Here is a 57,416-nt window from a genome sequence, read left to right on the forward strand (position 1 = left end):
GAGGCGGCATTATAGAGATGCCGCTCATATTGGCAAGCAATAAATGCGTTTTTTATTAAAAAAAGAGGTTAAGCGAAGACATTTCAACCAAGGGCTTATTTATACCACTTTCACCCCAAGTTTCGAACAAATTACCCACAACGACCTGTGGATAACTACTCTCCACTATCAAAAAAGTAAGATAAACGAGCCCTAGGGTTTAGATACTCTCGAACTTGTTCAGGTAATTTGCTTGGATGAACGGCATTAACGATTTTGATCTCTTTAATAAAGAGGTCAATGATCGGAGCTTGGGTTCTTGGCACGCTAGGATCATAGATAAGTACATTTGGATAAAGCATATGTTTAGCGTTAACGGATATCACAATCCCAATCGAGTCATTTGAAAGCTGTACTACAGTTCCTGGTGGATAGACTCCCATGAACTTAACTAACAGCCCCAAGTTATCTTGGCTATATAGATGCTTGCAGCTCTTATATAGGTGGGACAGTGCCAAATACGGGATCATTTGTTGAGATTGCGTTTTACCATGGCAAAGGTTATCAAATGCATTAGCCACGGCGACTATCTTGGCAAATTCATCAATCTCATGTTCTTTTAAGCCCTCGGGGTAGCCAGAACCATCATTCATCTCATGATGTTGAGCGATCACCTTTTTAGCACTTTCAGGAAAGTCATCAATTGCCGATACAATATCCGCACCGTATTTAGTATGAAGCTTCAGGTAGTTCTCTTCTGGCACCGTTAGTGCACTCTGCTTTCTTAGTATCGCGACTGGTATTTTGATCTTGCCTACATCGTGAAACAACGCTGCGAATGAGAGGTCTTTCAATTGCTGTGTGTTATAGCCTTTGGCCTTTCCTATCATCAGTGCAACAACCGAAACATTTAGAGTATGAAAGTAAATATCTTCGAAATCTGCTTTAGCATTCATAAGGTGCAAGGTGACGTTATCATCGCTCACTAGAGTTTCAACGATATCATCAACAAGAGCCTTAACCTCCCCTACCGCATCTAAAGGTCTGTTACGGATCTTGGTCATCACAGATCGCATTCGAGCAAGCGAACGTTCAAACTCTCTCTCACAATGACTCACCCTGCGGCGGTAAGAGCTAAGGGTTTCGATACGCTCATGCTTATCTTTCCACATTCTTTCCGTTTCAAGGCTTACCTGTGAATCAATATCGACTTCTTGTTCACCTACGTGATTAACAGGTAAAGGTGAGGTATCACTTTGACTCAGGTTTATATAGACGTGCTTAATCCCAAGATGTCGAATTACTTTTACTTGAGCGTCATCTTTGATTTTAAAGCTGTTGAATAAAAATGGGTGTTCATTCCATTTTACGGGGAGTCGTATATGCAGACCGGGCTGAATGCGATCTACGGTAATCTTTATGCTGCCCATTTTTATATATAATATTGATGATTAATCTCTATTTATAATTCTAATAAAACCAAGCAGCAATTTCACTATCCAATTTCACAGGCTCAACTTAAAGAGTCGCAGTGCACCATCCAGCGTATACCGAATTTATCTTCTACTTTGCCAAATCGAGCCCCCCAAAAAGTATCTGCGAGTGGAGTCATTATCCGCCCTCCCTTCTTGAGCTTTTCAAAGATTTGTTCTTGAGTAGCGGTATCTTCAGTCACAAGAGAGAGAGCGAGATTGTTGCCTTCAAGTTCTTTTGCCTTAACACCATCAGACATCATCAGCTTCATACCAAACGCTTCGAACTCAGCATGCATAACCCAATCAGGTTGAGCGCCCTCGATTACCTGTGGTGCATCACTAAAAAGCTGCTTAGATAAAACCACACCACCAAAGCACTTGTGATAAAAATCCAACGCTTCATTACAACGACCATCAAAAAACAAGTAAGGGGTTACTGTCAGCATATCTATCTCCTCTGTTAGTCCTTTAAACATAGACAATAGAAAAGAGAATGACAGGTAACATCATGATTTAAGATAATTAATTCATTATCAGATCGAATAGCGAAGGGAAATTATGAGATTTAGGAGTGAAACATCAAGATCTGTCTGATTGAAGAGCAACTGCAACGACACGCCGGATTTCAAATTCACATACGTCCAAAACATAGAAAGGTCGCTATAAAAGCGACCTTTCTATGTTTGGTACCGATAGGCGGACTGATTGGACAGGCATTCTTGCCGCCACCGTGAAGGCAATGCTTCCTATACCCCAGATACAACAAAGCCCCGATTTTCATCTAGGCTTTGTCATTTAAATATGGTGCCGGTAGGTGGCTTGACTGGGCTTGCATCCAAGCCGACACGCTGGATTTAAAATTCACAAACGCCCAAAACGACGAAAGGTCGCTATAAAAGCGACCTTTCTATGTTTGGTACCGGTAGGCGGACTGATTGGACAGGCATTCCTGCCGCCACCGCGAAGGCAACGCTTCCTATATCCCAGATACAACAAAGCCCCGACTTTCGTCGAGGCTTTGTCATTTAAATATGGTACCGGTAGGCGGACTTGAACCGCCACGCCCGAAGGCAACGGATTTTGAATCCGTCGTGTATACCAATTTCACCATACCGGCATTATCTTGGGGCATTGCCCTTTCGATGTTTGGCATTATACGTATGCGAACTGATGTGGCAAGTATAAAAACTTGAATTCATGTGTGTTTGCCGATAATTTCGCCACTAAGTCATAAGCTGTGCGTCATGTCTCTTTTCAGGCTAAGCCTTAAACTATATTCTGACGCCTCAATTTTTAAAGAAGTAATAACACATGACATCAACAAACACTCTGCCACCAGCAGGAGTCATGCGCCGATTTGGTGCCTTGTTCTACGACGCTCTGATCGTAATCGCTATTGAAATGTTGGCGGCTGGCGTCATTGTCGCTCTACTGCACGCGCTCATGGCTCTCGGCATTTTTAACCACAGCGGTTATGCCGATGTTAGTGACTTCTTAACCAACCATCCGATTTGGAGCCCTGCATATACCTTTTACTTAGTCGCCGTTTGGGTATATTTCTTCGTGTTCTTCTGGACTAGAGCTGGTCAAACTCTCGGCATGAGAGCTTGGAAGCTGCGCGTTCAAAACAAAGATGGCTCAGCGATCACAGTAACTCAGGCGCTGATTCGTTTAGGTACTTCAGGTTTTGGACTGGCAAACCTATGTGTTCCATTCGATCCTGAAAAACGTGGCTTTCACGATATCTGGGCAAAGACCGAAGTCGTTGTGTTACCACAAGCACGATAATGTGATTTAAGTTAGCTCCAATCAAGATCAAAAAAGGAAGGCGTTATGCCTTCCTTTTTACTATTTACAGTTTCCGCCTCAAGAGCATGATGGCAATTCCAAGGAACACCACGCTCGGGGCTATTGCGCCAAAGGCGGGTGGTATTTGATAAACCAAACTCACTGGGCCAAAGAACTCACTGGATATATAGAAGGTAAAGCCAGCAATAACACCTGACAAAATCCTCGCACCCATGGTCACACTACGCAAAGGACCAAAGATAAACGACAGTGCCATCAACATCATAACCGCGATCGAAATTGGCTGGGTTATCTTTCTCCACAGCGCCAATTCATAGCGTGATGCATCTTGCTCTGACGCCTTCAGATAAGAAACATAATCATACAACCCACTTAACGATAGCTCTTCTGGTTTAACCGTTACTATCGCCAACTTATCTGGAGCTAATGACGTTTCCCAAGAGTAAGTCGGTAAACTTTCTTTAGTAATTTGAAGTTCGTTTTCAAAAGACGTGATCTCTACATCCTTCATCGTCCACACGTTGTCTCCAACGTAATCAACTTCGTCAGAATAAATAGCGGTTTTAAGTGCCTTGTTTTCATCAAAGCGCCACATGTTCATTCCATATAGCTTCTGGTCATCGATTTTGACAATGAAGATGAAGTCATTGGCATCACGAGCCCAGACACCACTTTGCGTCGAAATAATATTACCACCAGCAATCGAGATAGTTCTTAAATCACGAGCCATTTTCTGCGCTTGCGGTGCTCCCCATTGACCAAGCAATGTCACCACGATCATCAGTGGAATAGCTGTTTTAAGTACTGATAGGCCGATATCTAACTTAGAGAAACCAGCTGCCTGCATAACGACAAGCTCAGAACTTGCAGCAAGCATACCAAGCCCTATCAATGCGCCAAGCAATGCAGCCATTGGAAAGAACATTTCGATATCACGAGGGATACTCAATAAAACGAAATACAGCGCTTGTAATAGATCGTATGTACCACGGCCAACTTTTCTTAGCTGTTCTACATATTTGATGATCCCAGAGAGACCAACAAACGTCACCAATACCAGTGACGTCGTTGCGATGATGGTTCTGCCTATATATAAATCGAGAATCTTAAACACGGCTTAAGCCAACCTCTTATTCTTGAATTTTTCTTTCAAACGCCTTACTGGCACGCTATCCATAAAGTTGGCACCAATCGCGACAAATAACAATAACGCATTGATTGGCCACATGCCGATTACCGCAGGAATGCTCCCCTCTTCGATTGAAGACTTGGTTGCACTGATTGCTAAGAAATAGGTGAGATAAATCAGTATTGCTGGGCCGATTTTCGCAAAACGACCTTGTCGAGGGTTTACCGCAGACAGTGGCACGACAAGCATGGTCAACAATGGAATACAAAGTACCAAAGAAATACGCCACTGCAACTCTGCTTTCGCACTATTATTTGAGTTACCAATCAGTTCAAGCGTAGGGATCGCTTCCCAGTCTCGACCTTTCTTCTCAACTTCACGCTGACCAATCAGGCCTTCGTATTCTTCAAAGTGCGTCACCCTGTAGTCGAGGCGAGTCGGAATGCCTTCATGACGAGTACCATCGTACATTACGATCACTTGGCGACCATCACTGAGCTCTTTTACATCACCTGACTTCGAGAACATCACACTTGGCAGTACAGAATCACGCGGACGCATTTGAGCTACGAACACGTTTTCTAACTTATTACCGTTGATATCATCAATAAACACGACAGAAGAGCCATCCGGCGTACCTTCAAACTTACCTTTTGGCAGTAAATCCACACTGTTCTCTGCAGCCACTTCTTCATACATTTGCTCAACTTTATCTTGCGACCAAGGAGACAGCCAAAATGAGTTAAAAGCAGCAACAGATGCTGTGATTAAGGCCAAGTAAAGTGCAGATTGAATAAGGAATTTATTACCAATACCAGTCGCGTTCATTACGACTATTTCACTTTCAGCGTAAAGGCGACCAAAAGTAAGCAAAATACCAATATAGATACTGAGTGGAAGCATCAATAGGCCCATCGCTGGCATATTTAAGCCAACAATCGACAATATAAGACTCGCAGGGATATCACCATCAGAGGCATCCGCTAAAACACTGATGAATTTTTGGCTGAGAAACACGAGAAAGAGAACAAAAAAGATCGCAAATTGGCTCTTGATTGTCTCGCGGATCAAATATCTAACAATAATCACGCTCAAATTACCTATACAAAACTTGTTTTTTTGATTGAATCACTATAATTTCCCGTTGAACCTTTTATTTTTTTAAATTTTTAGCTAAGTGTTAGCGTTCTTCTTTAAGGTTAGTTCCATTATAGGATCCAACAAGTAAGAACCCATTATCTAACATTTAGTTCGATTTGTCTTCAGGATGTAGGAGTACGCATGGAGTTCAGTGTAAAAAGTGGCAGCCCAGAGAAACAGCGCAGCGCATGTATCGTTGTCGGTGTATTCGAACCGCGCCGCCTTTCTCCAGTAGCCGAGCAATTAGATAAGATTAGCGATGGCTACATTAGTTCACTGCTTCGTCGCGGTGATCTAGAGGGTAAACCTGGCCAGATGCTACTACTGCATCAAGTACCTGGTGTACTTTCAGAACGTGTTCTACTGGTAGGCTGTGGTAAAGAACGTGAGCTAGGCGAGCGTCAATACAAAGAAATTATCCAAAAAACCATCAGTACACTAAACGAAACAGGTTCTATGGAAGCTGTATGTTTCCTTACAGAACTTCACGTTAAAGGTCGCGACACTTATTGGAAAGTTCGCCAAGCGGTAGAAGCGACTAAAGATGGTCTTTACACATTTGACCAATTCAAGAGCAACAAGCCAGAGACTCGTCGCCCACTACGTAAATTGGTATTCAATGTACCAACACGTCGCGAATTGAGCCTGGGTGAGAAAGCAATCTCTCACGGCCTTGCTATTGCTTCAGGTGTGAAAGCATCGAAAGATCTAGGCAACATGCCACCAAACATCGCAAACCCTGCTTACCTTGCTTCTCAAGCTCGTCGTTTAGCCGACGATTACGAGACAGTGAAGACTAAGATCATTGGCGAAGAAGAGATGGAAAAACTGGGTATGACATCATACCTAGCAGTTGGCCGTGGCTCTAAAAATGAATCGATGATGTCTATCATGGAATACAAAGGCGCTCCGGATCCAGATGCGAAGCCGATTGTATTAGTAGGTAAAGGTCTGACTTTCGATTCAGGCGGTATCTCGCTTAAGCCTGGTGAAGGCATGGATGAGATGAAGTACGACATGTGTGGTGCGGCGTCTGTATTCGGTACAATGAAAGCACTGGCTAAGCTGAACCTGCCTATTAACGTGGTTGGTATCCTAGCCGGTTGTGAAAACATGCCGGGCAGCAATGCTTACCGTCCAGGTGATATCCTAACGACAATGTCAGGCCAAACGGTTGAAGTACTCAACACTGATGCTGAAGGTCGCTTGGTTCTATGTGATGCTCTAACTTACGTTGAGCGTTTTGAACCTGACTGTGTTGTCGATGTTGCTACGCTAACTGGCGCATGTGTTATCGCTCTAGGTCACCACATCAGTGGCGTTCTATCGAACCACAACCCACTTTCTCACGAACTTGTTAATGCTTCAGAGCAAGCAAGTGACCGTGCATGGCGTCTACCAATGGCAGACGAGTACCATGAGCAGCTAAACAGCCCATTCGCTGATATGGCGAACATCGGTGGCCGTCCTGGCGGCACAATTACTGCTGGTTGCTTCCTGTCTAAATTCACTAAGAAGTACCACTGGGCACACATCGACAGTGCTGGTACTGCTTGGAAGTCAGGCGCAGCGAAAGGCTCGACAGGTCGTCCTGTCTCAATGCTAGTCCAATTCTTATTGAACCGCAGCGGCCAAGAGACTGAAGAGCAATCTTCAAAATAATAAAAAGGGCCTACGGGCCCTTTTTTAATAAGCGCTATTTGTTAGACCCTGTTAACCAAGTAACATTGATATCCACGATTTTCAGTTCGAGTATTAAGTATGCAGACTGCTACATTTTACATTGTGCCTTCAGACAGCCCGCAAGCCAGCGAAGATGGTTTTGCTCACTATGTGCTGTTTCTTGCTCAGCACTTTGCGAAACAAGGCGCTAAACTTTACCTCAACTGTAATGACAAAGAGCATGCCGAGCGTATTGCTGAAGTTTTCTGGCAAGTCGAGCCCAGTGAGTTTATTGCGCACAACTTGGTTGGCGAAGGCCCGAAGTATTCAACCAACATCGAAATTGGCTATCAAGGCGTAAAACATAATTGGAATCGTCAGCTCGTAATTAATCTGGCCGATAATCATACAACCTTTGCGAACGCCTTTGCTCAGGTGATAGACTTCGTCCCTTGCGAAGAAAAAGCTAAGCAACTCGCTCGAGAAAGGTATAAAATTTACCGTCAGGCTGGATATCAGCTACAAACTATCGAGATTCAACATCCATAGTCAAACCTCATAGTTAAAGCTATCTTTGGATTTAGATTCAAGAAGCTTCACTTATGAAGTTTGACCACGATTAACCATTCACAGTATCCGTTTAAGAGCACTATGGAAAAGACATACAACCCAACATCAATCGAACAAGCTCTGTATAAGACTTGGGAAGAGAAAGGCTACTTTAAGCCACACGGTGACACATCAAAAGAAGCTTACAGCATCATGATCCCGCCACCGAACGTCACTGGCAGCCTACACATGGGTCACGCGTTCCAAGATACGATCATGGATACGCTTATCCGTGCTCAACGTATGAAAGGCAAAAACACGCTTTGGCAAGTGGGTACTGACCACGCTGGTATCGCAACTCAAATGGTTGTTGAGCGTAAGATTGCTGCCGAAGAAGGCAAAACAAAACACGACTACGGCCGTGAAGCTTTCATCGACAAGATCTGGGAATGGAAAGGCGAATCAGGTGGCACGATCACTCAACAACTTCGTCGTCTTGGTGCATCTGTAGATTGGGATCGTGAACGATTCACCATGGATGACGGCCTATCGGCTGCGACTCAAGAAGTGTTTGTTCGTCTATACGAAGAAGACCTAATCTACCGTGGTAAACGTCTAGTAAACTGGGATCCTAAACTGCACACTGCAATCTCGGATCTTGAAGTTGAAAACAAAGACAAAAAAGGTTTCATGTGGCACTTCCGCTACCCGCTAGCGAACGGTGTTAAAACGGCTGATGGTAAAGACTACATCGTTGTTGCGACTACACGTCCAGAAACCATGCTTGGCGATACTGGTGTTGCTGTTAACCCAGAAGATCCTCGTTACAAAGATCTTATCGGCAAAGAAATCCTACTTCCTGTTGTAAACCGTCTTATCCCTATCGTAGGCGATGAGCACGCAGACATGGAAAAAGGCACGGGTTGTGTGAAGATCACTCCAGCTCATGACTTTAACGATTACGAAGTGGGTAAGCGCAACAACCTACCGATGATCAACATCCTAACGTTCAACGCTGATATCCGTGATGCTGCGGAAGTCTTCACAACGAACGGCGAAGAATGCGATGTTTACTCAACAGATATCCCTGCTAAGTACCAAGGCATGGAGCGTTTTGCTGCACGTAAAGCTATCGTTGCTGAATTCGATGAGCTTGGTCTTCTTGAAGAGATCAAAGATCACGACCTAACTGTCCCTTACGGCGACCGTGGTGGCGTGGTTATCGAACCAATGCTGACTGACCAATGGTACGTGCGCACAGCTCCTCTTGCAGAGCCAGCAGTTAAAGCCGTTGAAGATGGTCAAATCCAATTCGTACCTAAGCAGTACGAAAACATGTACTTCGCGTGGATGCGTGACGTGCAAGACTGGTGTATCTCTCGTCAACTTTGGTGGGGACATCGTATCCCAGCATGGTACGACAACGATGGTAAAGTTTACGTAGGTCGCACTGAAGAAGAAGTTCGTGAAAAGAACAACCTAGCGCCTGTTGTTGTGCTTAAGCAAGACGACGACGTACTGGATACTTGGTTCTCTTCTGCACTTTGGACGTTCGGCACACAAGGCTGGCCTGAAGATACTGAAGCACTGAAAACATTCCACCCATCTGAAGTACTAGTATCTGGTTTTGATATTATCTTCTTCTGGGTTGCTCGTATGATCATGATGACCATGCACTTCGTGAAAGACGAAGATGGCAAGGCTCAAGTACCTTTCAAAACTGTTTACATGACGGGTCTTATCCGTGATGAAAACGGCGACAAGATGTCTAAGTCGAAAGGTAACGTACTTGACCCAATCGACATGATTGATGGCATCGGCCTTGAAGAGCTAGTAGAAAAGCGTTGTGGCAACATGATGCAACCTAAACTGGCTGCTAAGATCGAAAAAGCGACACGTAAGACTTTCGAAAACGGTATCGAACCATACGGTACTGATGCGCTACGTTTCACTCTTGCTGCTATGGCTTCAACTGGCCGTGACATCAACTGGGATATGAAGCGTCTTGAAGGTTACCGTAACTTCTGTAACAAGCTATGGAACGCAAGCCGTTACGTACTAATGAACACAGAAGAGCACGACTGTGGCATGTCACTGTCTGTAGAAGACCGTGCAAACATGGAATTCTCTCTAGCAGATAAGTGGATTGAATCTCAGTTTGAAGTTGCAGCGAAAGAGTTTAATACTCACCTAGACAACTACCGTCTAGACATGGCAGCAAACACGCTTTACGAATTCATCTGGAACCAATTCTGTGACTGGTACTTAGAGCTAACTAAACCTGTTCTTTGGAAAGGTACTGAAGCTCAACAACAAGCGACTCGTTACACGCTTATCACGGTTCTTGAGAAGACTCTGCGTCTTGCTCACCCTGTTCTTCCTTACATCACTGAATCTATCTGGCAGAGCGTTAAGCCGCTAGTAGATGGCGTTGAAGGCGAGACAATCATGACTCAAGCGCTTCCTCAGTTTAATGAAGCTAACTTCAATGCTGAGATCGTTGACGACATCGAATGGGTTAAGACTTTCATCACTGCTATCCGTAACCTACGTGCGGAATACGACATTGCACCAAGCCAAGGCTTAGAAGTAATGATCAAGGTTGCTGATGAGAAAGATGCCGCTCGTATCGAAGCGAACAAGATCGTTCTTACTTCTCTAGCTAAGCTAGACGATATTAAAGTTCTAGCTGATGGTGAAGAGACTCCTGCTTGTGCAACTAAACTGGTTGGCAAATCTGAGTTGATGATCCCAATGGCGGGTCTTATCGACAAAGATGCAGAGCTTGCTCGTCTAGATAAAGAAGTCGCTAAGACTCACGGCGAGATTAAACGTATCGAAGGTAAGCTAGGTAACGAAGGTTTCGTTGCTAAAGCACCAGAAGCAGTTATCGCGAAAGAGCGTGAAAAGCTTGAAGGCTACAAGGAAACTCTTGTTAAGCTTGAAGAGCAAAAAGCGACAATCGCTGCGCTTTAAAACCGAGTGAACGAGAAGGCTTCAAACTTCTCGGTCTAAATAGAAAGGTTGGTCTTGGTGACCAGCCTTTTTTTATGTCCCTGATTCCAATATTCCAATGCTTCTCACTCTAGCCGCACTGATTGATAGGTTTCATCTATCAAATTAATCTCTACTTCCCATTATACTTAATGATAATAATTCTCAATAATAGACCTATCAAAACAACACAACGACTGAGTAATTATCATGAAAAAGACACTAACCTTTGCTGCATTACATTTTACTATCGCATTTAGTGTCGCTTATGTACTAACAGGCGACATCTTAATTGGTAGCTTAATCGCTATGATTGAGCCCTCTGTGAATACTGTTGCCTTCTATTTTCATGAAAAGGCGTGGGCTCAAGTTCCAGCTCTTAAAGCTCGCCAGTGGATGACCAAATTAAAAACAGCAAGCTTTGCTACCATCCACTTTAGTGTTGCCTTTACCGTTGTCTACTTGTTGACTGGAGATGCTTTCATAGGCGGCGTGATGGCTTTGCTAGAGCCAACTTTAAATACCGTTGCTTACTACTTCCACGAGAAAGTCTGGTTACGTAAATCAGGCGACCAAATGGCACAACAACAATTCTGTTTGCACCAACATGCTTAGTCACCATATATTGGGTCACATATTTAGTGACCCTTTCATAGGCAGATCATGGAACAAATTGCTGAGTTCACCCTTAGACCCATTACACCGCAAGACAACCCAAGCATCGCACAAATCATTCGCCAAGTTTCGGCTGAGCATGGGCTCACAGAAGATAAAGGCTATGGCGTGGCCGATCCAACACTCGACGATATGTACTCTGTCTATAGCCAAGCGAATGCAATGTACTGGGTTATCGAACACAACGGAAAGATCGTCGGAGGCGGTGGCTTTGCCCCTCTAGCAGGTAAACCCAATGTGTGTGAGCTACAAAAGATGTACTTCTTACCGCAAACTCGAGAGCATGGCCTAGCCAAGCGAATTGTCGCTTTGAGCTTAAAGCAAGCCAAGCAATTTGGGTATCAACACATGTATTTAGAAACGACGGAGTGCTTGGGTGCTGCGGTCAAACTCTATGAGAAGCTTGGGTTTGAGCATCTTGAGTCAGCTTGGGGAGAAACAGGCCACGACGCTTGTGAGGTTGTCATGGCCAAATCGTTATAAGCAGAATGCGCCGCTATAGCGAAAGAAGGTAGCACTAAAAGATTATGAATTAGCGTAAAAAGTTACTGACGCAAGAAGTTGGGTTCAAGGCAACAAAAGAACTCTCTTCTTGCCCATCAAGTACCACTTCTAATGGGTATAGATACTTGGGGTTAGGATTCTCAATATCAAAAATGATAGGAGCTTCGACCTGGAACACGACGCCAGTATGTTCAGCGCGTACATCAATCGGCATCACGAGAGTCATACCATTAAACTTGATGGATGCCGATACTAACCCCGCCTTTAGCGTTTGATAGATAACATCCACTTTAAACTCACAGCCACCACCGTGGTGCCAGATCTGCTCTGTGACAACTTGCTCTAGCTTGACGTTTCGAACGAACTGCAGGTATGGCGCTTGCCAAATCCCGATGCGTGAATCAGATTTAGCGATAGCCTGTGAAGATACAGAGTCATCCATGTCTTCTTCAAGCAATAGGCTCTCCTCTTCTTCAAGGAAAAGGATCTCGAAACGGTTTCGGCCGGACTGCATATAAGGACGGATATCTTTACGGTATTCAGCTTGGCTACCATCACAATCAAAAACAGCCACACCATTAAGTCGAACTTCAGCAAAATAATCGACTCCAGCCATCACTAACTCAACAAATGGACACGCTAACATAGCGTCATCCACTTCGATGTCGTGCATCAGGTGCCACTCTTGCTCTGCAATTTGACTTTCACTCAAGCTATCAGGGAGCTTTGAGCTTAACGGAGCCGGAAAGGTGATGTCATCTTGTGGGATAGAGAGATCCGTCAGTGGCGAAATTTGCCAAAGACCATCGAGAAGCAACCGCATATCATTCCTTGAGCTAGATCAATTTTGACCGCATTATAATGAATGAATGCATATAAAGACATTTATTTTTCTGAGGGTAAAAAAATGCCAGCTCGAGGCTGGCATTTTTTAAAATTGGGAAAGAATTACTCTTCGCCTTCATCATCTTCGTCTGGGTAGATAGCATCTTCACCTTCGTAGTAAGTGCCCCAACCGTCGTAGATAATGTCAAACTTCTCTGCAAGGTTTACAAGCTTCTCAACTTGCTCATCAATCGCTTCTGCATTCAGAGTACATTGCATCGTTGCATCACAACAAAGTAGCTTATTGCCATCTTCGTCTTCTGTCTCTTCAGCTTCAAGCACTTCAAAGCCCATTTTGAATGCTTCAACAACCGCTTTCTCAAGCACATCGAAATCTTCAGCAAATAGGTGATGCTCGATATCGTATAGAGCTTCAGGATCGCTACCATCTTCAATTAATGCTGTAATGATGTCGCGAGTCTCTTCCTTTTGAAATTCAATTAATTCCGCTACTGATAGATATTCATCTTCGTGAGACATGTGTCTGCTCCAGAGTGTTGACTATGAAAAGATCAAATTTGATTGCCACGAAATATGGCACGGATCGTCCAGAAAAGCCACCCAGATCAGGCCTAGAAAGGTAAGTTTATCGCGAGATCGCAGCGCCAATATCAATTCAAAAGTGAAATCAAAATCACAGAAACAAATTTTCAACATTTTATTAACTGCGCCGTATTTTAGCATTTCGTTTTTGTGGCCACTTTAGGGCTTATTGAATAAAACTTGCGTGATTAGTCACGTTAGGTGCATACGCTAAACCGCTTTTGGGGTGCATAAATCCTCAGCTTGTTATCAAAAAGTGCATAATAGTGAATAAAAAATCACGATTAATAAGCAAAATTCAATTCTAACAAGCCACGAATTGAGCATAGATCCTCAAAAACGTTGTTCCGTTCGATAGCCAGTTAGTTGGAATTTAATCTGTATAAACTTAAAAATCACAGGTTTTATGACCAATTATTACCCAAATACCTTGTATTAACTCAATCTACAAAACTTGCATATTACGGACAAGCTTGTCATAAATAGACGCTGGATTAATAGTAAGGATGCAAAATGAGTAAGCTGTACGTTGGCTCCGAAGTCGGTCAATTGAGACGAGTTCTCCTAAATAGACCTGAAAGAGCACTCACCCACCTCACCCCTTCAAACTGTCATGATCTTCTATTTGATGATGTACTTGCCGTTGAAGCCGCTGGTGAAGAACATGATGCCTTTGCAGAAACGCTGCGCAGCCAAGACGTAGAAGTACTACTGCTGCATGACCTGCTAGTAGAAACGCTTGCCGTATCTCAGGCTCGTGAGTGGTTGCTGAATACTCAAATCTCAGATTTCCGTTATGGGCCGACTTTCGCCCGTGACTTAAGAAACTACCTTGCTCAAATGGATAATGAGCATCTAGCAACGATCTTACTCGGTGGCTTGGCCTACTCTGAGCTTCCTATCAAATCATCATCGATGCTGCCTAAAATGCATCGACCACTCGATTTCGTTATCGAGCCACTGCCTAACCACCTATTTACGCGAGATACTTCTTGCTGGGTTTACGGTGGTGTATCGCTTAACCCAATGATGAAGCCTGCACGTCAACGTGAAACGAACCACCTGCGTGCTATCTACCGCTGGCACCCAGTGTTCGCAGGCCAAGATTTCATTAAGTACTTTGGTGACGAAGACCTTCACTACGACAACGCTAACATTGAAGGCGGTGACGTACTGGTTATCGGTAAAGGTGCGGTACTGGTTGGTATTTCAGAGCGTACGAAACCACAAGGTGTCGAAAACCTAGCGGCTAGCCTATTTAGATCAGGCCAAGCGAGCGAAGTGATTGCGATCGATCTACCAAAACACCGCTCTTGTATGCACCTTGATACGGTGATGACACACATGGATATCGACACGTTCTCTGTCTATCCAGAGATCGTTCGTAAAGACCTCGACACTTGGCGCTTAACGCCAAAAGAAAACGGCGAAATGCGTGTCGAGAAAGCTGAAAACTACCTGTCAGCGATTGAAGGCGCACTAGGCCTTGATCAACTGAAGATCATCACTACCGGCGGTGATAACTACGAAGCTGAGCGTGAACAGTGGAATGACGCTAACAACGTACTGACAGTGAAACCTGGTACCGTGATTGGTTATGAGCGTAATGTTTACACCAATGAGAAATACGACAAAGCGGGTATCGAAGTTCTAACGATTCCTGGCAACGAGCTAGGCCGTGGTCGTGGCGGCGCGCGCTGTATGAGTTGCCCTATCGAAAGAGACGGTATCTAAGTCAAAGAGCTCAGTCAAACAGACTCAATAGTCTTATCTAGGCCAGTATTCATTTACTGGCCTTTTTTATCAAATTAATAAAATAAATATTCACAAATATAGCATTTTTATGTTTAACTAAGTTCTTCATTGATTCTATATACGCAAGGAGCGAGAGATGGCCTTTAATCTTCGCAATCGTAACTTTCTAAAACTTCTCGACTTTACTCCTAAAGAGATTCAGTTTTTACTCGACCTGTCTGCTGACCTAAAAAAAGCTAAGTATGCAGGCACTGAGCAGAAGAAACTCAACGGCAAAAACATTGCTTTGATCTTCGAGAAAGCATCAACTCGAACACGATGTGCGTTTGAAGTGGCCGCCTTTGATCAAGGTGCTCAAGTCTCTTACCTTGGCCCTTCTGGTTCTCAGATTGGTCAAAAAGAATCAATGAAAGATACGGCGCGTGTATTGGGACGCATGTACGATGGCATCGAGTATCGTGGCTTTGGTCAGAGTATCGTTGAAGACTTAGGCGCTTATGCGGGCGTGCCGGTTTGGAATGGCTTAACCGATGAGTTCCACCCTACTCAGATCTTGGCTGATTTCCTCACTATGCTTGAGCATGGCCGCGGGAAGCATCTACACCAAATCAGCTTTGCTTATCTAGGCGATGCACGCAATAACATGGGTAACTCTCTGTTAGTCGGAGCCGCGAAGATGGGCATGGATATTCGCCTTGTCGCGCCAAAAGCCTTTTGGCCAGAAGAGCAGCTTGTTGAAGAGTGCCAAACCATTGCGCAAAACACTGGCGCAAAAATCACGTTAACTGAAGACGTTGCTGAAGGCGTGAAAGGTTGTGATTACCTATACACCGATGTTTGGGTTTCGATGGGCGAAGCCCCTGAAGCTTGGGACGAACGTGTGGCGGTAATGAAACCATACCAAGTGAATATGGATGTCATTAAGCTAACTGGTAACCCTCAAGTGAAGTTCATGCACTGCCTACCCGCTTTCCACAACAATGAAACTGTGATTGGTCAGCAAGTCTCTGACAAGTATGGAATGAACGGCTTGGAAGTGACTGACGAAGTGTTTGAATCTGACTACTCGATTGTATTTGATGAAGCTGAAAATCGCATGCACACCATCAAGGCGGTGATGGTCGCGACGCTTGGTCAATAGACAATAATGAAAGTAAACAAAAGCTTGATGTAATCGCTTGCGCTCACAAATTGAAAGCGTATAATTCTCGGCAATTTGTCTGAGAGTAGTGAAAATGACGCCAAGCAATGTTGTGATAAAACATAATGATATTGTGAAAACACATAGTAATATTGTGAAAACACCAAATATTGCTCGTAAGCTAAGATGCTTACCAGGCCGTCTATTCTGCTTTTCAGCACTTTTTTAAAGCCTCCCATTATGGGGGGCTTTTTTATGGCCAATACATTATTGTGGGGAAGAAGATCATGGCGAATTCGCTCTATCAAAAGCACATCATCTCAATTCCAGAGCTTTCTCGTGAAGAGCTAGAATTAATTGTTCAAACGGCAGGTCAGCTAAAGGCTGAGCCAAACCCAGAACTCATCAAGAACAAAGTTGTTGCCAGCTGCTTCTTCGAACCTTCTACGCGAACTCGTCTCTCTTTTGAAACTGCGATTCAACGCATCGGTGGTGATGTGATTGGTTTCGACAGTGGTGGTAACACTTCTTTGGCAAAGAAAGGCGAAACGCTAGCGGACTCGGTACAGGTTATCTCTTCATACGTTGACGCTTACGTGATGCGTCACCCTCAAGAAGGCGCAGCGCGTCTGGCTTCTGAGTTCTCAAACGGTGTTCCTGTTATTAACGCAGGTGACGGCGCAAACCAACACCCAACACAAACGTTATTAGACCTATTCTCTATAGCTGAGACACAAGGCCGCCTCGACAACCTAAACGTTGCATTCGTTGGTGACCTTAAGTACGGCCGTACGGTTCACTCGTTGACTCAAGCACTAGCAAAATTCGACAACATCTGTTTCTACTTCGTGGCTCCAGAAGCACTAGCGATGCCAGACTACATTTGCGAAGAGCTTGATGAAGCGGGCATCAAGTACCAACTATTGACGGACATGGAAGATGTGATTCCTGAACTAGATGTCTTGTACATGACTCGAGTTCAAAAAGAGCGCTTCGATGAGTCAGAATACGCGCACATAAAATCCGCATACATCCTGACCGCTTCGATGCTGGAAAATGCACGCGATAACCTGAAGGTTCTGCACCCTCTTCCTCGCGTTGATGAAATTACTGTCGATGTCGATAAAACACCTTACGCTTACTACTTCCAGCAAGCAGAGAATGGTGTTTACGCCCGTGAAGCATTGCTAGCCCTTGTTCTTAACGAAACGCTGTAGAGGAGAGATATAATGTCTAAAGAGACTCAATTAAAAGTTGAAGCAATCAGAAACGGTACTGTTATCGACCATATCCCAGCCAATATCGGGATCAAGGTTCTAAAACTGTTCGACATGCACAATTCTCATCAGCGCGTGACGATTGGCCTGAATCTACCGTCTTCTGCACTAGGCGGAAAAGACCTGCTCAAGATTGAGAATGTGTTTATCACAGAAGAACAGGCGAGCAAGCTGGCACTTTATGCGCCTCACGCAACAGTGAATCAAATCGAAGATTACGAAGTGGTTAAGAAACTACCACTAGAACTTCCTGAGCAAATCAACGATGTGTTCGAGTGTCCAAACACCAACTGTATTACTCACAATGAACCGGTTGAAAGTAGCTTTAAGATCTTTGAAAAGAAAGAAGATATTCGATTGAAGTGTAAGTATTGCGAAAAAGTCTTCTCTCGCGAGATCGTAACAGAAAGATAACGTCATACGGCAAAGCAGACCGAATGTAAAAACTATCAAATACCTCGCCTGTGCGGGGTATTTTGCGCTTTACCTATCCAAAGTTTGAAGGCACACTGAAAATTGATTTTTATCTAATAACTGATGGAATAAACCAATGACTAAAGTACTTCACACAGAATCTGCTCCAGCTGCAATCGGCCCATACGTACAAGGCGTTGACCTTGGCAACATGGTACTGACTTCTGGTCAAATCCCAGTAAACCCAGCAACTGGTGAAGTATCTGCTGATATCGCAGAGCAAGCTCGCCAATCTCTAGACAACGTTCAAGCGGTTGTTGAAGCTTCAGGCCTGACTGTAAAAGACATCGTAAAACTAACGGTATTCGTTAAAGACCTAAACGACTTCGGCACAGTAAACGAGGTTTACGGCAAATTCTTCGATGAGCACGGCGTTGCAAACTACCCTGCACGTTCATGTGTTGAAGTAGCTCGTCTACCAAAAGATGTAGGTATCGAGATCGAAGCTATTGCGGTTCGCAAATAGCTTTTAATCTCTAGATTAAACACCTTCGGATAAACGACTTAGCGTAATGCTGAGTGTTTATTAGATACAAAAAAGGTTGCCCCGTTGGCAACCTTTTTTATTGTTCATCGTTTCGCTTAGATAATTACTTTTTATTAAGCTCAACCACTTCTTTGTCTAACTCTTCAAGTTTCGCAGCCATCTGCTCACGAGCTAGGTAAGCCAGTTCACGAACATTAGACTTGTCGTAGCCTTCAGTGCTGATTGGTGGCAGCATTTCAACAATCACGTGACCATTGTTCCAACGGTTTAGCTTCACGCCACCGGTTGAGCTACACACGATAGGGATGATAGGCAAGCCAGCACCAATCGCAGCATGGAATGCACCTGTTTTGAATGGCAGCAGACCACGGCCACGAGAACGAGTGCCTTCAGGGAACATCCAAACTGAAACATCGCTCTCTTTTAGACTCGTCACGACCTGATCAATCGTACCTACCGCTTTGCTACGGTTAGCACGGTCAATTAGGATGTTACCCGTCAACCAGTAAAGCTGACCAAATAGAGGCATCCACACTAGGCTTTTCTTACCAACAGTTACCACTTTTGGCGTTACCGCTGATGAAATCGTGAATAGATCCCAGCTGTTTTGGTGGTTCGCCACATAAACATGTTGGCCGCGAGAGTAGGCATCTTCTGGGATGCGAAGCTCTAACTTCATGCCGAAGATCTTCGACATGCGACCGAAATAACGGCCAAAGGTAAATACGTGTTTCGGGTTGCGTGGACTTAATAGGCAGTAACCACAACCAAATACAAACATAAGAATCGCAAATATCGCCACTGCGAAAATACGTAATATTGCTATCATTTTGTTCCTCACCGACCGCCAAGTTGATTCATCTATTCGCGCAAAAATGAGCAATAGATTTACTCGCGGTAAATACAACTATAAAAAAGCCGAAACCAAGGTTCCGACTTTTATGTTTTCATCTTACTGATTCATGAATCCACTAACCTAGGTTAGTTCGACTCACTAAATCGTGTAATGTTTGCGCCTAAGGCTGACAATTTATCTTCAATCTTATCGTAGCCACGATCGATGTGATAAATACGGTCAACGATGGTTTCACCTTGAGCAATACAGCCAGCAATAACAAGGCTCGCAGATGCGCGAAGGTCCGTTGCCATTACTTGAGCGCCGCTCAGTTTTTCCGTTTCACCACAGATAGCCGTGTTACCTTCGATTTCCGCTTTTGCACCCATTCGCTGTAACTCAGGAATGTGCATAAAACGGTTTTCAAAGATAGTCTCAGTGATAACACCACTGCCCTTCGCCATCATGTTAAGCAGAGTAAACTGTGCTTGCATGTCGGTTGGGAAACCAGGGTGAGGTGCCGTTACGATTTTCACCGCTTTCAGTTCACGACCCGTCATATCAAGACTGATCCAGTCTTCGCCCGTTTCAACCTTCGCACCCGCTTCTTCAAGCTTCGCTAAGGCAGCTTCAAGAAGATGAGCGTTGGTGTTGCGACAAACCACTTTACCGCCAGAAACAGCAGCAGCAACCAGGAAAGTACCTGTTTCAATACGGTCAGCAACCACAGAGTGTTGGCCACCACCAAGACGTTCAACGCCTTCGATAGTAATCGTATCTGTACCTGCGCCAGAAATTTTAGCACCCAGTTTGTTTAGGAAGTCAGCCGTATCAACAATCTCAGGCTCACGCGCTGAGTTATCGAGTACTGTTGTTCCTTCCGCTAGCGTTGCTGCACACATGATAGTAATGGTGGCACCCACACTTACTTTATCCATCACGATGTGCGCGCCTTTCAGACGGCCATCAACACTTGCTTTCACATAACCATCTTCCAACTTAATGGTCGCACCTAGTTGCTCTAGGCCGTGGATATGCAGATCAACAGGTCGAGCACCAATTGCACAACCGCCTGGAAGTGACACTTGGCCTTCACCAAAACGAGCGACTAGAGGACCTAAAGCCCAGATAGAAGCACGCATTGTTTTCACTAAATCGTAAGGCGCACAAAATTCATTAATTTCGCTGCCATCAACATGAACACTACCATTACGCGATACTTTTGCGCCTAAACGCTTAAGCAGTTCCATCGTAGTATCGATGTCACGTAGGTGAGGAACGTTACTTACTTCCACTGGCTCTTCAGCAAGAATTGAAGCAAATAAGATAGGTAGCGCTGCATTTTTTGCGCCTGAGATCGTCACTTCACCGCTTAGCGGCTTATCCGATCCAATAACTCGAAACTTTTCCATCATAAACCTTAAAGTGACATCAGTTTCTTATCACGTTCCCACTCTTCCGGCGTGAAAGCCTTAATAGAAAGAGCATGGATGTCATTGCGTTGAATGTATTCCATTAGTGGGCCGTAGATTAGTTGCTGCTTCTTAACTCGATTCATGCCGTCAAAACATGGATCAACCGCAACAACTTCGTAATGACTGCCTTCCCCTTTCACGAAAATTTCCTGAAGGTTCAGTGCTTCTGCTAATAATTCTTGTACTTTTGTGCTGTCCACAAATAGCTCCTGCCTAATTTTTTATGTGTTCTGCCATCATTGGCTGGATATTGCTCAATTGGAACAACGTTCGTAATTGTTCTGGCACGAAACTGAGCATTATATGACAGTTTTGATTTTTTGCATGCTCTAATAAGTGAATTAGCATCACCATTCCTGCTGAATCGACTCGATTTATATGGCTAAGGTCAATTTCAACGCTCGATTCCGTCGTTTGCCACTTTTCCAATATACGCCAGATTGCAGGGACACTGTCTCGGTCTAAATCACCGAACAGTTGATACTCTTTAGAGCTTAGTGCTTGCCATTGAGAATGGCTCATTATTTGTTACTCTCAAAACGAATCGGTTGTGCGGCTAATTTCTCTAGTTCGTCTGCAACTTGTAAGATGCCTTCTTGACGAATCTTAGTATTCCACTCCGATTGCTTGCTCGACAACAAGCTAATACCTTCGGCAACCATATCAAATGCTTTCCACTCGCCAGATTTCTTGTCTTTGCGAAGCTTAAATTCAAGCTTAATGTTTGGTCGCGGCGTATCGATGATGTCGACCTTGATACTGGTAATGCGGCTATCCGCTTTGATTTTTGGTTCTGGACCAAATTCAATCGTCTGATCTGTGTATTGAGTCAGCACTTGGGCATAAGAAGAAACAAGGTATTTACGGAATGAATCGATAAACACGCCCACGTCTTTTCTATCCGCGCCTTTCAAGTTTGGTCCAAGTAACTTAAGAGCTGCATATTGTGCATTCACATAAGGCATCAACTCTTCTTCCACGATGACCTTCAATAACTCTGGATCTTGGTGGATGTTGTCTTGTTCACTCTTCAAACGCTCAAATGCCACTTCGGCAACTTGAGTCATCATCTGGTAAGGCTGAGTACGGTCAATCGATTCTGCAGCAAAGGCTTGGGTAGAAATAAGCAACGCCATTGCCGCCATAAACATTGATTTCAAGTAACCAATAGCTTTTAAATAACTAATAGCTTTTAAATAACTAATAGTTTTCAACATTATCTTATTCCTTAGCTTCGCTGTCATTAGAACCACCAACGCTATACAGCACTTGGCCAATCAAATCTTCTAGTACCAATGCTGACTTAGTGTCTTCAATTGAATCACCATCGACCAACATCTCTTCATCATCAAAAATGAAGCCTGGAACCAGACTAATGTACTGCTCACCAATTAAGCCAGATGTTAAAATTTGAGCACTAGAGGTATCTGGAAATTGTGAGTACTTCCCGTCAATAGACAGTTCAACGACAGGAAGGTAGCTCTCGGTATCAAGCTCAATGCTTTTAACTCGTCCAACAACGACGCCACCCACTTTCACTGGAGAACGAACTTTTAGGCTGCCAATGTTGTCAAAGGTCGCTTTTAGATTGTAAGTATGGTTCGAACCTATGCCTTTTACGTCAGCGACTTGAAAGATCATGATTAAGATTGCGCAAATTCCGGCAATAACAAAGGTGCCGACCCATAATTCTAATTTTCGAGTTTGTTGCATGATTAATTCCCAAACATCAATGCGGTAAGAACAAAATCTAGCCCTAGTACCGCTAGAGAAGAGTGCACTACAGTGCGTGTGGTTGCCTGACTGATACCTTCTGAAGTCGGTACTGCGTCATAACCATTGAAAAGTGCGATCCAAGTTACGGTGATAGCGAAGACCATACATTTGATCATGCTGTTACCAATATCTCGGCCAAGTTCTACTGAAGACTGCATCGCAGACCAGAAACTGCCGTGATCAATGCCTTTCCAATCAACACCAACCAGTTGACCGCCCCAAATACCTACCGCCATAAAAATCATAGCAAGCAATGGCATTGAGATAAGCCCGGCCCAAAGACGTGGTGCAATAATGCGTTTAAGAGGGTCAACGGCCATCATCTCAAGGCTTGAGATCTGCTCTGTTGCCTTCATTAACCCAATCTCTGCCGTGAGTGCTGAACCGGCTCGACCTGCAAATAATAACGCAGTCACCACAGGCCCCAACTCACGCAACAGTGAAAGCGCGACCATTTGACCAAGGTTTCCCTCAGCACCGTAGTCAATTAACACGACATAGCCCTGCAGGCTGAGCACCATGCCGATAAACAGACCCGAAACTAAAATAATAGCCAATGACTGAACGCCAACGCTATAAAGTTGTTTTACTAATAAGGGGAAGTTTTTTAGTCGCGGGATGCCAAACAAAGCCCCAAATAACATCAGGCTTGCTCGACCAAATGACTCACAGCTCGCAAGTGTACGCTTACCGACACCCGCAATAGTTTTAACAATCATATTAAAACAAATCCTTTTCTAAGCTCTTCGCAGGGAATCTAAATGGTACTGGACCATCGGCTTCGCCTTGCAAAAATTGCTGCACTCTCGGATCGTTATTGTTGTACAACTCATCAGGTGTTCCAGCGGCAATAATCTTGCTATCTGCCATGAGGTAAACCCAATCAGCAATACTCATCACCTCTGGCACATCGTGAGAAACAACAATCGAGGTTAAGCCCAAGGCTTGATTGAGATTTCGTATCAATTCAACCAATACGCCCATGGTGATGGGATCTTGGCCAACAAACGGCTCATCGTACATGATAAGTTCTGGATCCAGTGCGATTGCGCGCGCCAGTGCGGCACGCCTAGCCATTCCACCAGACAACTCACTCGGCATCAATTGCGCAGCACCACGTAATCCTACCGCTTCAAGCTTAAGTAATACGATGGTACGAATGAATTTTTCATTAAGTTCAGTGTGCTCTCGCAGCGGAAACGCCACATTATCAAAGACATTGAGATCCGTAAAAAGCGCACCCGATTGGAATAGCATGCTCATTTTCTTACGTGCTTGATATAGCTTTCGACGTGATAATGCAGGGATATTGTCACCATCAAACCAAATTTCGCCTTCATCTGGCGGCAGTTGCCCACCAATCAAACGCAGTAAAGTCGTTTTGCCAATCCCAGACGGCCCCATGATGGCGGTTATCTTGCCTTGAGGCACCTCTAAACTGATGTCATCAAAGATAACGCGCTCACCACGTGAGAAGCTGAGGTTCTTAACTTTCACAAGCTCAGTGTTCAACATATTTTTGTTGTTTCCTTGCTTTAAAAAACGCCAATTATGGCTGCAATAATAATGAGTCTACTTTAGAATTAAAAGCACTGTTCAATTAATTCATATTAAACATGAATCTATGCAGGGATTTGAAAGCATTAGGAAATTATCTATTGATCTCTCTTTCTTGCCTGCTAACTGGTAATTAATTTGCCGAGTGACTTCCCTTTTATCTAGCAACAGGTCAAAATTAGCGGTTAATTCTCCGTTTTTATTAATTTTTTAGGAATCATCATGCTTGAAGCGATTGCGTTTCTTATTATCGGTCTAGGTTTTTTGGTGTGGAGTGCAGATAAGCTGGTTTACGGTGCCGCTGCTCTTGCTCGCAACTTCGGTATTTCACCACTAGTTATCGGTATGACGATCTTAGCAATGGGGTCTTCGGCTCCTGAAATGATGGTTTCTGCGACAGCAGCCCTTGATGGCAAAACAGATACAGCTGTAGGCAACGTACTGGGCTCTAACATCGCCAACATCGCGCTGATTTTAGGTATTACAGCCCTTATCAAGCCGTTATCGATTAGCTCAGGCGTGATTCGTCGTGAACTACCATTAATGATCGGTGTCACTCTGCTAGCGGGCGCCCTATTGTGGGATAACCATTTAGGCTTCTATGAAGGCGTGTTGTTGTTTGTTCTTTTTGCCGCGTTTTTGTTTGCTATGTTGCAAATCAGCCGCAGCGAGAAAAAGAACGGCGATGCTTTCCTTGATGAGCAAGAATCAGAGATCCCTGAAGGCGTAAGTAACCCTAAGGCTGCAATGTGGGTCGTGATTGGTCTAATCGTCCTACCTTTAGCTGCTGATATGCTGGTAGATAACGCTGTGATCATCGCGAAGTTCTTCGGCATGAGCGACCTTGTCATTGGTTTAACCATCATTGCTGTTGGTACTAGCCTTCCTGAACTTGCAGCATCACTAGCCGGCGTTATGAAGGGTGAAGATGATATGGCTGTAGGTAATATCATTGGTTCAAACGTATTCAACATCCTTGCTGTTATGGGTATCCCGGGCATCCTAAACCCTTCGATCTTGAGCGAGTTCGCTATGGGTCGTGACTTCTGGGTAATGCTAGGCGTATCGCTACTACTTGTTGTGATGGCACTAGGAAAATCTCGTAGTGTGAATCGTATTGAAGGCGGCGTGTTAATTGTGACGTTCGTGGCCTACCAAAGTTACCTATTAATGAACATGTCGGCTTAATTGTTGATTTAACTTCCCGTACTTGGAGTATTTGATGTCTCAGCCATTTGATTACCGCAGCGTTGCAAAACAAGTTTTGGAAACCGAAGTTGCAGGTCTCACTCAATTAGACCAATATTTTAATGATGATTTTTGTAAAGCTTGCGAACTTATCCTGAACAACAAAGGCAAAGTCGTTGTGATGGGCATGGGTAAATCAGGCCACATTGGCAACAAAATCGCAGCAACATTGGCAAGTACCGGGACATCGGCTTTCTTTGTTCACCCAGGCGAAGCGGCGCATGGCGACTTAGGCATGATCGAACCTGGTGATATTGTGATTGCAATATCCAACTCCGGCGAATCGGGAGAAATCCTCAGCCTATTTCCTGTGTTAAAGCGTCTGAGCATCAAGATCATCAGCATGACAGGCAAGCCAGCATCAAACATGGCAACCCTGTCTGATATCCATTTACAAATTTCAGTACCGGAAGAAGCTTGTCCGCTGGGCTTAGCACCAACAACAAGCACCACGGCGACTTTGGTCATGGGTGATGCATTAGCCGTTGCACTTTTGCAGGCTCGAGGCTTCACCGCTCAAGACTTTGCCCTGTCTCATCCTGGTGGCGCTTTAGGTCGTCAGCTGCTGTTGAAGCTCGACGACATCATGCACACAGGCGATTCACTTCCTGTTGTAGCACCCGACGCACTAGTAAGAGACGCTCTACTAGAGATATCTCAGAAAGGCTTAGGCATGACAGCAATCGTTGGTGAAGATGGCCAAATGGCCGGTATTTTTACCGATGGTGATTTACGCCGTATCTTAGACAAACGCGTTGATATCCATAACACGCAGATCGGTGATGTGATGACGCTAAACCCGACGGTAGCCGAGCCAAACATGCTCGCGGTTGAGGGCTTAAACTTGATGCAAGCGAAGAGCATCAATGGCCTGATGTTATGCCAAGAAGGTAAATTAGTCGGAGCGTTAAACATGCATGACTTACTGAAAGCAGGAGTAATGTAATGACACAGACAGTCGAAACTCTATACGGCACTGTTAATTCAGATGTATTTGCAATTGCAAAAGAGATCAAACTGCTGATTTGCGATGTCGATGGTGTCTTCTCTGATGGTCGCATCTACATGGGCAACAACGGTGAAGAGCTGAAAACCTTCCACACTCGTGACGGTTACGGTATCAAATCACTGATGAACGCAGGCATTGAAATCGCGATCATCACGGGTCGCAAATCTCAAATTGTTGAGAATCGTATGACCGCTCTAGGCATTAAGCTGATTTATCAAGGTCAAGACGATAAAGTTAAGGCATACCAAGATATTTGCGATAAGCTTTCTGTAAACCCTGAAAATACAGGTTACATCGGAGACGATCTGATTGACTGGCCTGTAATGGAAAAAGTTGGCTTGAAGGTCTGTGTGGCAGATGGGCACCCGCTACTTGCAAAGCGTGCAAACTACGTGACAACCATTAACGGTGGTCATGGCGCGGTACGTGAAGTCTGTGACCTTATTTTACAAGCAAGAAATGAACTCGACGTGCATAAAGGTTTAAGCATATGAGTTTTACTCGTATTATCTATTTAATACTCATATTTATTGCCTCTTGGTCGACCTATTACTTGTACGACAAAGAGCAAACATCAACGATACAAGTGGCTCCAAATTTGGAGCTGCCCGCGTTTAGTGGCAAAAGCCTGAACAACATTAGCTACGACGAAAGCGGTATTCGCAGCTATCAGGTTGAATCGACGTATTTAGAACACTACTCAGTAGTTGGCGATACGCACTTTCAAAACCCAGTTCTTTCGGTATTCCGTGAAGGGCACACGATTGAATGGCAAGTCACCGCTGATCGCGCGATTATGGATGAGAATCAAGTTGTCACGTTTTATGACAACGTCGTGGCAAAGAACCTGTTGCCAGAAGCCAGCTTCGATACAATGACCACAGATAAAATGGTTGTTGAGCTGCCTAGCCGAGATTTTTATTCAGAGACTCCGGTCCATATGATCGGTACATTTTTTGAAACTGAGGGACAAGCAATGAAAGGTAACTTCGGTACCAACAATGCAACCCTCTTTAATTCTGTTCAAGGTAGATATGAAACTCTTACACCTTAGTTTATTCGCTTTGACCCTTGCGGCACCTAATGTCTATGCTCTGTCTTCGGATAGTGAGCAACCTGTCTACATTGACTCAGACAGCCAGCAATTGGATATGAAAAGTAACCAAGTGACTTTCCTTGGTGATGTGAACCTTAAACAAGGCAGCATCAATATCAATGCCGATAAGGTTATTGTTACTCGTAACGCCGTAAACGGTGAGATTGAAGAAATTCAAGGCTTCGGTAAGCCAGCAACCTTCTCTCAGCTTACTGACGACGGTAAGACACTCTACGGTGAAGCTGACGACCTGCACTACCAGCTTGTTGCCGACCGACTGATCATGACTAAGAATGCGATGTTATCTCAAGATGGCAGCATCATTCGCGGTTCTAAGATCACTTACCAGATCGGTTCTCAGAAATTAGTCGCTGACAGTGGTGAAAACAAACGAGTGTCAACGGTTTTACAACCAACGGAAGTGAATAAGTAACGATGGCTGTTCTTAAAGCAAAAAACCTAGCGAAAACCTACAGTAAACGTAAGGTTGTTACCGATGTAAGCTTACAGGTAGAGTCAGGCCAGATCGTCGGTCTGCTTGGGCCTAACGGTGCAGGTAAAACCACATCTTTCTATATGATTGTTGGTTTGGTGGCGCGTGATGAAGGTACCATCAGCATTGATGACCGAGACATCAGTATCTTACCAATGCACAGCCGCTCTCGTCTTGGTATCGGTTACCTGCCTCAAGAAGCATCGATTTTCCGTAAGTTGTCCGTAGAGAACAACATCATGGCGGTTTTACAAACCCGTGATGAAATGACCAACGAACAACGCCAAGATAAGCTGGAAGACCTGCTAGAAGAGTTCCACATCCAACATATCCGCACCAGCAATGGTATGGCTCTGTCGGGTGGTGAGCGTCGTCGTGTAGAGATTGCTCGTGCACTAGCAGCAAACCCGCAGTTCATTCTATTGGATGAACCATTCGCCGGTGTTGACCCGATCTCAGTAATCGATATCAAAAAAATCATTGTTCACCTGCGTGATCGCGGCTTGGGCGTTTTGATTACCGACCACAACGTTCGTGAAACATTAGACGTGTGTGAAAAAGCTTACATCGTAAGCCAAGGACACCTGATCGCTGAGGGTACTCCTGAAGATGTTCTCAATAACGAACAAGTTAAACAAGTTTATCTAGGCGAACAATTCCGTCTATGATTATATAGAGAGTATCGAGAGTTCTAAGAATAATAACTAGGTAAGTCACACTGAATGAAACCCTCATTACAACTTAAGCTAGGCCAACAGTTAGCAATGACTCCTCAATTGCAGCAAGCGATTCGTTTGTTGCAATTGTCTACTTTAGATTTGCAGCAAGAGATTCAAGAAGCACTTGAATCTAACCCACTACTCGATGTCGAAGAAGGCAATGAAGATACGCCAACATCGGAAGAAAAACCTAGCAGTGACGAAAAAGAAACTGTTGAAGCCACAGAGCAAGACTTACCTGATAGCTCAGACTTAATCGAAAAATCAGAGATTGGCAACGAACTAGAAATCGACACAACTTGGGAAGACGTCTACAGCGCGAACACCGGTAACACGGGTATTGCGATTGATGACGACATGCCGGTTTATCAAGGCGAAACCACTCAAAGCCTGCACGATTACCTACTTTGGCAACTCGACTTAACGCCATTCACTGACACCGACCGAAGCATCGCTTTTGCATTAATCGATGCCATCGACGACTACGGCTACCTCACTGTAACTTGTGAAGACATCCTTGAAAACTTCGACAATGAAGAGATCGAGCTTGATGAAATTGAAGCGGTACGTAAACGAATTCAGCAGTTTGATCCGCTAGGTGTCGGTTCAGTCAACCTGCAAGATTGCTTGTTACTGCAACTGGCAACCTTTCCCCAAGATACGCCTTGGCTTAACGAAGCTAAGTTAGTACTTACTAGCCATATCGACCAACTCGGCAATCGCGATTACAAACTGGTTATCAAAGAGACCAAGTTGAAAGAAGCAGAACTACGTGAAGTTTTGCAACTGATTCAACAGCTGGACCCTCGTCCTGGCAGTAAGATTACTCCGGATGAAACTGAGTATGTGGTTCCAGATGTATCTGTCTTCAAAGACCTTGGCAAATGGTTAGTGACCATTAACCCTGATAGCGTGCCTAAGTTGAAAGTGAATCAGCAGTACGCTGATCTGGGCAGTAAAGGCAACAGCGCCGACAATCAATACATCCGCTCAAATTTGCAAGAAGCAAAGTGGTTAATTAAAAGCCTAGAGAGCCGAAATGAGACGCTACTCAAAGTTGCGCGATGCATTGTTGAACATCAGCGTGATTTCTTCGAACATGGCGAAGAAGCGATGAAGCCAATGGTTCTTAATGATGTTGCGTTAGCTGTTGATATGCACGAATCCACGATCTCTCGTGTGACGACTCAAAAATTCATGCATACGCCACGTGGCATCTTCGAGCTCAAATACTTTTTCTCAAGCCATGTCAGCACTGACAATGGCGGTGAATGTTCATCTACAGCAATTCGCGCACTCATCAAGAAGCTTGTCGCAGCGGAAAATACCGCGAAGCCTCTAAGTGATAGTAAGATTGCTGCTTTACTGGCTGACCAAGGAATTCAGGTAGCTAGACGTACCATAGCGAAATACCGTGAGTCTCTGGGCATTGCCCCATCGAGTCAGCGTAAACGCCTGCTATAAGCTCATTTAGTCGCTAGTTACTTAGCAACTATGATCAGGCAACCAACTGAAAAGGAAAGTCTATGCAAATCAATATTCAAGGCCATCACGTTGATCTTACCGATTCAATGCAAGACTATGTTCACACCAAATTCGACAAACTTGAGCGCTTCTTTGATCATATCAATAGCGTTCAGGTTGTTTTAAAAGTTGAGAAAATCAATCAAATCGCAGAAGCTACCCTGCATATAAATCAGGGGGAAATCCATGCGACAGCAACAGATGAAAGCATGTATGCCGCGATTGATTCATTGGTTGATAAACTCGTCCGCCAACTCAACAAGCACAAAGAAAAGCTAAGTAGTCACTAACATGCAATTAAGCGAAGTACTTTCATTGGACTGCACCAAAAGTGCAGTCCAATGCACAAGCAAAAAAAGAGCCCTTGAGCTCATCAGCCAGATAGCAGCTGAGAGCTGCGGTCAAGATTCAACAGAGCTATTTGAGTGTATGTTGAGCCGTGAGAAGATGGGCAGTACCGGTATTGGTAATGGTATCGCGATTCCCCATGCTCGTATGAATGTCAGTGATAAAGCGATAGCTGTATTACTGCAATGCCAAGATCCTATCGAATTTGATGCGATTGATAATCGTCCTGTCGACCTACTATTTGCCCTGCTTGTTCCTAGCGAACAATGCAAAGAGCATCTAAAAACCCTTTCTTGTATGGCAGAACGACTAAACGACAAGCAGACTCTTAAACAGCTGCGTAATGCTCAGAGCGATCAAGAGCTTTACGACATCATGATTCAAGTGCCAACTTGCGAGCAATAACATGCGATTAATCGTGGTTAGTGGCCAATCAGGGGCCGGTAAAAGTGTTGCGTTACGAGTCCTAGAAGACTTGGGGTATTACTGTGTCGATAATCTACCAGTAAACCTGCTCAACAACTTTGTCGAATCGGTACGCGAAAGCAACCAAAACGTTGCGGTAAGTATTGATATACGTAACCTACCGAAAGAGCCTCAGTTAGTCACCGACACGCTCGAGCAACTCGAGTCAGCTACAAACATCGATGTTGATGTATTGTTCCTCGATGCCAGCAAGCAGACACTCCTTAAGCGCTACAGCGAAACCCGCAGAATCCACCCTTTATCAATTGGCCAAGAAAAGCTCTCTCTTGAGCAAGCGATTGATTTAGAGAAGACACTTCTGACACCTCTCGCAGAGCACGCCAGCATTGTGATCGACAGCAGTGACTGCAACCTCTACGAATTGAGTGAAAAGGTTCGATTTAAAGTTGAAGGCAAAGAGAAGCAAGAGCTGATCATCGTCTTTCAATCTTTCGGTTTTAAGTATGGCTTGCCAAGTGATGCCGACTACGTGTTTGATGTTCGCTTTTTGCCGAACCCTCACTGGGAACCTGCACTACGACCACTAACCGGGCTAGATGCACCAATTCACTCCTTTCTAGAAGAACATTCAGAAGTTCTGGAACTCAAGCAACAGATCCAAGGCTTTGTTGAACAGTGGTTACCAATGTTAGAGAAGAACAATCGCAGTTACCTAACGGTCGCGATTGGCTGTACTGGCGGCAAACACCGCTCGGTTTATCTAACCCAGAAAATTGGTGAGTACTTTGAGCAACTTGGCCATCAAGTTCAAATCAGACACGCCTCCCTAGAGAAGCACCAACAGGGCTAACCATGGAATTAACTCGAACTGTACTGATCCAAAATCGCTTGGGTCTTCACGCTAGAGCAGCCGTAAAGTTGGTTGAGCTTGCACAAAGCTTTGATGCAACCATCACTATCCATAGCGAAGAAGATAAAACAGCAACAGCAGACAGCGTAATGGGGTTACTTATGCTGGAATCAGCGCAAGGGCAACATATTACGATTCAAGCTGCAGGTACCGATTCACAGCAAGCACTGGATGCCGTCTGTCATCTCATTGAAGACAAGTTTGATGAGGGTGAGTAGCGAAAACGCTTCACTCACAACGCCTAAGACTCAAACAACGAACCAACCAATATTAAATCTTAGTTCTATCTAAGTTTATGATTTAAATAAGCCCCAGAATTAAGTTACTATTCCAACCATTGTTAGAATAATGAGATAGGAGGAAAATATGGCAGAGCAATTAGAATTCGACCAAGCTCACCAAACCCTCCAAGAAGTCAGCGAAGCCCTAGAAAACGGCCGATTTGTTCACGTACGCCGACAACTTCAGGACATGGAGCCTGAAGATATTGCACACCTTTTAGAAGCCTCCCCTCGCAAAAGTCGTGACGTACTCTGGCAACTCACCGATCCTGAAGACTACGGTGAAATTCTTGATGAACTAAACGAAGACGTCAAAGATGCTCTTGTGTCGAAAATGGCACCTGAGACCTTGGCAGAAGCAACCGAAGGTATGGAAACCGATGACGTCGCGTACGTACTTCGAAGCCTACCCGACGATGTTTCTCGCGAAGTCCTTTCTCAAATGGACTCCGTCGATCGTGCATTAGTTGAAACTGCCCTGTCGTACCCTGAAGATTCAGCGGGTGCGATCATGAACACCGACGTAATCACGATTCGTGGTGATGTCGATGTTGACGTTGTATTGCGCTACATGCGTATGCGTGGCGAACTGCCGGATGCAACTGATGCTCTGTATGTTATTGATGAAGAAGAACGTCTTATCGGTAACCTATCACTTACCACGCTAGTAACGACTCAACCTGATGTCCCTGTTTCAGAAGTGATGGATGATGCCGACGAAGCGATCGCGGTAGAAACCAGTGCGTCAGATATCGCGAGCCTGTTTGAACGTCGTAACTGGGTTTCTGCGCCTGTCATCGATAGTAACCAGCACCTTGTTGGTCGTATCACCATCGATGACGTGGTTGATGTTATCCGTGAAGATGCCGAACACTCAATGATGAGTATGGCGGGTATGGACGATGACGAAGATACCTTCGCACCGGTCGTAAAATCTGCTCGTCGTCGTAGTGTGTGGCTTGGTGCTAACGTACTCGCAGCACTGGCGGCAGCATCTGTATCAAACATGTTTGAAGCAACGCTCGATCAAATGGCAGCGATTGCGGTTCTGATGACTATCGTGCCTTCGATGGGGGGTGTTGCGGGTAACCAAACCGTTGCTCTGGTGATTCGTGGTTTGGCACTCGGTCATATCGGTGACAGTAACAAACGCGAACTGCTACTCAAAGAGGCAGCCATCGGCTTCCTAAACGGCGTTCTATGGGCCGTTATCATTGGTGGTATCGTGGTGGCTTGGAAAGGTAACTGGATACTGGGAGGCATCATCTCAGCGGCGATGATGACCAACTTGATTGTCGCAGGTATTGCTGGTGTAACTATCCCAGTGATGTTGAAGAAGATGAATATCGATCCAGCCCTTGCTGGCGGTATGGCACTGACCACAGTAACCGATGTTATTGGCCTATCGGTGTTCCTAGGCTTAGCGACCATACTGATCTAGTTAGCATAAGCAGTTAGCCAATTTTTGGCGAAATACAGAAAACAAAAAGGGAGCCACGGCTCCCTTTTTTAATTCATCAGATTCGCTTTAATTGAATTACTCACCCGCGACTTTCATCGACTCAAGCAGGATAGAACCCGTTTGAATTTGCGAACGTGTTTCTACGTCGTTACCCACAGCAACAATCTGAGTAAACATGTCTTTTAGGTTACCTGCGATTGTTACTTCTGATACTGGGTATTGGATCTCTCCGTTTTCAACCCAGAAACCTGCAGCGCCACGTGAATAATCACCCGTTACGGTGTTTACGCCTTGGCCCATCACTTCAGTGACTAGGAAGCCAGTACCCAACTCTTTTAGCATCTGCTCAAAGTTTTGACCGGTCGATTTAACGAACCAGTTATGAATACCACCAGCATGACCGGTTGGCGTCATATCCATCTTACGTGCGGCATAGCTCGTTAGTAGGTAAGTTGCTAGCACACCGTCAGTGATGATTTCACGATCTTGAGTGAACACACCTTCGCTATCGAATGGGCTTGAAGCCAAACCACGCAAGATATGTGGTCGCTCAGAAATGTTAAACCAGTCAGGTAGGATTTTCTGACCGAGATGATCCAATAGGAATGACGACTTGCGGTAAAGGTTACCGCCACTGATCGCCATAACAAGGTGACCAATCAAGCCAGTTGCCACATCATTAGCGAACATAATTGGGTACTGGCCTGTTGGTAGCTTTTTCGCATCCAAACGGCTAATGGTCTTTTCTGCAGCTTCTTGACCTACACGCTCAGGCGTCCACAGCTCGTCACGGTGACGTGCAACGGTGTAGCTGTAGTCACGCTCCATCTCACCGTTAGCGCCTTGTCCAATTACACAGCAGCTCGTGCTATGACGACTAGAAGCATAGCTTGCTAGTAAGCCATGGCTGTTACCATAAACCTTAACGCCATAGTGGCTGTCGTAGCTTGCGCCATCACTCTGTTTGATCTTATCGCTATAAGCTAACGCTTGCTTCTCAGCAGCAATCGCAATCTCAGCGGCATAGTCAGGGTTTGGTTCATCAGGGTGAAAAAGATCCAAATCTGGAATTTCTTTTACCATGTATTCTTTTGCCGCAGGACCGGCAAATGGGTCTTCAGAAGTGTACTGAGCGATATCAAGTGCGGCCGCGACGGTTTGAGCAATCGCCTTTTCACTCAGATCAGATGTAGATGCGCTGCCTTTTTTCTGGCCGCGATAAACAGTAATACCTAGCGCACCATCACTATTAAATTCAACGTTTTCCACTTCACACATACGTGTTGAAACACTTAAACCCGTTGACTTAGTAATAGCGACCTCAGCTGCGTCTGCACTCACTGATGCCATATCCAACGCTTTAGCTACTGCGGCTTCTAGCTCAACTCTTTGCTGGGCGACTTGCTGTTTTACATCCATATCTATTCTAATTTTTTAGGTCAATATTACGTAGGATAACAAGAATTTCGCTTTCTCCCCAAGATTCTTGCTAAAATAGGCAATATATTCGTTTGAGATAGTGACATAGGCAGAAAAGATGGCTCGCAAAAACCAAAAAGCCCCATGGGAACCAGAAGAAGAAATCATCTGGGTAAGTAAGACAGAAATGAAAACCGACATGGAAGCGCTACAAAAACTGGGGGAAGAACTTGTTTCCCTGAAGCCTTCTGTATTAGACAAGTTTCCTCTGTCTGAAGATTTGGCACAAGCGATTAAAGATGCACAACGCTTTAAAAATGAAGCGAAGCGCCGTCAACTTCAATACATTGGTAAAGTAATGCGCAATGTTGATCCTGAGCCAATTCAAGCGGCTTTGGATAAAGTACGTAACAAGCACTCGCAAGCAACCGCTGAACTGCACAAGCTTGAGCAACTGCGTGATCGCGTTGTTGCTGAAGGCGATGCTGCCATTTCAGAAGTCATGGACATGTACCCTGAAGCAGACCGTCAGCGTCTTCGTCAGCTAGCTCGCCAAGCTAACAAAGAGAAATCAGCGAACAAGCCAGCAAAGGCTTCTCGTGAAATCTTCCAAATCTTAAAAGAGCTAAAGCTAGAAGACTAATCTTTGTCGCTTTATTCTGTAAGACAATAAAAGACCTAGCGCATGCTAGGTCTTTTTGTTTTCTACGTACTCAATATCAGAGAGATTAAACAAGAGTGATGAATCGTCACTCACCCGCTTTAACAAATGAGCTTAATTCTGTCTGTGGATGATCCGCCGTCAGTGCCTCTATCGAGTCTTCAACCAACACCTTACCTAGCGCCACAAACACAAACTTATTCGCGATACTGCGTGCGTCACCTAAATGGTGAGTCACCATCAAGACCGTAATATTTCGCTCTGCCGCTAATCGCTTCACTAAGCTAAGCATCTCTTCACGCAGCAAAGGATCAAGCGCAGAGAAAGGTTCATCAAGCAGCCAAATATCATGAGGTTGGACAAAACAACGCGCTAACGCAACACGCTGGCGTTGACCGCCGGATAAGTGCTCAGGCAACCTATCCAAATACTCAGCGACGCCAACTTGCGCTGCGGCTTGCTCCACAGCTTGCTTTTGGGTTGCAGTAAGCTTTAAACCTGGATGCAGACCTAAACCAATATTTTCTCGCACCGTAAGGTGAGCAAACAGGTTGTGCTCTTGAAACAACATCGCCAACGGACGCTGATGTGCTTCTTTACCAATAAGCGACTGCCCAGCCACTGATATCTCACCCGATGTAGGCTCGATGAAACCAGCAACTAGCGCCAACAGTGTAGACTTACCCGCACCACTCGGCCCCATAAGCGCAACAATATCGCCCTGCTCAGCTTGAAAATCAAAGCTAAACAACTCTCTGTGATAGTGGTAATCCACATCTTTCATCACTAACATCATCGGTTCCTTAATTCTTTAGCATCGAGCTTAGATCTTCGAGTAAATAAGAATTCTATTAAGCTAAAACTGCCGACACTCAGTAACAGTAAGCTCACAGAAACTACCGCCGCCGCTTCCATTTGATAGCTGCCTAACAATTGGAATAGGTACAAAGGCAGAGTTCTAAAATCTTGGCTACCAAACAAAGCAATCGCGCTTAAATCACCCATCGCCAACATAAAGCTGATCGAGAAGGCTTGCGCCATCGGCTTACGCAATGCGCGCCATTCCACGAGCCTGAATCGAGTGAAGCCAGTCATCCCTAAACTCGCACACACATACTGATACTGCTGAGACAGGTGCAGCATAGGTTGAGCCAAGGTTTTAATTACGTAAGGCAGCGCCATTAAACTGTTGACGGCAATCACGACAAAGAAAGCTAAACTGAATACATCGGTGAATGAACGCAGTAATAAGAAGATACCCGTACTGATCACCAGCCCCGGAGTCACTAAGATAATAGTGCCAATCAGCTCGATTTTATCGGCTCGAAAATTCTTGTTCTGTAAACGCCATGCTCGGCTAGTCAGCAGTATGGCGATACCAATACCAACTGCGATAACACTTGCTAATGACGCGACTTTAACCGAGGTCATTAACGCCGCCCAAAACGGCTCGCTGCTGAGTACGGTTAATGCCTGTGAGTTAATTCCACTGACGATAACCATAGCTAATGGCGGCAATACCAGCATTGAGACTATGATGATCCAAAAGCTATCCCAAGCTTTTGACCACCAGCTGTCCTTAACCAAATATTTCTCTTCCGACAGCTGACTGGCCGTCACTGAAATAGGCTTCGATAGGCGTTGAATGCTCACCGCTAGCACACCACACAGCAGCATTTGCCATATCGCGAGCAAGGCACCAGCTTGAAGGTCAAAGTCGAATTTAATCGCCTGATAAATAGCGAGCTCGATAGTGGTTGATTTAGGTCCACCGCCTAGCGCCATCACGGTAGCAAAGCTGGTAAAACACAACATGAAGACTAAGCCACACACATGTGGTAATTGCTGTCTTAAGCGAGGCCATTCAACCCATCTGAATTTGTTCCAATGACTCATACCCAAGTGAGCACAAAGCTTGTGTTGCTCGGCAGGCACGGTATCTAACGCTTGCAGAAGTAAGCGACTGGCATAAGGCAAGTTGAAGAAAACGTGCGCCAGCAAAATACCATTCAATCCGTATATGGAAAATGGCAATTCAATATCGAAGTTCGCCAAAAACTTAGCTAACCAACCACTATTGCCATAGATCGCAAGTAAGCCAAATACACCCACTAACACTGGCAGGACTAAGGTCGACGCGAACAGCCTTAACAACAAAGCGCGTCCAAAAAATTGTCTACGACACAGCGCATGAGCAATAGGTATAGCAAAGCCAACACTCAGCACCGTTGAGAGTGTCGCCTGATAAAAACTGAATTTCGTTACATGCCAATAGTAGGGATCGGACCATACTTGGCTGATATCAAGAGAAGGGGCATTGCTAAGCAATGCCCCAACTGCTGAAACCACGAAGGCGGTAATGAGTATCGCTACCCAAATCCCAACCTTAGGTGTTTTCTTTATCATAGATTGATTTTTTACCGTAAATGGTTCGCTCAGTTAACATCGAACAAACCTTTAAATACAGAAAGTTAGAAAGCTAATTTTTTAAAAGCAAATTAAAAAGTAAGTGCACTCTGCCATTCACGAATCCATGGCTTACGCTTAGCTGCAATTTCTTCGGGCGTAAAGCTTAGCGCTTTCTGAGGAACCGTAAGTTGCTCGAACCCTTTTGGAAGCTCAATATCGGTCACTGGGTACATCCAGTTGCCTGTTGGCATCGCCGATTGGAATTCATCACTTAGGATAAACGCCATAAACTCATCAGCAAGCTTTTCGTTCTTGCTGCCTTTAACCTTAGCGGCCACTTCCACTTGAGTGTAATGCCCTTCTTCGAAGCTTGCTGCTGCATACTTAGAATCGCTTTCAGCAATAATGTGGTAAGCCGGAGACGTTGTATAAGACAACACTAAATCCGACTCGCCTTCTAGGAACATAGAGTAAGCTTCAGACCAGCCTTTGGTTACAGTCACTGTTTTCTGAGCAAGCTTCTTCCATGCTGCTGTCGCTTCATCACCGTATACTGATTTCATCCAAAGCATCATGCCTTGGCCTGGTGTTGATGTACGTGGATCTTGGTAGATGACCTTAAGATCATCACGCTGCTCAACCAGTTCTTTCAAGCTCTTCGGCGGGTTTTCCAGTTTCTCTTTATTGTAAACAAAAGCAAAGTAGCCAAAGTCATAGGGTACAAAAGTGCTGTCGTTCCAACCATTAGGAAGCGTTACCGATGACGTATCAACATTATGCTCAGCCAATAAGCCCGTCGCTTTCGCTTCAGCCATCAGGTTGTTGTCGAGACCTAGCAAGATATCGGCTTTGCTGTTGCCGCCCTCAAGACGTAAACGGTTCAGAATAGACACGCCATCTTCTAGAGCGACAAAATTCACATCACAACCACACTTCTCTTCGAATGCTTTTTCAACGGCAGGACGAGGGCCCCAATCCGCAGCAAAAGAGTCATAGGTGTATATAGTCAAAGTGTTGTCTGCAGCAAAGGCAGAAAAAGAAATAGCTGTAGTAACAGCAAGGGTAGTTAATGTGAATTTCACTGGACGCTCTCCATGGTCTGAGCGGCACAGGTTTGAGGGAGGAGAACGGTAGAGGTTGTTCCTAACTCAATTCCTACGCCAGCATTATCTGGTTCAGGTTTACGGGTCCCAAGCACCTGCTTGATCTCAGCTCGCATTCATTATTTGAATGGTTCGCTCCCCGATGAGTGTTCAGAATTGTAATTTGATTTTTAACAATAAGCTATCAAGTTTGGATCAATTACGTTGATCGTAACCCCAACGTGGCACTAAACCTTGTTCGATACCAAGGTGATCTAGAATACGCGCCACCATAAAGTCGACCAGATCTTCAATTGACTTGGGTTGATGATAAAAACCCGGAGCTGCAGGCATGATCGTTACGCCCATGGTCGAAAGTTTGTGCATGTTCTCGAGATGAAGCGTCGAAAATGGCGTCTCGCGAACCACCAACAACAATTGGCCTCGCTCTTTCATGACTACGTCTGCTGCTCGCTCAATCAGGTTATCTGATAGACCATGAGCAATCGAAGCCAAGCTTCCCGCTGAACATGGACAAACGACCATCTGTTTAGGTGCTGCTGAACCAGAGGCAACCGGCGAGAACCAATCATCTTTGCCACACACCACCAGCTTTTCAGGGTCGCAGCCAAGATGTTTAACCAAAGCTTGTTTCGCCGCATCTGGCCCAGCAGGTAACTTAAGTTCATGCTCGGTCGCCAATACCACTCGCGCTGCCGATGAAATCAGCAAGTAGACCTGATAATCGGCTGCCAAAAGGCATTCAAGTAAACGCAGGCCATAAGGCGCACCGGATGCGCCAGTGAAAGCAAGGGTTATCGCTTTATCGTGTTTTGTCATGTTCTCAATTACTTCAAATTATAAGGTCGTGGATGCCGTTAGCCTTTGAGTGCCAATCCATCCAACAGTTTTTGATGAATGCCACCAAAGCCACCATTACTCATTATCAAAATTTGGTCGCCAGCTTGTGCCTCTGAGACAATTTTAGCAACGAATGCATCCATGTCATCACTCACGTGTGCCGGTTGGTGACAAGCGTCTGCAACATCTTGAACTGACCAATCAATGTTATCCGGTTGGAATAAGTAGGTAGAATCCGCTTGTTTAAGCGAATCAGCCAAGGTTTCTTTATGCACACCACGTTTCATGGTGGCGGAACGAGGCTCTAAAACGGCAATGATTTTTTTCGAGTCGACCTTATTACGTAAGCCGCCGAGCGTAAGTTCAATCGCCGTTGGGTGATGAGCAAAATCATCATAAACAGACACACCTGCCACCTCGCCTTTAAACTCCAAACGGCGCTTAGTATTAATAAAGGTAGCTAGTGATTCACAAGCAAGGTCAGGTGTCACGCCCACATGACGTGCAGCTGCAATCGCCATCAAAGCATTATTTACGTTGTGGTCGCCCACTAAATCCCAATTTACGGTTCCAACACATTCATTTTGGAAGTAAACCTCAAATTGAGAGCCATCTTTGACCAGTTTCTTGGCATCCCAGTCGCCTTGCTCGCCACTCGATTCAGTTTCACTCCAGCAACCGCGAGCTAGAACATCTTCAATAGCGCTGTCTTGCTTAGGTGAGAAAATGCGACCATTGCTTGGCACAGTACGCACCAAATGATGAAATTGTCGCTTAATCGCTTCAAGATCGTCAAAGATGTCCGCATGATCAAACTCTAGGTTATTCATCACTAAGGTTCTTGGGTGGTAATGAACGAACTTAGATCGTTTATCGAAAAAAGCACTGTCGTATTCGTCGGCTTCTACCACGAAGAACATGCTTTCACCAAGGCGAGCAGAGATACCAAAGTTACCCAACACTCCGCCAACTAAGAAGCCCGGTGCATAGCCACAGTCTTCCAAGATCCAAGCCAACATACTGGAAGTTGTGGTTTTACCGTGAGTACCGGACACCGCAAGAACCCAGCGGTCATGCAGTAAGAACTCTTGCAACCACTGAGGACCAGAGGTGTATCTAAGGTTGTTATCCAAGACATACTCAACACATGGGTTACCACGGCTCATCGCATTACCGATAACCACGAGATCTGGCCTTGGTTCTAATTGGCTAGGGTCGAACCCTTCAATAATTTCAATCCCTTGTGATTCCAACAAGGTGCTCATTGGTGGGTAAACATTCGCGTCACTACCCGTAACCTTGTGACCTAATTGACGAGCCAATACCGCAGCACCACCCATGAAGGTGCCACAAATTCCTAAGATATGAATATGCATAAATTGCTTCCAAAACGCTTGGCTAAATTAACAGTGCCTAATTAAAACGGCTTGTACTCATTATCATTAAATGACGCTTAAAAGCGAGCAGCAATGCAAAACAAATTGAGTCGACATAGTAAGTGAGATCTGTGTCGCTTAGTTCATTACCATTAAAAAGATCTAACCTTTAGAATTTAGGTAAGCGTCTAGATGAATAAAGCCCACTCAAGAGGCCGAATCTACAGTGCTCAAATCCCCCCTAATATTGAGAGAAGTTTAAGGAAATAACATGTCTGAGATGCGCACCCTTGGTGAGTTCATTGTTGAGAAACAGAGTGACTTCCCCCATGCAAGCGGTGATCTATCATCCCTTTTGTCGTCTATTCGACTTGCTGCAAAAATTGTTAACCGTGAGATCAACAAGGCTGGCCTAGTCGACATCACTGGCGCTGTTGGTACAGACAACGTGCAAGGTGAAGAGCAGCAAAAGCTAGACCTTTACGCGAACGACAAATTTAAAGCGGCTCTAGAAGCCCGTGACCAAGTTTGTGGTGTTGCAAGTGAAGAAGAAGACGAAGCTGTCGCCTTCAATAAAGAGCTCAACAAAAACGCAAAATACGTTGTACTGATGGATCCACTAGATGGCTCATCAAACATCGATGTAAATGTATCGGTTGGTACAATTTTCTCTATCTACCGTCGAGTATCACCGATCGGTACACCACCAACACAAGAAGATTTCTTACAGCCAGGACACAAGCAAGTAGCCGCGGGTTACGTGATTTACGGTTCTTCAACCATGCTTGTATACACAACAGGTGCTGGCGTAAATGGCTTCACCTACGACCCATCACTGGGTACCTTCTGCCTATCTCATGAAAACATGATGATTCCAGACGAAGGTAAGATTTACTCAATCAACGAGGGTAATTACATCCGCTTCCCTACGGGTGTTAAGAAGTACATCAAGTACTGCCAAGAAAATGAGCCAAGCGACAACCGCCCTTACACATCACGTTACATCGGTTCTCTAGTATCAGATTTCCACCGTAACCTTTTGAAAGGCGGCATCTACTTGTACCCAAGCACGCAAAGTCACCCTCAAGGTAAACTGCGTCTGCTTTACGAGTGCAACCCTATTGCTTTCCTTATGGAGCAAGCTGGCGGTATTGCATCAGACGGTGCACAGCGTATCATGGATATCAAACCAACTGAGCTACACCAACGTGTGCCTTTCTTCGTTGGTTCAACAAAAATGGTACGTAAAGTAGAAGAGTTTCTTGAGCTGAACCCTGAGTAACCCTCTCATTTCATTCTCAAACTAACGCTATTAAAAAGCCAGCACCTCAGTGCTGGCTTTTTGTTGTCTCGTAAGGTGATTAACTAGTTAGGAATCATTGTTCCGCTGACACCAGTTACCCGAAAGTATTTCTTTATTAGCTGTTAGATCAAGCTGATACAAATATACCCATGCTAATCCAAATATAGTCTCTATTTGCTCGCGACGATACTCAACAGGAACATCTTCTAGCCGATCGAGCGACTCTAAAATTTCGTCGTTAATGATATAGACCTCACCAGCGACACTTTTCTTTCCCAAAATCATCGCCGGATAGGCACCTAAATCAAAAAGTGCGTATTCCTTAGGTGTATCAAACTGCCCTAATAAATCGCAGCCCTGCAAATAATAGTGATTGGACTGACCTTGCCTCAAGGTTCCATAGACAAAAACAAGATGCTGCATATGCCCTCCCATACGGCTCTACTCGAACTCAAATTGATAGAGAAGATCCACAGCACTGTCTAGGCCAGAAACAGCTTCAACATAGAGATCCTGCATCAATCTATAACGAACGGTAAACTCACCTAACGAGTTAAAGATACCCACACCATACTTCACCTGTAAGCCAGGCAGGATGTAACCACTTACCGTCACTTGAGAGTCATCGCCAGAGCCTGCAGTATCCAGTTGCAAGTCCTTTACACCAAAGGCTTCACCGATTTCACCAACAACCTTACCACTCTTCGCTAAACTCAAACCGATTAAAGTCGTTGTCATCGAACCGCTCGACTCACCGTCGATATCTTGGCCACGCAAAATATAAGACAGTGCGTTCGCTTGTGGCATCGCTGGGTCAGAATAAATCTCGATGGTAGGCTCTGTCGCAGGGCCAGTCACTCGAATACCAGCGGTCACGTCATCCTGAGTATTATCAGGATTACGAATCGCGTTGATGGCTACGTATGGCTGATCCGGTGGTCCATTCATTAGGATCTTACCCTCTTCGATCAAGAGGTCTTGCCCGAATGATTGATAAGTACCATCGACGATGTTCACTTCACCTGTAATAAATGGACCTTGGTCTTTTTGAGCCACGTTGAGCTTACCGACCAAATCACCTTCAAGACCGAAGGCAGACAGTTTAAAGTCATCACCAATGGAGATATTAATATTCGTCATCACATTGAATGGAATCGTATCTTCGTTTTCTGGCTCTAGATCTTTATTCAAAATAACCTGATCAGAAGAGACGCCAACCGCTGACGGTGGTAAATCTTCAACAACAATTCGTCCCCATGGTAATGCAATATCACCGGTGATTTTCGCCAGATCTGGTGTGACATCAATAGTCATATCAGGTACGACCTTCACCTTAACCATCGGTGGGATATCAACCATCAACTCATCAGCGAAAACTCTAACGTTCGAATGCCATGCTTTAAGATCTTGCCAATCTCCGGTTCCCTCAATATCAAGGTGACCATCAGGTGTTTCGACATTCGCATCCAGTTTTGCACTATAACCATCAAAGTCGAGGTCGATGCGGCCATCTTTCACATCAACAGGCGTAACATCGCCTTTGACTTGAATACCATCAACAGAGAATTGACCAAAGACTTGAGGGTGCATCAGAGAGCCTTTAACTTGAAGATCACTCTCAAGGTCGGCTTTCAATAAGCTGTATTCACCTAGAATTGGTTGTAAGAAATCAAGATGGAACGTGGTCAGCTTAATTGCCGCATCGACCATTTTGTCTTCGGCAAGAATATCCGGTAACGACACCGTGCCAGACAGGTCACCATTGTCGGAAACATCCAACTTAAAATCGGCATCCAGTTTGTTGTCTTTCAGTTGGGCATTCAATGCAACGCTTTCCCAACCCAGTGTGATTGGCTCACCCACTTGTTGAACAACCTGACCTTTCGGCATATCAACGCTTACCGTGACTTCAGGCTCATCTTGTTCAGACCACTTTGCATGAGCAGTCGCATTGACTAAGCCCTGTAATTGCGTCTCTTTAGGCACAAAGGCTTTAATCTGCTCGAAATCGAATTGATTGATGGCTACCTTGGCCTCACCCGATTTTCCGACACGAACGTCTTCATCCAAACACACGCTCGAACCCGATTGTTTCCAACAGTGCGCTTGAACATCGGCAAACTGTTTATCAACATCCGCATTTATCGCGACAGGTTGATCTAACACCCAAGGACCTTGCTGAGTGGTGATTTTGACTCTGTCTAACGATCCATACCAAATAAGAGAAGGCTTTTGAATCAACTCTCCGGAAATAGCTAAGCTTGTAGACACGATGTCGGATATCACATCAAGTGTCACTGTGTGTTTCTTCTCACCACCACTCACCGTGAGATCAATGCTTTTTACGCTCTGATCTTGATAGGTTAGGTTGTTAGCTTTTAATTCAAGATCAGCTTGAGCTTCAGGCAATGGCAGAGGAACCACAGAACCATTAAGCGACAAGGATTCTAGTGTTGCTTTGTTATTCCAATCTACCTTATCCACATTTAGAGCGAGATCGACTTCAGGCTTTTTCGTTGGACCACTGAGCTGGATGTTACCAATCACTTTACCTTTCAAATCAGGGACGCTTTTTACAAGCTCAGGGAAGTGAATCTCAACACCCATGTCCCATTTCTTATCAAGCTCACCCTGAGCCTTAATCGAGTTAACACCGTGAGCTAAGCTCAAACCACTGGTTTTCAGTTTTGGTTCACCGCTCGCGCTGCGATCCGACGCTGACAACTGACCTTCGATATCCAGAGGGTATTCTCGCAAGATCCCTTCAATATCCAATTTAGGCAGTTCAATCGCCCAGCCGCCCGCTTCAGTCAACTCACCTGAGGTGACGATGTTTCCACTAATGTTGCCCTCAGCTTCTGGCCACTGCAGACCCGGTTGAATATCTTTGAGTGTCACGTCAGCTTGCCAGTTAACGAGACTCTTCCAGTTCGCTTTAACGACACCGTTAAGCTCACCGCCTAGCGTGTTGAGCTTTAGACGCTCGAGAACAATTTGTTCCGTCGTGCCTTTACCCTGTAGATCGATGGCTAATTCAGGGATTTCCTTACCATCGGCTTCACCTTTAAGAAGAACATTAAAACCATCTAGTGAGCCATCAGCTTTAAATTGCTCAATTGTCGCTTGGTAATCGCTTTTTCCGGTAAGGGGCCACTGTGCTTGTCCGCCCTCTAAAAGAAGGTCAAATGGCAGAGTCGGTTCTAAGGGTTGAATATCCCCAGACAACTTTGCCTCAATCAGCTCAGAAAATTGGGAGTCTAGGTTTAGCTTAGCCACGCTGCCTTGTGCTTTCAGAGACAACTTCTGCCCAACAAGGTCGGTTTCTTTCACCAACGCATCCAAAGAAAGTTCTAGCGGGTAACCGCCCTTGAGCTCAACCTTCGTGGTTAGATTGGCGCTTGCTTGTGGCATATCGAGTTCGAGAGTTGAAACATCAACCGTGTGTTTGCCCGCGCGAGCTTCTAACCCAAGGTGGTTAACAACGATTGGTGTTTCTTGTTCTAAGGTGAAACGGTTGAGGTCAAAACGCTCCAACACAACCTGCAGAGGAATCCAGACTTCCGGCAATTCGATAGCCGTTTTAACGGCAGCTTTTGGCTCAACCTTTTCTGCTTGCGGTTCTTCTGTCGACTCAGCGAGTTTAACCTTAAGATCATTGAATAAGGTTGGCGATACAGTTAGCTTTTCGCCCTGCATACTCAAAGCCGTAGAGAACAAGCTCCATTCAATTTCATGCCCTAAGATATTCAACTTGATATCAGACAAAGCGATACGGTTGATTACGATTGGCAACGGTGTTTTTACCGATGTTACGGGCGGAGTAGGTTCTGTTTCTTCTGTAGAGGCCGGAGGCAGTTCAGTAAATGCGAAGTCCAATCCTTGAATCGCTAAACGATCGACACACAACTTAGGGTCGAGCAGACAGCGAGGATTAATCGCCAAGTTCAGCTTTTGAACTTTGGTGTCTATATGCAGGCTGTCATCTTTAAACTGAACATTATTAAGCGTAAAGCTCGGGAAAAGAGCCCCTTTAGTGCTTTCCACTTTAAGCTGTGGCAACGCTTTTTCAGCGCCCCACAACACAGTGTTCAACCCTGGATTGGTGAACAAAACAAAACCTAGCAAGGCTATCAACAACAGCAAAATAGACGTCAATGAGATCGACGTCCACTTGATGCACTTGCCCATCACTTTGATCATAATTCTGGCCCTAAACTAAAGTGTAACTGGAACTCATCACCTTTTGCTGCATCTAGACCCCAAGCAAAATCTAAGCTCACAGGGCCGACGGGCGACGCCCAACGAACCCCGACGCCGGTACCATGTTTCCATTCAGGTTTATCATTGAAGGCATCACCAATGTCGTAGAATGCTGCGCCCCACCAGTTTCCAACCAAGCGGTATTGGTATTCAAACGAGCTGGTTGCAATGAATTTGGCACCCGTTAGTGCGCCACTTTCATCTCGAGGAGAGATCGACTCATAACCATAACCACGAATGCTATTGTCACCACCAGCAAAGAATCTTAGGGAGGGAGATAGCTTATCAAACTCGTCGGCAAAGTTGCCGCCAAATTGAAGTCGAGTTAAGCCTCGGTGATTGTCGCCAATGCTTCGAATCCAAGCGGTTTGACCTTGAAAACGAACAACCTTAGTTTCAGATAACAAGGTATCATCACCCGCTTCAACCATAATGGTTTGTTTATCGCCCCACATCGGCATCGAACCGCCTCGCGTTCGAGTGCGTGAGAAAGAGATACCCGGCAGCACAAATTGCGCTAAATCATCCTGCAAACCTTGCTCATAGTTTTCGACCAAGTATCGAATGAAGACCGTGCGTTGCCAACCGTTATCCAGTCGCCAATATCTTTCTAGCGCTAAGTTTGACTCCAAACTCTTGGTATCACGATTATCCAAGTTTTTCATACCGTACTTAACTTGATAGTAGTCGTTCAGCACGTCATCCAGAGGGATTTTATAGGTAGCGGTAATCGTCTGTTCAGGTTTAGAAATCGACAGGCTGCTATTGAAGCTATGGCCTTGTTCATTAACCCAAGGTTTTTTCCACTTCAGAGTGCCTTTTACGCCAAGGTCGGTGGATACACCGATACCCGTTTCGATTTGGTTACGAGCTTGCGGAGCAAGGCTAACCTTCATCGGGATCTCTCGGCCTTCGCCTAACTGGCTTAAATCTGGTTCAACAAATACCGAGGAGAACCAATCCGTATTGGACAGGTTTTGGTTGTACTCACCGACTTTGATGATTGAGTAAGGTTCGCCATCCTCAAATGGTTTAAGTGACTGCACCTTATCTTCTTCTATCTGGCTACCAGTAACCTGAGTAGTACCAAAGTGATAGCGGATACCACTGTTATAATGAAGACGAACATAAGCGCGGTTCAATTCAGGAGCGACTTCTAGCTTACTAAGATCATAAGCACCATCGAAGTAGCCTTTCGCTAAGCCAAGGTTGCGGATCGACGATTTCAAAGAGTCATAATTACCATGATTCAGAGTCGAACCTTTAGACAAGCTACTCTTCGCTATCAAGGCTAAAAAGTCTGGGTCATCCTTGGCTTCACCAGTTAGAACGATATCTGAAGTATAAATAACAACAGGCTCTCCCGGCTCAACCGTAACGGTCATTTCGGTATCATCTTCGGAGTGAGTAAATGTGATTTTAGGGTGGTAGTAGCCTAACGCATTCAGGGCTTCTTTAATCATAGATTCCAAGCGGGATTGGAATCTTAGTGAAACCGAATACTCTTCTTCAGGGATCGCACTCAGATAAGCATCAACATTATCCTCAAGCGCTCCATCTAGCCCTTTGATTTCAAGGGAAACGTCAGCGAAAGCGAGCGTCGATGACAATAGAGTGCCAATCAGAACTGGTAAAGTTTTTCTTATCATGTTTAATTGGTGAAGAAGTTATCAATACGTTAATAAGTGAAAAGAAATAATACCGCTAAATAGGCATTGAGTCTGTAATAAATCCTGGAATAACACGGTCTAATTTAAAGACTTATTCAATATTGACCAACAGTTAATATGAACCCACGTTAAATAAAAGCCAGCGCGGTAAACGTATGCGAAAAGGAATATAACATGCTAAACAAACAACAACTGGTTTCTGCAGCAACCGCACTACCGGGAAATGCTGACCCAATTCGAATCACTGAGCGCCATTTCGTCAATCAAACCGACCTGCTCGATGCACCCACGGGCTCTCAACAAGAAGTCCTGTTTGGTATGGGGTGCTTCTGGGGAGCTGAGCGTTTGTTTTGGCAATTGGATGGCGTTATTTCAACATCCGTTGGTTACGCTGGCGGATACACAGTTAATCCCACTTATGAACAAGTATGTACTGGGCAAACCGGCCATACCGAGGTCGTTCGTGTCATATTTGATAGTGAACAAACCTCTCTAGCTCGAATACTTGAAACCTTTTGGGAGCGTCATGACCCAACTCAAGGGATGCGCCAAGGCAACGATTTAGGGACTCAGTACCGTTCTGCGATTTACACCTTCAGTGAAGAACAACAATCTATCGCTGAGCACTCTAAACGTGAATATCAACGAGCAATGACTGAATCTTTAGGCAACGAGATCACGACGGAAGTTCTGCCTGCTGGAAAATATTTTTTCGCAGAAACCTACCACCAACAATACCTAGCCAAAAACCCTAACGGTTACTGTGGGTTGGGCGGTACGGGTGTGTGCTTCCCTCCGCAATAATGTGCGTTAGGCATACAAGCTAGAACAACATCCATTAAAAAAAGGGCTTCCATCAGGAAGCCCTTTTCATTGTTAATCTATTCGGTGCAAGACAAATCGATAAAGCTCAGTTACACCGGCAACGCTGCAATGGTGCCGTTAACTTCTTTAAAAATAGTGAGCTTTTGTTTGTCTGAAACTTCAGGAAGTAGCACCTTGCCTTGGTCGAAGCGAAACTCTCCAACACCTTCAATAGCAAATTGGCCTTTGAACAGGACTTTAACGAAACGCGCCACCTGACGTGGACGGTAAGTAGAAAATTTTCTTAACATAATACAACCTCAATTCCATTTGAGTACTACAGTCACATACCTGAACAGCGTCGCTGTTCAAAGCACATTTAATCGCTAATTCCTTTAGCAAACAGCAAGATAATCTATTGTTCATCTTGATATTGATGCATTATACCTTTTGGTAACAAGCCTGCAACTTCTTTCTACGTCGTACGATAAAAAAGTTAAAGAGGCATTTTTCAAATTTCATATTATACTTCCTGTGCAAACCAATAAGCGGAACAAAAATATAATGAAAAACAAAACTCTACTGGCTTTTCTAGCCGCAGTCTCTCCACTCTTCGCCAATGCTCACAACCTATCAGTAGGCGCTACCCTGCCTGCCGTTGATGTGAGTAACTATGGTGAGATTGTTCTAAACGACGGAAATACTGGATATCAAGCTTGGGCAACCAATGATCTTCTAGGTAAAGTTCGCGTCGTTCAAGCTATCGCTGGCCGCAGCAGCTCTAAAGAGCTCAACGCACCACTGATGGCAGCCATTACCGCATCGAAATTCTCAGAAGACAGCTACCAAACCACCACTATCATCAACCAAGATGATGCGATTTGGGGTACTGGGTCTTTTGTTAAGTCCTCTGCCGAAAGCAGCAAAGAAGAATTTCCATGGTCTTCTATGGTCCTAGATGAAGACGGCGCCGTTGCGTCAACATGGGCTCTAAAAGAAGAAAGCTCAGCGATTATCGTTCAAGACAAGCAAGGTAAAATCTTGTTTGTAAAAGAAGGTGCATTAAACGAATCAGAAGTCACTCAAGTCATTGAGTTGATTAAAGCGAGCCTTTAATAAGATATTCGCGTCTTTTTCGAGACCTAACCAAAGGATATTGTTATATTATAACAGTATCCTTTTTTTAATTCTGTGGTTAATCATCCTGATGTGGCAAAACACACCCAACAATGTGAAACGCAAAACAGGCATCTTGCTTGGGCTTATGCTCATGTTAAGCGTGTTAGCCGCAACACACATTGTGGATATCGCACCAGAGCACCACACTTCACACCATTGTGAGCTGTTTTCGCTTAATCAGTTCATCACAGCGCACTCACTACCACAGATTCCAGAGTTCCATTCGGAATTTACTGTCGCTATTACAGAGTCAGTAACTTCACTACAGCGGCTATATTTCGCTTATTTGGCACGCTCACCTCCTGTAAATATCGCTTAATTACCACTACTTTTTAATTAACCTTTATTCAGGAAAAAACATGAAACCTACTTTTTTAGCCGTTGTTATCGGCATGACTGTCTCTACAAATGCTCTAGCTAACGAAGAATTCCGCTCTCATGATGCACACGTACATGGCCAAGTTGAAGTAAACATCGCGCAAGATGGGCAAGAATTGCTTGTTGAAGTAACAGCTCCAGGCGCAGATGTGGTTGGGTTTGAACATGCTCCAAAAACTGCAGAACAGAAGAAAGTGTTTGAACAGGCTATCGCACAATTAAACAAGCCAGAAGAGCTGTTTAGTTTTAACAATGCGAGTTGTACTCTGAAGTTCAAGTCAGTAGCAAACACCTTAGAAGGCGGTCATGACGACCATGAAGGCCATGACCATGCGGAACACGGTCATGGCGACCACAAAGACCATGATCACGCTGAACACGATCATGACGACCACAAAGACCATGACCACGCTGAACACGATCATGATGACCACAAAGACCATGACCACGCTGAGCACGATCATGATGACCACGAAGGTCACGACCACCACGATCATGAAGGCCACGATCACTCAGAAGGTGGCCACGGTGAGTTCACTGTTGAGTACCACTATGAATGTTCAGATGTTGCTAAGCTAGACACAGTTAGCACTCAGTGGTTCTCTAAGTTCAGCAACACTGAAAAAATGACGGTGAACCTACTAACAGACACAGCTCAAGTACAAGAAGTGCTTAACGCAGAGCGTATTAGTTTCCGATTCTAATCACTCCTAGATCGGATTAAACGTAAAATAAACAGCCAGGTAAGTCATCGCTTACTTGGCTGTTCAAATCGGTGTGTTCCTGGGAATTTATGTTTCAAATTACTGTCCAGTAGATACACCGCTTTAATTATTGGAGCTAGCATGTCTTCTGACAGTTCATCACTTGTGGTCAAACTCGAAAATATCAGCTTTCGTTGGAAGCCTGAATTACCACCAACGTTAGAGATCCCCTCTCTTCACATCCAAGCCCAAGAGCACCTTTTTATTAAAGGGCCAAGTGGTTGTGGAAAATCAACTTTGTTAGGGCTACTGACCGGAATCAACCAAGCTGAGCAAGGAGAAGTCTCTATCCTTGATCAAGACCTCACTCAGCTTACACCTCGTCAAAGAGATAAATTCAGAGCCGATCATATTGGTTATATTTTCCAACAATTTAACCTGCTTCCTTATCTATCAGTTATCGATAACGTGACGCTTCCTTGCCAGTTTTCACAGATACGTAAACAGCAAGTCGCTGAAAGCCAGAAAAGCTTACAAGAGACGGCTCGAGAGTTGTTACTCAGATTAAAACTACCTCAAGCTTTAATGGACAAGCCCGTTACCGAGTTAAGCATCGGTCAACAACAACGTGTTGCTGCCGCTCGTGCTTTGATCGGCCAACCCAAAATCATTATTGCCGACGAGCCAACCTCGGCTTTGGATCATGACAACCGAGAAGCTTTTATCGAACTGTTGTTAGAACAAGCCAACCAGGCAGGTTCTACTCTTATCTTTGTTAGCCATGATCCAACACTAGAAAAGTTGTTCACTCGAACCATAGATTTAAAAACCGTTAACCAAGCTAAGGTTGTCGTATGAAAGTAATTACTCACTTAGCCTTAAAAAGCGTACTCAACCGTAAAGCCACAGCCATTCTAACTATTCTCACTGTGGCTGTATCCGTCATTCTATTACTCGGTGTGGAACGTGTAAGAACCGAAGCTAAGAGCAGCTTCGCCAATACGATTTCAGGTACTGACCTTATCGTCGGTGGCCGCTCTGGTCAGGTAAACCTGCTGCTTTATTCCGTATTTAGAATCGGTAATGCGACCAACAACATCGACTGGAAAAGCTATGAAGAATTTAGCCAGCACAACGCAGTAAAGTGGGCGATACCAATATCATTGGGCGATTCACACAAAGGCTTCCGTGTGATGGGTACAAATCATAGTTACTTTGAAAACTATCGCTATGGAAGTAAGCAATTACTTACTTTCCAACAAGGTAAAGAGTTTAATCAGCTATTTGACGTAGTGATTGGTGCCGACGTCGCGAAGAAGCTAGATTACAAAATAGGTGATCAAATCATTCTTGCGCACGGTATCAGTGATGTTGCGTTTAGCCGTCACGATAATCTGCCCTTCAAGATTGTGGGAATACTCGCGCCAACAGGAACACCAGTAGACAAAACCGTACACGTATCGCTAGAGGCAATCGAAGCAATTCATGTTGGCTGGGAATCAGGTGCCAACCTCGGGCACACACCGAATGCTGAAGCGCTAAAGCAACGTGACTTCCAACCGAAGCAGATTACCGCGATGATGGTTGGCCTTAAATCGAAGATCCAAACCTTCGCACTGCAACGAGAAATCAATAACTACCGCCAAGAACCTTTAAGCGCCATTATGCCGGGCATTGCGCTTCACGAATTGTGGGGAATGATGGCTGTAGCAGAACAAGCACTACTGATTGTTTCAGGGTTTGTTGTCGTCGCCGGTTTATTGGGCATGCTCAGTAGCCTACTCACTAGCTTGCAAGAAAGGCGCCGAGAGATGGCCATCCTACGTGCGATGGGCGCAAGACCTCGTCATGTGTTTGGTTTACTGATCAGTGAAGCCAGTGCGCTAACCTTCCTTGGCATTACATTAGGTGTTGCAGTATTGTTTGCGCTGATCGCAGTGGTTGCTCCTATTGTGCAACAAAGTTATGGTATCAACATATCGATATCCGCAATCACACCGCATGAGTGGAAACTGCTTATGCTGGTACAAGTTGCTGGAATCATTATCGGCTTTATTCCCGCTTTCAGGGCTTACCGCCAGTCATTGTCTGATGGCATGACGATTCGAATCTAAAATAGGAACCTACGATGCAACGCAAATTCCTACTGATACTTGGGCTACTTCTGTTCCCATTTATCAGTACAGCTCACGCTGAAACCACTCAGAATGACGAATCGGTATTAACACTTGAATGGATTGATTTGATTCCAGAATCAGAACGTGCTCAGCTAGATTCATTTGGTATGCCGATGGTTGACCACAATAGTATGGACAAACCTCAACAATCGACACTTGGTGCTGTTCGCCCAGAGCTGAATGGCAGCACAGTGAAGATTCCTGGCTTTGTGATTCCATTGGAAGGTGATGAGAATATGATCACTGAGTTTCTGCTGGTACCGTACTTTGGCGCATGTATCCACGTGCCACCGCCGCCACCGAACCAAATCATCTACGTGAAGTTCCCGAAAGGTGCACCAATACAGCAGTTATGGGATGTGATCTATTTGGTCGGAACGCTGAAAACTGAGTCAATCAGCCATGACTTAGCGCAAACCGGTTATCTTATTGAAGGTACTGCGATTGAAGAGTATGACGACATGTAGTCATTAGAAGGGTGGCTCAAGGATGAGCTGCCGTCACTGAACGAGTGTGATCATTCAATAACAGTTTAATAACGATAATTTTCTTCTGAATTACGCGATGTAATTAGATAAGTAAGCTAGAACAGCGACATAAGTCGCGAGTAATAACCCTATACTAAGCTGTTTCTTCAGCTTGTTATCATTGGCTTGATTCATAACTCCTCCTTGAGAATTACAACAAATTTAACATTTTATTATCACTAGCAAAAGTAAAATTTTGTTGAAACCTTCAACTCTGCACGCAAAATCTAGCCACCAATAAGATAAAGAGTTACATTTTAGACAGTTATACCAATCACAATAAGTAAGTGTTCAGAAATAGCGTAGGAAAAAGCCTTGAGAACAAGGCGGAGCTTTTTGATAAGTAGTTATTCTACAATCAAAAATTGTAGCTCAGTTATCAAGCGTTTTAACAAGCTAGGCTGAGCAATTATTTACTACGATTGGTTTTGAGTCGTCTCCTAACGGTACTCTTATGTCAAAAACCAAACAGCCAGTGATCATTGAGCATGCTAGCGACACACAGCATAAGCATGAGAAAAAGCCTCATATTGCCGACAGTGCCAGCAGAATGCTGCACATCGCACAAAGCTTCGGCCTCGATTCCTTAATTAGTCATAGTGCCAAGCCAAAGGATAAAGCTGAGAGTACGCTTATCGAACGGGCACTATTGCGAGAGAAAAAACGTAGAGAGCTTCGCCAAAAGAACCTAGAACAGATTCTAAAGTTGGCGCACTCTTCATGTAAGGATGAAGCGGCTGGAGACCCGGATCAGGACTGGCTATACCGTTTCTTCGACATGGCACAAGAGATCCACAATACATCGATGCAGAGGCTATGGGCTCAAGTACTGAAACGAGAAGTCACCAACCCAGGCTCGACGTCGATGAAGGCACTGCAAATCTTAAAAGACATGACGCCAAAGGAAGCACTGACCTTACAAAGAGCAGCTTCATTAGGCTGCAGTTTTGGTAGCGATAACAGCAGAAAGCTCTTACTCGGCTTTAAATCTCATGCTGGGCTATTCAACTTTGGCAAAAGGGACACCACCAACACCATCAACCTTGGTGGGCACAACCTGCCCTACTCCAGCTTGCTCCACTTGATAGAGCTCGGGATTATTCTGGGCACAGAATTAGAATCCGGAGAGATTGATTTCGATCCAGCCCTGCACCTAACCTATCAAGGTAAGAGCATGTCACTGGCACCATTATCAAAAGGCGTGAAGCTGGTTTACTACCGATTCAGCCCTACAGGCAATGAGCTTTGTACCTTGCTCGGTAACAAGCCAAACACGCAGTATTACGATCAACTGATTGCACTATTGAGCCAGAAATTCACAGTACAGACAGAAGTGAAAAGCAGCGTAAATTACACCGTCTAGACACTCGACGGAGCTAAAATAGACGGTGTAAAAAGTGAAGTATAGAGAGGAATAAAGAGAATCTAGAGGATAGGTTTCTTGTCTCGGTAAACTAAGGCTGCACTATTTATCGGTCGTGAATAAACAGATAAACAGCTGAGTAGCCTTAGTCATACCAACGATCTCAGTTGGCTAAGATATTTCGCTTCTCCAACGCATCAATACACAGTTCGACCAATTCATCGAGTGTCTTCTCACCTGCAGGTAGATCAATCTCAGGGTTCTGAGGCGCTTCGTACACTGAACTAATACCTGTAAAGTTCGGGATCTCTCCGGCACGTGCTTTCTTATACAGACCTTTAGGGTCACGCTGTTCGCAAACCTCTAATGGAGTATTGACGAACACCTCAAGAAACTCACCTTCCGGCAATAAATCTCTCACGAGTTGCCTTTCAGCTTGATGCGGAGAAATAAAGGCTGACAACACGATCAAGCCTGCATCTGCCATCAATTTAGCAAGCTCACCAATACGACGGATGTTCTCTCGACGATCTTGCTCAGAGAAGCCAAGGTCGCTACATAAGCCATGACGCACATTGTCACCATCCAATAAATAAGTATGGTAACCAAGCTGTGCCAAACGATTTTCTAATGCTCCAGCGACTGTCGATTTACCAGAACCAGACAACCCCGTGAACCAGAGCACGGCTGGCTTTTGTGATTTCAGATCCGCGCGAAATGTTTTATCAATCGAGTGTTGATGCCACACAACATTCTCATCTTTGGGTTTGAGTACTGCGGTCATAATTAGTCCTTTAAATAAACAGCATTAAAATGGGAAAAAATAAGGAATTAGGGTCAGCACCAAGCCCGAATATACAATCGAGATTGGAATGCCGATACGCAGATAATCCGTTAAATGGTAATTACCTACGCTATAAACAAGTAAGTTGGTTTGGTAGCCGTATGGAGAGATAAAACTGGCACTGGCACCAAACAGTACCGCCATGATGAACGGCATAGGGTCAACGCCATAACCTACTGCCATACTGTAGCCAATCGGAAATGAGAGTGCTGCAGCCGCATTATTGGTCACCAGCTCTGTCAAAACCAAAGTCATAAAGTAGGTAGCAACTAACGCACCGAATACGCCCCAGCCATTAAACGCCTCCATAAACATCAGCCCCATCCGCTCAGATAAACCCGATGAAATCATCAGTTGAGCAATAGAAAGTGCAGAGCCCACGATCACCACAATATCGACTGGGAAACGGCGGCGGAGCTCACCCAGTTGCACCACGCCAAATGCCACCAGCAACAGTAGAAAACCAGCTAAGCCTTTGATAATAGGTACTGCATCGATAAGGGCTAAACCAATCACGCTAGCAAAGCCGAGCAACACGAACGTCGATTTGTCGGCATCAAGCTTGGCACTCGAATCTAAGTCATTCATCAACACAAACTCTTTGTTGTGTTGTTGGCGCTGTTCTTCAAAGCGTTTACCTGGAACCAAAATCAAGGTATCACCAGCGGTCAATGTGATATTCCCTAGCCCACCTTCTAGGCGTTCATGGCCACGACGAATAGCAACCACAACCGCATCGAAACGATCTCTAAATTGGCTGGT

59 protein-coding genes, 1 tRNA gene and 1 riboswitch (1 of these 61 running past the window's edge) are annotated in these 57,416 nt (G+C 44.8%); of the genes, 33 read left to right on the forward strand and 27 right to left on the reverse strand.

Annotated features, from left to right (window positions below):
• Positions 1-155: 155 nt before the first annotated feature.
• The 3 genes from AB4351_RS19340 to AB4351_RS19350 form a co-directional block, all read right to left on the reverse strand.
• On the reverse strand, positions 156-1,409 hold the full coding sequence (locus AB4351_RS19340; RefSeq protein WP_017063746.1) for an HD-GYP domain-containing protein: 1,254 nt from the start codon (positions 1,407-1,409) through the stop codon (positions 156-158).
• 83 nt (positions 1,410-1,492) lie between these two features.
• Complete coding sequence (locus tag AB4351_RS19345; protein ID WP_017055297.1) at positions 1,493-1,900, reverse strand: VOC family protein; 408 nt, start codon at positions 1,898-1,900, stop codon at positions 1,493-1,495.
• A 586-nt stretch (positions 1,901-2,486) separates the two neighbouring features.
• Positions 2,487-2,571, reverse strand: a tRNA-Leu gene (locus tag AB4351_RS19350).
• Positions 2,572-2,765: 194 nt separating this feature from the next.
• Between AB4351_RS19350 and AB4351_RS19355 the strand changes: the two genes are divergently transcribed.
• Complete coding sequence (locus tag AB4351_RS19355; RefSeq protein WP_017058939.1) at positions 2,766-3,242, forward strand: RDD family protein; 477 nt, start codon at positions 2,766-2,768, stop codon at positions 3,240-3,242.
• Positions 3,243-3,306: 64 nt separating this feature from the next.
• Here the strand turns inward: AB4351_RS19355 and lptG are convergent, their stop codons facing one another.
• Both lptG and lptF read right to left on the reverse strand, forming a co-directional pair.
• Positions 3,307-4,377 carry an LPS export ABC transporter permease LptG gene (gene lptG, locus AB4351_RS19360; RefSeq protein ID WP_017058938.1) on the reverse strand — a complete coding sequence of 357 codons (1,071 nt, stop codon included), beginning with the start codon at positions 4,375-4,377 and terminating at the stop codon, positions 3,307-3,309.
• Positions 4,378-4,380: 3 nt separating this feature from the next.
• Positions 4,381-5,481, reverse strand: coding sequence for an LPS export ABC transporter permease LptF (gene lptF / locus AB4351_RS19365; RefSeq protein ID WP_136989327.1), 1,101 nt, complete (start codon positions 5,479-5,481; stop codon positions 4,381-4,383).
• 192 nt (positions 5,482-5,673) lie between these two features.
• Between lptF and pepA the strand changes: the two genes are divergently transcribed.
• From pepA to AB4351_RS19390, 5 genes are all read left to right on the forward strand, one after another.
• Positions 5,674-7,194, forward strand: a complete 1,521-nt coding sequence (gene pepA, locus AB4351_RS19370; RefSeq protein WP_017058936.1) for a leucyl aminopeptidase — start codon at positions 5,674-5,676, stop codon at positions 7,192-7,194.
• Positions 7,195-7,293: 99 nt separating this feature from the next.
• On the forward strand, positions 7,294-7,743 hold the full coding sequence (locus AB4351_RS19375) for a DNA polymerase III subunit chi (protein WP_017071288.1): 450 nt from the start codon (positions 7,294-7,296) through the stop codon (positions 7,741-7,743).
• A 102-nt stretch (positions 7,744-7,845) separates the two neighbouring features.
• Positions 7,846-10,719, forward strand: coding sequence for a valine--tRNA ligase (locus tag AB4351_RS19380; protein ID WP_372126908.1), 2,874 nt, complete (start codon positions 7,846-7,848; stop codon positions 10,717-10,719).
• Positions 10,720-10,947: 228 nt separating this feature from the next.
• The gene (locus AB4351_RS19385) at positions 10,948-11,352 is read left to right on the forward strand and encodes a DUF2061 domain-containing protein (RefSeq protein WP_017058933.1); all 405 of its coding nucleotides are present in this window, start codon (positions 10,948-10,950) and stop codon (positions 11,350-11,352) included.
• A gap of 48 nt (positions 11,353-11,400) precedes the next feature.
• Entirely contained in the window at positions 11,401-11,895 is a 495-nt protein-coding gene (locus AB4351_RS19390; RefSeq protein WP_372126910.1) for a GNAT family N-acetyltransferase, read from the forward strand.
• A 49-nt stretch (positions 11,896-11,944) separates the two neighbouring features.
• Here AB4351_RS19390 and AB4351_RS19395 read toward each other — a convergent pair whose 3' ends face one another.
• Entirely contained in the window at positions 11,945-12,739 is a 795-nt protein-coding gene (locus AB4351_RS19395) for a glycosyl hydrolase 2 galactose-binding domain-containing protein (protein ID WP_017058931.1), read from the reverse strand.
• A 125-nt stretch (positions 12,740-12,864) separates the two neighbouring features.
• Positions 12,865-13,281, reverse strand: coding sequence for a ribonuclease E inhibitor RraB (gene rraB / locus AB4351_RS19400; protein ID WP_017058930.1), 417 nt, complete (start codon positions 13,279-13,281; stop codon positions 12,865-12,867).
• Positions 13,282-13,857: 576 nt separating this feature from the next.
• On the opposite strand from rraB, the gene arcA reads away from it, so the two are divergent.
• The 5 genes from arcA (at position 13,858) to AB4351_RS19425 (ending at position 18,457) form a co-directional block, all read left to right on the forward strand.
• Positions 13,858-15,078 carry an arginine deiminase gene (arcA, locus tag AB4351_RS19405; protein WP_017069412.1) on the forward strand — a complete coding sequence of 407 codons (1,221 nt, stop codon included), beginning with the start codon at positions 13,858-13,860 and terminating at the stop codon, positions 15,076-15,078.
• A 157-nt stretch (positions 15,079-15,235) separates the two neighbouring features.
• A complete protein-coding gene (locus AB4351_RS19410) occupies positions 15,236-16,240 on the forward strand; it encodes an ornithine carbamoyltransferase (RefSeq protein WP_017063738.1) in 1,005 nt (334 codons plus the stop codon).
• Positions 16,241-16,527: 287 nt separating this feature from the next.
• Entirely contained in the window at positions 16,528-17,457 is a 930-nt protein-coding gene (gene pyrB, locus AB4351_RS19415; protein WP_012604860.1) for an aspartate carbamoyltransferase, read from the forward strand.
• Between the two features lie 12 nt (positions 17,458-17,469).
• On the forward strand, positions 17,470-17,931 hold the full coding sequence (gene pyrI, locus AB4351_RS19420; protein WP_017058927.1) for an aspartate carbamoyltransferase regulatory subunit: 462 nt from the start codon (positions 17,470-17,472) through the stop codon (positions 17,929-17,931).
• Positions 17,932-18,067: 136 nt separating this feature from the next.
• Positions 18,068-18,457: a RidA family protein gene (locus AB4351_RS19425; RefSeq protein ID WP_004735319.1), complete on the forward strand. Its 390-nt coding sequence runs from the start codon at positions 18,068-18,070 to the stop codon at positions 18,455-18,457.
• Between the two features lie 124 nt (positions 18,458-18,581).
• On the opposite strand, the gene AB4351_RS19430 is transcribed toward AB4351_RS19425, so the two are convergent.
• The 8 genes from AB4351_RS19430 to mlaF all read right to left on the reverse strand — a co-directional run bounded on the left by AB4351_RS19430 (position 18,582) and on the right by mlaF (position 24,079).
• Positions 18,582-19,307 (reverse strand): 1-acylglycerol-3-phosphate O-acyltransferase, encoded by a 726-nt coding sequence (locus AB4351_RS19430; RefSeq protein ID WP_372126912.1) that lies wholly within the window; start codon positions 19,305-19,307, stop codon positions 18,582-18,584.
• 152 nt (positions 19,308-19,459) lie between these two features.
• Positions 19,460-20,725 carry a UDP-N-acetylglucosamine 1-carboxyvinyltransferase gene (gene murA, locus AB4351_RS19435; RefSeq protein ID WP_017058925.1) on the reverse strand — a complete coding sequence of 422 codons (1,266 nt, stop codon included), beginning with the start codon at positions 20,723-20,725 and terminating at the stop codon, positions 19,460-19,462.
• 8 nt (positions 20,726-20,733) lie between these two features.
• Positions 20,734-20,988, reverse strand: coding sequence for a BolA family iron metabolism protein IbaG (gene ibaG, locus AB4351_RS19440; RefSeq protein WP_017058924.1), 255 nt, complete (start codon positions 20,986-20,988; stop codon positions 20,734-20,736).
• A 13-nt stretch (positions 20,989-21,001) separates the two neighbouring features.
• The gene (locus AB4351_RS19445; RefSeq protein ID WP_017058923.1) at positions 21,002-21,310 is read right to left on the reverse strand and encodes a lipid asymmetry maintenance protein MlaB; all 309 of its coding nucleotides are present in this window, start codon (positions 21,308-21,310) and stop codon (positions 21,002-21,004) included.
• Entirely contained in the window at positions 21,310-21,939 is a 630-nt protein-coding gene (locus AB4351_RS19450; RefSeq protein WP_120459707.1) for a phospholipid-binding protein MlaC, read from the reverse strand. The genes AB4351_RS19445 and AB4351_RS19450 overlap by 1 nt, the downstream gene beginning before the upstream one ends.
• A gap of 70 nt (positions 21,940-22,009) precedes the next feature.
• Positions 22,010-22,501, reverse strand: a complete 492-nt coding sequence (gene mlaD / locus AB4351_RS19455) for an outer membrane lipid asymmetry maintenance protein MlaD (RefSeq protein ID WP_017058921.1) — start codon at positions 22,499-22,501, stop codon at positions 22,010-22,012.
• A 2-nt stretch (positions 22,502-22,503) separates the two neighbouring features.
• Positions 22,504-23,283 (reverse strand): lipid asymmetry maintenance ABC transporter permease subunit MlaE, encoded by a 780-nt coding sequence (gene mlaE, locus AB4351_RS19460; RefSeq protein WP_017058920.1) that lies wholly within the window; start codon positions 23,281-23,283, stop codon positions 22,504-22,506.
• A 1-nt stretch (position 23,284) separates the two neighbouring features.
• Entirely contained in the window at positions 23,285-24,079 is a 795-nt protein-coding gene (gene mlaF, locus AB4351_RS19465) for a phospholipid ABC transporter ATP-binding protein MlaF (protein ID WP_102320271.1), read from the reverse strand.
• A gap of 264 nt (positions 24,080-24,343) precedes the next feature.
• Here mlaF and AB4351_RS19470 point away from each other — a divergent pair, with 264 nt between their 5' ends.
• From AB4351_RS19470 to mgtE, 12 genes are all read left to right on the forward strand, one after another.
• Positions 24,344-25,309 carry a calcium/sodium antiporter gene (locus AB4351_RS19470; RefSeq protein WP_017063737.1) on the forward strand — a complete coding sequence of 322 codons (966 nt, stop codon included), beginning with the start codon at positions 24,344-24,346 and terminating at the stop codon, positions 25,307-25,309.
• Positions 25,310-25,343: 34 nt separating this feature from the next.
• The gene (kdsD, locus tag AB4351_RS19475) at positions 25,344-26,315 is read left to right on the forward strand and encodes an arabinose-5-phosphate isomerase KdsD (RefSeq protein ID WP_102320272.1); all 972 of its coding nucleotides are present in this window, start codon (positions 25,344-25,346) and stop codon (positions 26,313-26,315) included.
• Entirely contained in the window at positions 26,315-26,872 is a 558-nt protein-coding gene (gene kdsC / locus AB4351_RS19480; RefSeq protein ID WP_017058916.1) for a 3-deoxy-manno-octulosonate-8-phosphatase KdsC, read from the forward strand. Before kdsD ends, kdsC begins: the two co-directional genes overlap by 1 nt.
• Positions 26,869-27,432, forward strand: a complete 564-nt coding sequence (gene lptC / locus AB4351_RS19485; protein ID WP_004735306.1) for an LPS export ABC transporter periplasmic protein LptC — start codon at positions 26,869-26,871, stop codon at positions 27,430-27,432. Before kdsC ends, lptC begins: the two co-directional genes overlap by 4 nt.
• On the forward strand, positions 27,413-27,907 hold the full coding sequence (gene lptA / locus AB4351_RS19490; protein ID WP_017058914.1) for a lipopolysaccharide transport periplasmic protein LptA: 495 nt from the start codon (positions 27,413-27,415) through the stop codon (positions 27,905-27,907). Before lptC ends, lptA begins: the two co-directional genes overlap by 20 nt.
• Positions 27,908-27,909: 2 nt before the next feature.
• Positions 27,910-28,635, forward strand: coding sequence for an LPS export ABC transporter ATP-binding protein (gene lptB / locus AB4351_RS19495; protein ID WP_004735304.1), 726 nt, complete (start codon positions 27,910-27,912; stop codon positions 28,633-28,635).
• Positions 28,636-28,689: 54 nt separating this feature from the next.
• Positions 28,690-30,150, forward strand: coding sequence for an RNA polymerase factor sigma-54 (locus tag AB4351_RS19500; RefSeq protein ID WP_017058913.1), 1,461 nt, complete (start codon positions 28,690-28,692; stop codon positions 30,148-30,150).
• Between the two features lie 62 nt (positions 30,151-30,212).
• Positions 30,213-30,500, forward strand: coding sequence for a ribosome hibernation promoting factor (hpf, locus tag AB4351_RS19505; protein ID WP_009847742.1), 288 nt, complete (start codon positions 30,213-30,215; stop codon positions 30,498-30,500).
• A 1-nt stretch (position 30,501) separates the two neighbouring features.
• Positions 30,502-30,963, forward strand: coding sequence for a PTS IIA-like nitrogen regulatory protein PtsN (gene ptsN, locus AB4351_RS19510; RefSeq protein WP_004738707.1), 462 nt, complete (start codon positions 30,502-30,504; stop codon positions 30,961-30,963).
• Between the two features lies 1 nt (position 30,964).
• Positions 30,965-31,834 (forward strand): RNase adapter RapZ, encoded by an 870-nt coding sequence (gene rapZ, locus AB4351_RS19515; protein WP_017063735.1) that lies wholly within the window; start codon positions 30,965-30,967, stop codon positions 31,832-31,834.
• A gap of 2 nt (positions 31,835-31,836) precedes the next feature.
• A complete protein-coding gene (locus AB4351_RS19520; RefSeq protein ID WP_017066670.1) occupies positions 31,837-32,112 on the forward strand; it encodes an HPr family phosphocarrier protein in 276 nt (91 codons plus the stop codon).
• A gap of 148 nt (positions 32,113-32,260) precedes the next feature.
• Positions 32,261-33,616, forward strand: coding sequence for a magnesium transporter (mgtE, locus tag AB4351_RS19525; RefSeq protein ID WP_017058911.1), 1,356 nt, complete (start codon positions 32,261-32,263; stop codon positions 33,614-33,616).
• A 96-nt stretch (positions 33,617-33,712) separates the two neighbouring features.
• On the opposite strand, the gene pmbA is transcribed toward mgtE, so the two are convergent.
• On the reverse strand, positions 33,713-35,056 hold the full coding sequence (pmbA, locus tag AB4351_RS19530) for a metalloprotease PmbA (RefSeq protein ID WP_017058910.1): 1,344 nt from the start codon (positions 35,054-35,056) through the stop codon (positions 33,713-33,715).
• Between the two features lie 118 nt (positions 35,057-35,174).
• Here pmbA and yjgA point away from each other — a divergent pair, with 118 nt between their 5' ends.
• Positions 35,175-35,699 carry a ribosome biogenesis factor YjgA gene (gene yjgA, locus AB4351_RS19535; protein WP_017069408.1) on the forward strand — a complete coding sequence of 175 codons (525 nt, stop codon included), beginning with the start codon at positions 35,175-35,177 and terminating at the stop codon, positions 35,697-35,699.
• 106 nt (positions 35,700-35,805) lie between these two features.
• Here the strand turns inward: yjgA and thiQ are convergent, their stop codons facing one another.
• The 5 genes from thiQ to mpl all read right to left on the reverse strand — a co-directional run bounded on the left by thiQ (position 35,806) and on the right by mpl (position 41,445).
• Positions 35,806-36,510: a thiamine ABC transporter ATP-binding protein gene (gene thiQ / locus AB4351_RS19540; protein ID WP_017071293.1), complete on the reverse strand. Its 705-nt coding sequence runs from the start codon at positions 36,508-36,510 to the stop codon at positions 35,806-35,808.
• The gene (gene thiP, locus AB4351_RS19545) at positions 36,510-38,123 is read right to left on the reverse strand and encodes a thiamine/thiamine pyrophosphate ABC transporter permease ThiP (RefSeq protein ID WP_170967441.1); all 1,614 of its coding nucleotides are present in this window, start codon (positions 38,121-38,123) and stop codon (positions 36,510-36,512) included. The genes thiQ and thiP overlap by 1 nt, the downstream gene beginning before the upstream one ends.
• A 92-nt stretch (positions 38,124-38,215) precedes the next feature.
• Positions 38,216-39,208 carry a thiamine ABC transporter substrate binding subunit gene (gene thiB / locus AB4351_RS19550; RefSeq protein ID WP_102320274.1) on the reverse strand — a complete coding sequence of 331 codons (993 nt, stop codon included), beginning with the start codon at positions 39,206-39,208 and terminating at the stop codon, positions 38,216-38,218.
• A 53-nt stretch (positions 39,209-39,261) separates the two neighbouring features.
• Positions 39,262-39,381, reverse strand: a riboswitch (TPP riboswitch).
• Between the two features lie 43 nt (positions 39,382-39,424).
• A complete protein-coding gene (locus tag AB4351_RS19555) occupies positions 39,425-40,048 on the reverse strand; it encodes a flavin prenyltransferase UbiX (protein WP_016787846.1) in 624 nt (207 codons plus the stop codon).
• A 38-nt stretch (positions 40,049-40,086) separates the two neighbouring features.
• The gene (gene mpl, locus AB4351_RS19560; RefSeq protein WP_372126915.1) at positions 40,087-41,445 is read right to left on the reverse strand and encodes a UDP-N-acetylmuramate:L-alanyl-gamma-D-glutamyl-meso-diaminopimelate ligase; all 1,359 of its coding nucleotides are present in this window, start codon (positions 41,443-41,445) and stop codon (positions 40,087-40,089) included.
• A 271-nt stretch (positions 41,446-41,716) separates the two neighbouring features.
• On the opposite strand from mpl, the gene fbp reads away from it, so the two are divergent.
• Entirely contained in the window at positions 41,717-42,727 is a 1,011-nt protein-coding gene (gene fbp, locus AB4351_RS19565) for a class 1 fructose-bisphosphatase (RefSeq protein WP_017063728.1), read from the forward strand.
• Between the two features lie 87 nt (positions 42,728-42,814).
• Here fbp and AB4351_RS19570 read toward each other — a convergent pair whose 3' ends face one another.
• From AB4351_RS19570 to AB4351_RS19580, 3 genes are read right to left on the reverse strand one after another with little or no spacing between them, the layout of a single operon-like run.
• Positions 42,815-43,171, reverse strand: coding sequence for a gamma-glutamylcyclotransferase (locus tag AB4351_RS19570; protein WP_372126917.1), 357 nt, complete (start codon positions 43,169-43,171; stop codon positions 42,815-42,817).
• Positions 43,172-43,189: 18 nt separating this feature from the next.
• Positions 43,190-46,948 carry a translocation/assembly module TamB domain-containing protein gene (locus tag AB4351_RS19575; RefSeq protein WP_065584317.1) on the reverse strand — a complete coding sequence of 1,253 codons (3,759 nt, stop codon included), beginning with the start codon at positions 46,946-46,948 and terminating at the stop codon, positions 43,190-43,192.
• A complete protein-coding gene (locus tag AB4351_RS19580; protein ID WP_102394285.1) occupies positions 46,945-48,657 on the reverse strand; it encodes an autotransporter assembly complex family protein in 1,713 nt (570 codons plus the stop codon). Before AB4351_RS19580 ends, AB4351_RS19575 begins: the two co-directional genes overlap by 4 nt.
• A 195-nt stretch (positions 48,658-48,852) precedes the next feature.
• Here AB4351_RS19580 and msrA point away from each other — a divergent pair, with 195 nt between their 5' ends.
• Positions 48,853-49,482 carry a peptide-methionine (S)-S-oxide reductase MsrA gene (gene msrA, locus AB4351_RS19585; RefSeq protein WP_017058899.1) on the forward strand — a complete coding sequence of 210 codons (630 nt, stop codon included), beginning with the start codon at positions 48,853-48,855 and terminating at the stop codon, positions 49,480-49,482.
• A gap of 110 nt (positions 49,483-49,592) precedes the next feature.
• Here msrA and AB4351_RS19590 read toward each other — a convergent pair whose 3' ends face one another.
• Positions 49,593-49,793, reverse strand: a complete 201-nt coding sequence (locus AB4351_RS19590; RefSeq protein ID WP_017058898.1) for a DUF1107 family protein — start codon at positions 49,791-49,793, stop codon at positions 49,593-49,595.
• Between the two features lie 253 nt (positions 49,794-50,046).
• Between AB4351_RS19590 and AB4351_RS19595 the strand changes: the two genes are divergently transcribed.
• The 7 genes from AB4351_RS19595 to AB4351_RS19625 all read left to right on the forward strand — a co-directional run bounded on the left by AB4351_RS19595 (position 50,047) and on the right by AB4351_RS19625 (position 55,810).
• Positions 50,047-50,598, forward strand: a complete 552-nt coding sequence (locus tag AB4351_RS19595) for a YtfJ family protein (protein ID WP_372126919.1) — start codon at positions 50,047-50,049, stop codon at positions 50,596-50,598.
• 91 nt (positions 50,599-50,689) lie between these two features.
• Positions 50,690-50,980, forward strand: coding sequence for a DUF2607 family protein (locus AB4351_RS19600; protein ID WP_372126921.1), 291 nt, complete (start codon positions 50,690-50,692; stop codon positions 50,978-50,980).
• A gap of 40 nt (positions 50,981-51,020) precedes the next feature.
• Positions 51,021-51,743 carry a DUF2796 domain-containing protein gene (locus tag AB4351_RS19605; protein ID WP_065584315.1) on the forward strand — a complete coding sequence of 241 codons (723 nt, stop codon included), beginning with the start codon at positions 51,021-51,023 and terminating at the stop codon, positions 51,741-51,743.
• 141 nt (positions 51,744-51,884) lie between these two features.
• Positions 51,885-52,601 carry an ABC transporter ATP-binding protein gene (locus tag AB4351_RS19610; protein ID WP_017058894.1) on the forward strand — a complete coding sequence of 239 codons (717 nt, stop codon included), beginning with the start codon at positions 51,885-51,887 and terminating at the stop codon, positions 52,599-52,601.
• The gene (locus tag AB4351_RS19615) at positions 52,598-53,857 is read left to right on the forward strand and encodes an FtsX-like permease family protein (protein ID WP_017067558.1); all 1,260 of its coding nucleotides are present in this window, start codon (positions 52,598-52,600) and stop codon (positions 53,855-53,857) included. The genes AB4351_RS19610 and AB4351_RS19615 overlap by 4 nt, the downstream gene beginning before the upstream one ends.
• Before the next feature lie 14 nt (positions 53,858-53,871).
• On the forward strand, positions 53,872-54,387 hold the full coding sequence (locus tag AB4351_RS19620) for a DUF3299 domain-containing protein (RefSeq protein WP_017058892.1): 516 nt from the start codon (positions 53,872-53,874) through the stop codon (positions 54,385-54,387).
• Positions 54,388-54,901: 514 nt separating this feature from the next.
• Positions 54,902-55,810, forward strand: a complete 909-nt coding sequence (locus AB4351_RS19625) for a TIGR03899 family protein (protein ID WP_017069397.1) — start codon at positions 54,902-54,904, stop codon at positions 55,808-55,810.
• Between the two features lie 163 nt (positions 55,811-55,973).
• Here the strand turns inward: AB4351_RS19625 and cysC are convergent, their stop codons facing one another.
• Together cysC and AB4351_RS19635 are read right to left on the reverse strand one after the other, a co-directional pair.
• Entirely contained in the window at positions 55,974-56,594 is a 621-nt protein-coding gene (cysC, locus tag AB4351_RS19630) for an adenylyl-sulfate kinase (RefSeq protein WP_017067555.1), read from the reverse strand.
• Positions 56,595-56,618: 24 nt separating this feature from the next.
• On the reverse strand, positions 56,619-57,416 hold the 3' end of the coding sequence (locus tag AB4351_RS19635) for an SLC13 family permease (RefSeq protein ID WP_017067554.1). It continues 927 nt past the right edge of the window; the window shows 798 of its 1,725 coding nt (coding positions 928-1,725); its start codon lies off the right edge, out of view — the gene reads right to left on this strand; it ends in the stop codon at positions 56,619-56,621.

This window comes from Vibrio sp. 10N.261.51.F11 (genome assembly GCF_041471665.1).
Taxonomy (GTDB): domain Bacteria; phylum Pseudomonadota; class Gammaproteobacteria; order Enterobacterales; family Vibrionaceae; genus Vibrio; species Vibrio crassostreae_C.

Coding starts and splice junctions, on each gene's coding strand:
- AB4351_RS19340 (WP_017063746.1), bottom strand. CDS start 1,409: ATGGGCAGCATAAAGATTACCGTAGATCGCATTCAGCCCGGTCTGCAT.
- AB4351_RS19345 (WP_017055297.1), bottom strand. CDS start 1,900: ATGCTGACAGTAACCCCTTACTTGTTTTTTGATGGTCGTTGTAATGAA.
- AB4351_RS19355 (WP_017058939.1), top strand. CDS start 2,766: ATGACATCAACAAACACTCTGCCACCAGCAGGAGTCATGCGCCGATTT.
- pepA (WP_017058936.1), top strand. CDS start 5,674: ATGGAGTTCAGTGTAAAAAGTGGCAGCCCAGAGAAACAGCGCAGCGCA.
- AB4351_RS19375 (WP_017071288.1), top strand. CDS start 7,294: ATGCAGACTGCTACATTTTACATTGTGCCTTCAGACAGCCCGCAAGCC.
- AB4351_RS19380 (WP_372126908.1), top strand. CDS start 7,846: ATGGAAAAGACATACAACCCAACATCAATCGAACAAGCTCTGTATAAG.
- AB4351_RS19385 (WP_017058933.1), top strand. CDS start 10,948: ATGAAAAAGACACTAACCTTTGCTGCATTACATTTTACTATCGCATTT.
- AB4351_RS19390 (WP_372126910.1), top strand. CDS start 11,401: ATGGAACAAATTGCTGAGTTCACCCTTAGACCCATTACACCGCAAGAC.
- AB4351_RS19395 (WP_017058931.1), bottom strand. CDS start 12,739: ATGCGGTTGCTTCTCGATGGTCTTTGGCAAATTTCGCCACTGACGGAT.
- rraB (WP_017058930.1), bottom strand. CDS start 13,281: ATGTCTCACGAAGATGAATATCTATCAGTAGCGGAATTAATTGAATTT.
- arcA (WP_017069412.1), top strand. CDS start 13,858: ATGAGTAAGCTGTACGTTGGCTCCGAAGTCGGTCAATTGAGACGAGTT.
- AB4351_RS19410 (WP_017063738.1), top strand. CDS start 15,236: ATGGCCTTTAATCTTCGCAATCGTAACTTTCTAAAACTTCTCGACTTT.
- pyrB (WP_012604860.1), top strand. CDS start 16,528: ATGGCGAATTCGCTCTATCAAAAGCACATCATCTCAATTCCAGAGCTT.
- pyrI (WP_017058927.1), top strand. CDS start 17,470: ATGTCTAAAGAGACTCAATTAAAAGTTGAAGCAATCAGAAACGGTACT.
- AB4351_RS19425 (WP_004735319.1), top strand. CDS start 18,068: ATGACTAAAGTACTTCACACAGAATCTGCTCCAGCTGCAATCGGCCCA.
- AB4351_RS19430 (WP_372126912.1), bottom strand. CDS start 19,307: ATGATAGCAATATTACGTATTTTCGCAGTGGCGATATTTGCGATTCTT.
- murA (WP_017058925.1), bottom strand. CDS start 20,725: ATGGAAAAGTTTCGAGTTATTGGATCGGATAAGCCGCTAAGCGGTGAA.
- AB4351_RS19445 (WP_017058923.1), bottom strand. CDS start 21,310: ATGAGCCATTCTCAATGGCAAGCACTAAGCTCTAAAGAGTATCAACTG.
- AB4351_RS19450 (WP_120459707.1), bottom strand. CDS start 21,939: ATGTTTATGGCGGCAATGGCGTTGCTTATTTCTACCCAAGCCTTTGCT.
- mlaD (WP_017058921.1), bottom strand. CDS start 22,501: ATGCAACAAACTCGAAAATTAGAATTATGGGTCGGCACCTTTGTTATT.
- mlaE (WP_017058920.1), bottom strand. CDS start 23,283: ATGATTGTTAAAACTATTGCGGGTGTCGGTAAGCGTACACTTGCGAGC.
- mlaF (WP_102320271.1), bottom strand. CDS start 24,079: ATGTTGAACACTGAGCTTGTGAAAGTTAAGAACCTCAGCTTCTCACGT.
- AB4351_RS19470 (WP_017063737.1), top strand. CDS start 24,344: ATGCTTGAAGCGATTGCGTTTCTTATTATCGGTCTAGGTTTTTTGGTG.
- kdsD (WP_102320272.1), top strand. CDS start 25,344: ATGTCTCAGCCATTTGATTACCGCAGCGTTGCAAAACAAGTTTTGGAA.
- kdsC (WP_017058916.1), top strand. CDS start 26,315: ATGACACAGACAGTCGAAACTCTATACGGCACTGTTAATTCAGATGTA.
- lptC (WP_004735306.1), top strand. CDS start 26,869: ATGAGTTTTACTCGTATTATCTATTTAATACTCATATTTATTGCCTCT.
- lptA (WP_017058914.1), top strand. CDS start 27,413: ATGAAACTCTTACACCTTAGTTTATTCGCTTTGACCCTTGCGGCACCT.
- lptB (WP_004735304.1), top strand. CDS start 27,910: ATGGCTGTTCTTAAAGCAAAAAACCTAGCGAAAACCTACAGTAAACGT.
- AB4351_RS19500 (WP_017058913.1), top strand. CDS start 28,690: ATGAAACCCTCATTACAACTTAAGCTAGGCCAACAGTTAGCAATGACT.
- hpf (WP_009847742.1), top strand. CDS start 30,213: ATGCAAATCAATATTCAAGGCCATCACGTTGATCTTACCGATTCAATG.
- ptsN (WP_004738707.1), top strand. CDS start 30,502: ATGCAATTAAGCGAAGTACTTTCATTGGACTGCACCAAAAGTGCAGTC.
- rapZ (WP_017063735.1), top strand. CDS start 30,965: ATGCGATTAATCGTGGTTAGTGGCCAATCAGGGGCCGGTAAAAGTGTT.
- AB4351_RS19520 (WP_017066670.1), top strand. CDS start 31,837: ATGGAATTAACTCGAACTGTACTGATCCAAAATCGCTTGGGTCTTCAC.
- mgtE (WP_017058911.1), top strand. CDS start 32,261: ATGGCAGAGCAATTAGAATTCGACCAAGCTCACCAAACCCTCCAAGAA.
- pmbA (WP_017058910.1), bottom strand. CDS start 35,056: ATGGATGTAAAACAGCAAGTCGCCCAGCAAAGAGTTGAGCTAGAAGCC.
- yjgA (WP_017069408.1), top strand. CDS start 35,175: ATGGCTCGCAAAAACCAAAAAGCCCCATGGGAACCAGAAGAAGAAATC.
- thiQ (WP_017071293.1), bottom strand. CDS start 36,510: ATGTTAGTGATGAAAGATGTGGATTACCACTATCACAGAGAGTTGTTT.
- thiP (WP_170967441.1), bottom strand. CDS start 38,123: ATGATAAAGAAAACACCTAAGGTTGGGATTTGGGTAGCGATACTCATT.
- AB4351_RS19555 (WP_016787846.1), bottom strand. CDS start 40,048: ATGACAAAACACGATAAAGCGATAACCCTTGCTTTCACTGGCGCATCC.
- mpl (WP_372126915.1), bottom strand. CDS start 41,445: ATGCATATTCATATCTTAGGAATTTGTGGCACCTTCATGGGTGGTGCT.
- fbp (WP_017063728.1), top strand. CDS start 41,717: ATGTCTGAGATGCGCACCCTTGGTGAGTTCATTGTTGAGAAACAGAGT.
- AB4351_RS19570 (WP_372126917.1), bottom strand. CDS start 43,171: ATGCAGCATCTTGTTTTTGTCTATGGAACCTTGAGGCAAGGTCAGTCC.
- AB4351_RS19575 (WP_065584317.1), bottom strand. CDS start 46,948: ATGATCAAAGTGATGGGCAAGTGCATCAAGTGGACGTCGATCTCATTG.
- AB4351_RS19580 (WP_102394285.1), bottom strand. CDS start 48,657: ATGATAAGAAAAACTTTACCAGTTCTGATTGGCACTCTATTGTCATCG.
- msrA (WP_017058899.1), top strand. CDS start 48,853: ATGCTAAACAAACAACAACTGGTTTCTGCAGCAACCGCACTACCGGGA.
- AB4351_RS19590 (WP_017058898.1), bottom strand. CDS start 49,793: ATGTTAAGAAAATTTTCTACTTACCGTCCACGTCAGGTGGCGCGTTTC.
- AB4351_RS19595 (WP_372126919.1), top strand. CDS start 50,047: ATGAAAAACAAAACTCTACTGGCTTTTCTAGCCGCAGTCTCTCCACTC.
- AB4351_RS19600 (WP_372126921.1), top strand. CDS start 50,690: ATGTGGCAAAACACACCCAACAATGTGAAACGCAAAACAGGCATCTTG.
- AB4351_RS19605 (WP_065584315.1), top strand. CDS start 51,021: ATGAAACCTACTTTTTTAGCCGTTGTTATCGGCATGACTGTCTCTACA.
- AB4351_RS19610 (WP_017058894.1), top strand. CDS start 51,885: ATGTCTTCTGACAGTTCATCACTTGTGGTCAAACTCGAAAATATCAGC.
- AB4351_RS19615 (WP_017067558.1), top strand. CDS start 52,598: ATGAAAGTAATTACTCACTTAGCCTTAAAAAGCGTACTCAACCGTAAA.
- AB4351_RS19620 (WP_017058892.1), top strand. CDS start 53,872: ATGCAACGCAAATTCCTACTGATACTTGGGCTACTTCTGTTCCCATTT.
- AB4351_RS19625 (WP_017069397.1), top strand. CDS start 54,902: ATGTCAAAAACCAAACAGCCAGTGATCATTGAGCATGCTAGCGACACA.
- cysC (WP_017067555.1), bottom strand. CDS start 56,594: ATGACCGCAGTACTCAAACCCAAAGATGAGAATGTTGTGTGGCATCAA.